Here is a 57,671-nt window from a genome sequence, read left to right as displayed (position 1 = left end):
CTGGCCCGGGAGGTCGCCGGGGAGAGCATCGTGCTGCTGAGGAACGAGCCGGCCCGCTCCGGCCGCGCCGGCCCCGGAGCCCTGCTGCCGTTGCGGGTGCCGGCGTCCGGGGCGTACCGGGTGGCGGTGGTCGGGCACTACGCCAACCCGCCCAGCATGTACCTCGGCGGCTACTCCAGCATCCAGGCCAGTGCCGGTCAGGCCAATCAGGTCAACGGCTTCCAGGGCATCCGGGCGGCGGTCCGGGCGGTGAACCCGGACGCGGTCGTCGACTTCCTGCCCGGGGTCACCCCCGGCACGCTCGCCGAGGTCGACCCGGCGTCGGTCGAGGCGGCCGCCGGCTACGACGCGGTGATCGTCTACGCCGGTACGGACGAACGGCACGCCCGGGAGGACGTGGACCGGGGCACGCTGGCCCTGCCGGGCGCCCAGGCGGAGCTGATCCGACAGGTGGCGGCCCGGAACCACAACACGGTCGTCTACCTGGAGACCGCCGGACAGGTCGACGTCGAGGGGTTCGCGGCCGAGGTGCCGGCAATCCTGTGGAGTTCGTACAACGGGCAGCGCAAGGGCGAGGCGCTCGCCGACGTCCTACTCGGAAACCGCAACCCGAGCGGCCGGCTGCCGTTCACCTGGTACCGGGACGCGGGGCAACTGCCGGCGATCGACGACTACCGGATCCGGGCCGCCGCCGACGGGTCACACCCGGGGCGGACGTACCTGTACTTCGGCGGCGGGGTGTCGTACCCGTTCGGTCACGGTCTCGGCTACTCCCGCTTCGACTACTCCCGGCCGCGGGTCGACCGCCGGTCCGTGGACGCCAACGGCACACTGCGGGTCAGCGTCGACGTCACCAACACCGGGCGGGTGCCGGGTGCCGAGGTGGTCCAGCTCTACCTGGGTACGCCGTCGGCGCCGGCCGCGTCGGAACGCCCCGGCGAGCGGCTGCGCGGCTTCGAGAAGATCTCGCTGCGGCCGAGGCAGACCCGGCGGGTCACCTTCAGCGTCAAGGTGCCCGACCTCGCCTTCTTCGAGGAGGGACAGGGCCGGTACGTGGTCGACCCGGGGACGTACACGGTCCGGGTCGGCGGCTCGGCCGCGGAGAGCGACCCGCGCCGGCAGGCCCGGGTGACGGTCCGGGGCGGTCTGCGTCCGACGCTGTCGGTGGTCACCGTCGACGCGCCGGCCCTGTCGGCCCCGGGGACCGTGGTTTCACCCGAGCTGACGATCGCGCTCAGCGACGACCGCCGGTACGGCCACCGGACCGAGGGCGCCAGCACCCCGTTGCCGGCCGGCGCCACGGTCCGGTACCACAGCAACCGTCCGGAGGTGGTGGCGGTGGACCCGGCCGGGGTGATCCGTACCCGGGCGACCGGCGTCGCCACCGTCACCGCGACCGTCAGTTTCCAGGGCGTGACCCGGTCGACAGAGTTCGTGGTAGGGGTGCGCTGACGTCGACGGACGACGCCGTCACCACAGAGGACACATCGACATTGTCACCGCCTTAACAACTTTTCGACGGGCAGCTTGCATTCACCGCCGTCAACTGTGAACATGCCCGCATGCACGGGGTGGAAAATGATCTAGAAGAGTGGGAACGACGCCAACGGGCCCGATTCACCGAGGCCCAGGACGCGCTCGCGAGATGGCGGGCGAGAATGCATTCCAAGATCGAGGAAATCGAGGGAAGGGAAGCGGCAAGAACGGTTCCGGACCGCGACGAGATACCCGAGGACGCACCGCCGGCCTACCGACGGGTGCAGGAAAAGATCGACCGCGGCGAACTGGACTGGTCGGTTGTCCTCACCGGAGAAACCGAAGACGACGACGCCCGCGCCGTGCACCTGTGGATGGAGCCACGGCTGCGACAGGTACGCGAGGTGTTCGCGCTGGCCGCCGAGGGCCTTCCGATCGACGAGGCTGTCGCCCGTGCCGCGCCCGACCCGACCCGACGGGACGGTCAGCGATGACCGTCCTCGTCGAGACCAGCTACCTGCGCGGCTACGCGGCGCAGATCGAAGGCAACCATGGCGGCGCCCTCGCCACGATGGAACGCTACTGCGCCGAACACTGCACCCGTACCGACGGGCTGAACGGTCTGCTCCTGGGCACCCGCAACGCGGTGGGGATCCAGGCCTGGTCGTACGCCGGCATCTTCGAGGGAGCCCGACGCGAGCTCCTGCGGACCGCCGTCGACCTGAGGTTCGCCGCCGACAGCTACGACCGTTCCGACGCCGCCTCGGCGGAGCGGATCTGGGTCAGCGGTCGGGCCGGTCAGCAGGCGGGCGCATACCGCGAGCAGGATGTGCGGACTGTTGGAGCCGGTTTCTCCGCAGGGGCGAGCGTCAACCTCGCCGTGCCGCGCCAGCGCAACGAGACGGAGGATGTCCGCCAGTCGATCGACGACCTGCTCCAAGGCGTCAACGGTCTGATCCAGCGGTTCACCGGGTTCGACCTGCTGGGAACGGCGATGCCACTCGTGCTCGGCGACTGGGGCACCATCCGGTCGATCGCCGATGCCTACGGCGAACTCGAGGGCGGCTTCAAGGAGGTCAGCCAGGACCTCGCCGACGGCATGAACGTGCTGTCGGGTCACTGGGACAGCGGTCCGGGCGGTGCCGCCGCGGCCTTCGACTACCACATCCGCAAACGGTGGGTGCCGGCCCTGGACGCGGCGGCCCGGATGGCGAACGCCTCGGAACAGAACTTCCAGCTGCTGGCGCAGATGTACGAGTATGCGCTCACCGCACTGCTGGCCGTGGTCAACTTCTACGGCCTGCGAATCAAGCGGGCGCTACAGGCGCTGCGTACCGTCACATCGTTCCGGAAATACCTGTTCGAACTCTATGAACTGGTCACCGACCTCTACACCCTGATCACCGATCTGACCGACGTGGTCATCGAGCAGACCCTGATGTTCAAGGAGGGGGTCGAACAGATCGTCGCCATCGGACGGCAGATCGTCGATTTCATCCAGGACGACTTCGAAGTCTTCCGGTCGGCGTGAGGGAGGTCAGGACATGAAGGTCATCGGACCGGACGGCCGCGAGTGGAAAGTCTTCCGACGTCGGGTGGCATGGCGCCCACACGGCTCGGACACGATGCGCTCGCTCTACAGCTTCTCTCTCTCCGGATTCGGGGATCCGATCACCAACTTCGTCCGGATGCTGGCGGTGCTGCTGGCCCTGCCGTTCTTGCTGGTCTTTCTGGTCGACTCGGTGGTGATGCTGCTGGTCACCCCGTTCGCCCACCTAGCCCGGCGCAGCGGCAGCCGCCCGTGGCCGGTGGTGGCCCGCAGCTGGAAGCTTCCCGAATACCGGGGCGGTGCCGACACTCCGGCCGCCGCCGACCACCTGGTCTTCCGGGTCCGGGAGGAGATCATCCACTACGGCGACCCGAGGTCGCTCACCCCGCCACCCGGCCGGGAGGTGAATCTCTCGACCGAGCCGGAGAACAATCTTCCCGGTTGGGCCCGCGCCTCCCAGGAGGCGCTCGGACGGTTGGTCGACCCCCAGCGTCCACCGCCGTCCCAGCCCGCCTATCCACCACCGCCGAACCATCCCGGCTATCCACCGCCGCCTCACGCTGGCTACCCACCGCCGCACCATCCTGGCTACGCGCCGCCACCGCATGACCAGCAGTACGGCGACCGTTGACGTCGGCTGCGCCGACCCGTCCGCCGGTGACCGTCACCGGCGGACGGGCCCGCTCGTTGCACGTCCCACATCAGGTCGATCCCGCAGACCGAACGGCCGAGGTTGCTCCAGCCGAAGTGCGGAGATGGCCACAGCCCCGGTCGTCCGGGGTCGACGCCGATCGCCAGCGGCCAGGGAGGCGAGGACCCGGGATGACCTACGAGGACGTACGGAGCGCCGACCTGCCCGCGGCCGACCGGTTCGCCTGTCCAGCTCGGCGGCGTCACCGTGTCGAGGTTGACCTACTCCGCCCTCCGCTACTTCCGGAACCGGAGGATGATCCGGCAGGCCGATCCCGAGCACCTCGTGCTGGGACTCGCCCTGTCCGGGCGGCTCGGCATGACGGTCGACCGGACCGAGCAGGTGGCGGAACCGGGGACGATTCTGCTCTACGACACGTCCCAGCCGGTCCACGGCTGGACGGCGGGGGCACCCGACGGGCCTGCCACCCAACTACTGGTACAGCTACCCCGGACACTGCTGCCGTTGCGTACCCACGAGATCAATCGGCTGGTCGGAACCCCGCTGCCCGACCGGGAGAGCATCGGCGCCCTCACCGGCGGTTACCTGGCCGGGCTCGTCGCACACGCGGAGCGGTACCGCCCGACGGACGCCGCCCGGCTCCGCACGGTGACCCTGGACCTGCTCACCGCCCTGTTCGCCCACCATCTCGACACCGGCACCGCCGTACCGTCGGAGACACGTCACGAGGTCCTGCAGGTCCGGATCCACGAGTTCGTCGAACGTCGGCTCGGCGATCCGGGACTTTCGCCGGCCATGTTCGCCGCCGCCCACCACATCTCCCTGCGTCAGTTGTACAAACTCTTTCACCAGCAGGGACTGACCGTCGCCGGCTGGATCCGGCAGCGTCGGCTGGAGGACTGCCGGGATGCGCTCGCCGACCCCGCACAGCGGTCCCGACCGGCGCACGTCATCGCCCGACGGTACGGCTTCACCAGTTACGCCCACTTCAGCCGACTCTTCACCGCCCGGTACGGCCACTCGCCGAGCGATTACCGGCGGACCATGTCGACGGAGGCCGCTGCCGGGGCGGAGCGCGCCGGAGGGTCGGCGGACACGGCGGTGCACGGATCGTCATGACCATGCGTCGCGGGTCAACGATTCGTCGACTCCCGGGCGGCCATGCTGGCCCGGGGCAAGGCAGGCCCGCGCATCCGTACCGGAGCGGGCCGTGGACCGGGCGGATGATCCCATCCATCCGCCCGGTTCGGGTCACGGATGCCTCCCGTCACGGTGATAAGCGGAGCGGAGCACCGCGACGGGCCCGGACCTGTCGAGGAAGGTTCAGGGTCCGGTCCGGGTGGTGCGGGCAGAAGCTCCCGGCCGGACCCGGACCGGGACCGGGACCGGCCGGAGGGTGCCGCCCGCCCGCTGGGACGGGTCGCGACCCCGAGCCGACGACGTACGGGCCCGGCTGGGCGCGGCGGCCGGGCCGGCGACCCGGCTCGCGGCGGTCTGCACCGGCGCCTTCGTGCTGGCCCGGACCGGCTGGCTCGCCGGCCATCCGGCGACCACCCACTGGCGGCACGCGGACCGGCTGCGGGCGGAGTTTCCCGAGATCGAGGTACGGCCGGACGAGATCCACGTCCGCAGCGGACGGTTCGCCACCAGTGCCGGGGTCACCGCCGGCATCGACCTCGCGCTCGCCCTGGTCGAGGAGGACCACGGTCCCGACCTGGCCCGGGAGGTGGCCCGGGAACTCGTGGTCTTCATGCAACGGCCGGGCGGACAGTCCCAGTTCTCCGTACGGCAGGATCTGCCACCGAGCCGTGACCTGCGGCTGCGCCGGGTCGTCGACCGGATCACCGCCGACCCGGCCCGGGCGTACCCAATCGAGGAGATGGCGCGCGACGCGACGGTGACCCCACGTCACCTGCGCCGACTGTTCCAGCAGGAGTTCGGGTTCACCCCGGCGCGCTACCTGGAGCTGGCCCGGGTGGAGGCGGCCCGGGCGCTGCTGGAGCGGGGCGGCACGGTGACCGAAGTGGCCCGGCACAGCGGTTTCGGCAGCGACGAGACGCTACGACGGATCTTCACCGCGTCGTACGGCGTCCCGCCGTCGGTCTACCAGCGCCGGTTCCGGACCACGACCGCCGCTGCCCGGTAACCCCCGGGCCGCCCGGTCAGCGGGCCAGCAGGGCGCGCAGTTCCGCGACCACCTCGGCGGGCGCCTCCTCGGCCATGAAGTGGCCGCAGGAGACGGTCCGGTGTTCGAGGTCCGCCGCCCACGCCCGCCACAGTCCGACCGCGTCGTAGCCGAGCGCGCCGCCCCAGTCCTGCTGCAGCACGGTCACCGGCATCTCCAGCCGGTTCCCGGCCGCCCGGTCGACCTGGTCGTGGGTCACGTCGATGCCGGCGGAGGCCCGGTAGTCGGCGACGATCGACGGCACCGCCGCCCGGGATGCCCGCAGGTACGCGGCCCGGACGTCGGCGGGGATCGCCTCTGGGTTTCGGGTCCAGACGTCGAGGAAGTGGCCGAAGAAGGCGTCCGCGCTGCCGCTGATCATCTGCTCCGGCAGGCCGGGCGGCTGGGCCATCAGGTAGAGGTGGAAGCCGACGGCCGCGGTGGTGCCGTGCAGCACGTCCCACATGTCCAGGGTCGGCAGCACGTCGAGGCTGGCCAGGTGGGTGATCGCGGCCGGGTGGTCGAGGCCGGCCCGGATCGCGACCAGGGCACCCCGGTCGTGCCCGGCCAGGGCGAACCGCTCGTGGCCGAGCGCCGCCGCCAGCGCCACGACGTCGGCGGCCATGGTCCGCTTGGCGTACGCGGTCCCGTCCGGGTCGGCGGGCTTGTCACTGGCACCGTAGCCACGCAGGTCGGGCACGATCACCGTGTGGTCGGCGGCGAGGTCGGCGGCGACGTGCCGCCACATCAGGTGGGTCTGGGGGAAGCCGTGCAGCAGCACGATCGGGCTGCCGGCGCCACCGACGGCGACGTTCAGCCGTACGCGATCGGCGACGGTGACGTGCCGGTACTCGAATCCGTTGATCCTGGGTTCCACGGACGGGCCTTCCTGTCGGGCGGACTGACCGGTTCGCGGGCGGGACGGCCCGTACCGGTCGGACGTCACCGAGCCTCTCCCCCACCGGTGAGCGGTGGATGAGCACCGGATGAGTGCACCCGAGCGGGTCGGTGGATCCGGACGGAAACGACGTGTGACGTCCGGATCCGGCCGACGAGGCGCCGACTACCGTGGGTGGCATGCAGGGGCGGGGAACGGCACCGAGGGTCACCTTCGCCGTACTCGGACCCGTGTCCGCCGCCACCGACTCCGGTTCCGTCCCGCTCGGCGGCCCCCGGCACCGCGCGGTCCTGGCCCGGCTGTTGATCGCCCGGGGGCGGGTCGTACCGGTGGACCGGCTGGTCACCGACCTGTGGGCGGAGCCGCCGGACGGCGCGGTGGCGGCGATCCGTACCTTCGTCGCCGACCTGCGCCGGGCCCTGGAACCGGACCGGCCGCCCCGGCAGCCGGCCCGGCTGCTGGTCACCGCCGCACCGGGGTACGCGGTACGGCCGGAGCCGGACGCGGTGGACGCCTGGCGCTTCGAGGCGGCGGTGGCCGGAGCCGGCCGGCTGCTCGCCGAGGGTCGGGCGGAACCGGCGCTGGAGCGGCTGACCGGGGCACTCGCCCTCTGGCAGGGTCCGGCGTACGCCGGGTACGCCGACCAGGGCTGGGCGGTCGGGGAGGTCAACCGGCTGGACGAGCTGCGGCTGCTGGCGGTGGAGCGCCGGGCCGAGGCCTTGCTGGCGCTGGGCCGGGCCGCCGAGGCCACCCCCGACCTGCGGGCCCACCTGGAGAGCCGTCCACTGCGGGAGGACGCCTGGCACCTGCTGGCCACCGCGCTCTACCGGTCGGGCCGGCAGGGTGAGGCGCTCGCCGCGCTCCGCCAGGCCCGAGAGATCCTGGTGGCGGAACTCGGCGTGGACCCGTCACCCCGGCTCCGGCAGTTGGAGGCCGACCTTCGCGCCCAGGCTCCGCACCTGACTCCCGAGCTCGGCACGCCCCCGACGGCGCAGGTGTCTGTCCCCTCAGCCGCGCCTGTCCCGTCAGCGGCAGCTGTCCCGCCGCCGGTGCCTGTCCCGCCAGTGGCAGCCGCACCGTCCGCGCTGGCACGACGGGTGCTCGTCGGCCGGGAGGCGGAACTGACCCGGCTGGTGGAGGCCGCCGACGAGGTCGTCCGGCGGCGCGAGCCGGCGCTCGTGCTGATCTCCGGGGACGCGGGCGCCGGCAAGACCGCGCTCGCCGAGGCGTTGACCGCGACGCTGGCCACCGACGGCTGGGCAACCGCCTGGGGCCGGATTCCGGAGTACGACGGCGCCCCGCCCGGCTGGCCGTGGCGGCAGATCACCGACGCACTCCCGCCCGGGGCACCGACCGCACCGGCCGTCCACCCGACCGGGCCGGGCCCGGAACCGGAGCGGCAGCCAGCGGCGGAACCGGAGCGGCAGCCGGGCCCGGATCCCGGGCTCGTCGCCGATCCGGCCGTTGCCCGGTTCCGGCTGCGCCAGTCGGTGGTGGGCCGGCTGTCGACGGTGGCCGGACACCAACCGGCGCTACTGGTCGTCGACGACCTGCACCGGGCCGACCCGGACACCCTGGACCTGCTGACCGCGCTGCTCGCCGAACCGGAACCGGTCACCGGGCCGGTACTGCTGGTCGGGACGTACCGGGCCACCGAGATCACGCCGGAGCTGACCGCGGCACTGGCCCGGTTGGCGCGTACCGAGCCGCTCCGGATCTATCTCGGCGGGCTGGTCGAGCCGGCCACCGGCGCACTCGCCGGCGCCGTCATCGGTCGGGACCTCGATCCGGCCACCGTACGGCTCGTCCAGCGGCGCAGCGGCGGAAACCCGTTCTTCGTCCGCGAACTGGCCCGGCTGCTCGCTGCCGAGGGCGCGGCGGCCCTGGAGACGGTGCCGGCAGGGGTACGCGACGTCATCCGGCACCGGTTGGGCCGACTGTCCGAGCCGGCCCGGACGGTGCTGCGGTGGGCGGCGGTACTCGGCCGGGACGTCGACCCGGAACTGCTGGCCGCACTCGCCGCCGGAGCCGGGGCGGAGGAACTGACCGAGGCACTGCTGCTGGACGCCCTGGACGAGGCGGTACGGGCCGGTTTCCTCACCGGGGAGGAGGCCGACGGCCGGCTGCGGTTCAGCCACGTCCTGGTCCGGGACACGCTCTACGCCGACCTGTCCACGCCGCGTCGGGCCCGCTGGCACACCGTCGTCGCCGAAACCCTCGAACAGTTGCGTCCGGACGACGTGGCCGCCCTGGCGCACCACTACGTCCGGGCGACGGGCCGGGCCGCGGCGGTTCGGGCCGCGTACCACGCCGGGGCCGCCGCCGCGCGGGCCGAACGCCGTACCCGGCCGCACGAGGCGGCCCGGCTGTGGCGGGACGCGGTCGCCGCGTACGACCGGTCCGGGCAGGGTGCCGCACCGGGCCGGCTGGCCGCGACGATGGGGCTCGGCCGTACCCTCGCGGTCACCGGTCGGCTCACCGAGGCCCGCCGGCACCGGGCCGAGGCGATCGCCCTCGCCGAACGGCTCGACGACGCCGCGCTCACCGCGGAGGTGCTCGCCGCGTTCGAGGTGCCGGCGAGCTGGACCCGCAACGACGACGAGCGGCTCTCGGCGCGGATCGTCCGGCTCGCCGAACGGGCGCTGGGCACGCTTCCGGACGGGTACGTGGCGCAACGCAGCCGGCTGCTGAGCACCCTGGCGCTGGAACTGCGGGGCACGACCGGCGACCGGGGACGCCGGGCGGCGTACCAGGCGGAGGAGTCCGCCCGGCGGGCCGGCGACCCGGAGCTGCTGGCCTTCGCGCTCAACGCCCGGTTCATGCACAGTTTCGCGCGGACCGGCCTCGCCGCCGACCGGGCCGCGATCGGCGCCGAACTGGTCGAGGTCGCCGCCCGGCACGGGCTGGTCACCTTCGAGGTCCTCGGTCACCTCGTCGGCGTGCAGGCGTACGCCGCACTCGCCGACTTCGGTCCGGCCGACGCACACGCGGCCGCCGCCGACCGGCTCGCCGCCCGCTACGACCTGCCGCTGGTCGGCGTCCTGACCCGCTGGTACGGGGGCCTTCGGTTGGCCGTCGCCGGCCGGGTCGGCGAGGCGGAGGCGACCTACCGGGCGGTGGCCGCCGCCCAGGCGACGAGCGGGATGCCGGGCATGTCCCGGGGCCTGCTGCCGCTGGCGCTGCTCTCCCTCCGGCTGTCAGGGCACGACCTGCCGCAGGACCGGCCGCCGACGCTGCCGGAGGACGCGGACTGGGGTCCGGAGGAGCCGTGGGTACGACCGTCGCTGCTGCTCGCCGCCGGTCGACGTACCGAGGCGGCCGACGCGCTGCGGTCGCTGCCGGAATCGCCACACGACCTGCTCCGGGAGGCGCGGCTCGTGCTCGCCCTCCGGACGGCGCTGACCCTCGACGACCACGTCGTGCTGCGACGGGTGCACACTGAACTGCTGCCGGCTGTCGACGAGCTGGCCGGGGCGGGCAGTGGGGTGTTCAGCTTCGGACCGGTGGCCGGTTATCTGGCCGGGTCGGCGGCCGCGCTGGGCCGGCCCGAGGAGGCCGCCGAGCACCGGCGCACCGCCGCCACGGTGGCCGCCCGGGCCGGCGGCAGCAACCAGCGCCGATCCGCTCAGGCCGATAGCGGCGACCAGCGCCGCTGACCCGCCCGGGGCAGCGGCGGAGGTCAGCGCCGAGCTGCCCGGGCCGGATGGGTCCGCAGCCAGTCGAGGACCTCGACGGCGTGCCGGTCGGGGGCGGGCACCGGAGAGAAGACGTGCTCGACCCGACCGTCGGCGACGATCAGGGTCGCCCGCCCGTACAGGGTGAGTCCGCCGACCTCGAAGGTCGGCAGCCGCAGTGCGTCGCGGACCGCGAACTCGGGATCGGCCAGCATCGTGAACGGCAGGCGCAGCCGCGAGACGAGTTCGGACTGGTAGTGCCGGGGTTGGGAGGAGAGTCCGTAGACCCGGGCGGCGCCGGCGGCGCGCAGTTCGTCGTGGTGGTCGCGGAACCCGCACGCCTCGGCGGTGCAGCCGCGGGCCCCGGGGATGGTGTCGTAGCCCTCCGGCAGGTCGACGCCGGGCCGGCCGGTGAGCGGGTAGACGTACAGGACGGTGCGGCCGGGACCGAACGTGGCCAGGTCGACGGTGCTGCCGTCGGTGGCGGGCAGGGTGACGGCCGGTAGTCGTACCCCGACCAGCCGGCTGATCTCCGGGCCACCGTCGCCCCGGGTCGGCGGGTCACACCGGACCGTGGGGCCGGCGGAACCCCGCTCGGTGACCGCGAACGGGGCGCTGTCCGGGATCAGCCGGCCGGCGGCCCGGGCCAGGTGGGCGGCGAGCGCGTCGCGCCGCCGGGTCAGCTGGCTGATCCGCTCGGAGAGCTGGTCGATCGCGTGCCGGTACGCGGCCAGCGACGCCGGACACTCGTCGGCCGACCCGTGCCCGCTGGCCAGACACTCGACGAACGGTCGGGTCTCCTCGACCGAGAGCCCGAGCGCGGTCAGTTCCCGGATCTCCCGCACCTGCCGGACCGCCGCCGGGTCGTAGTCCCGGTAGCCGTTCGGCGAGCGGGTCGGCACGACCAGGCCGACCCGCTCGTAGTACCGCAGCGCCCGGATCGTGACCCCGGCCTGCTCTGCCACCTCTCCCGCTCGCATGTTCCGACGGTAAACCCGTACCCGGGGGTCCGGGTCAAGCGTCGATCCGGGTCGGCGATATTGATCATCGCGGAGGCGATGCCCGCGTCGTGAGCGGAAACACGCCACCGCCCTTAATCAAACGAACTAGTCTGTTCGATTAAGGGCGGCGATCGGGAGGCGACGATGGCGACGAAGATCAGGAAGACCAACACCGAGGAACGGATCCTCGGTACGGCCGCCCGGCTGTTCTACGCCCACGGGCTGCGCGGCGTCGGTATCGACCAGGTGATCGCCGAGTCCGGGGTGGCGAAGTCGACCCTCTACGTGCACTTCCGAACCAGGGAGGAGCTGGTGGCCGCGTACCTGCGGCGCACCGACGAATCCTGGCGGGCCCAGTTGCGGGCGGCGGCGGAACGCGCCGGTGCCCGGCCGGCGGACCAGCTGGTCGGCCTCTTCGACGCCCTGCTGGACGCCTTCGACCGGCACGGGTTCTTCGGGTGCCCCTTCGTCAGCGCGGCGGTCGAGGCACCGCTCGACTCGGAGGCCCGGGCGATCACGGTCCGGCACACCGAACGCCGACAGGAGTGGCTGACCGAGCTGGCCGCCGGGGCCGGCGCCACCGAACCGGCCGCGCTCGCCCGCCGGATCGGTCTCCTGATCGACGGCGCGCTGGCCTCCGGCCGGCTGCTGCAGGACCGCAGCGTGGTCGACGAGGCCAAGGCCGCCGCCCGGTCACTGCTCGACCGGCACCTGGCCTGACAGTTTCCCGTTCACGACCGAAAGACGAGGTGGCGCCGTGCGCGCCGTACTGCTCGACGAGTTCGACGGCCCGCTGACCGTGGCCGAGATCCCGACGCCCGTACCCGGGCCGGGTGAGGTGCTGGTGCGGGTGGCGGCGAGCGGGGTCAACCCGCTGGACACCAAGATCCGGGCGGGGCGGGCCGCCCACGCCCGGAGTCGGCCGCCGGCCGTACTCGGCATGGACCTGGCCGGCGTCGTGGTGGAGGTCGGCCCGGAGGTCACCGCCTTCGGCCCCGGCGACCGGGTGTACGGCCTCACCGGTGGCGTCGGCGACCTGCAGGGCTCGCTCGCCGAGTACGCGGCCGTGGACGCCCGACTGCTCGCCCACGTACCCGGAGCACTGAGCCTGCGGGAGGCGGCGGCGCTGCCGCTGGCCGCGATCACCAGCTGGGAGGCGCTGGTGGACCGGGCCCGGGTCGGCGCCGGCCAGCGGGTGCTGGTCCACGGCGGCGCCGGCGGTGTCGGACAGGCCGGCGTCCAGCTCGCCCGCGCCCGGGGCGCCGAGGTCTTCGCCACCGGGTCGGCCCGGAGCCTGGAGACGATCCGGCGACTCGGGGCGACCCCGATCGACTACACCAGCACCCCGGTCGAGCGGTACGTCGACGAGCACACCGACGGCGAGGGCTTCGACGTCGTCTTCGACACCGTCGGCGGCGCCACCCTCGACCAGTCCTTCGTCGCGGTCCGGACCTACACCGGGCACGTGGTCAGCGCGCTCGGCTGGGGCACACACAGCCTCGCCCCGCTGTCGTTCCGGGGTGCCACCTACTCCGGAGTCTTCACCCTGATGCCGATGCTGACCGGGGTCGGCCGGGAGCACCACGGCGAGATCCTGCGCGAGGTGGGCGACCTCGCCGACAGCGGCCAGCTGCGTCCGGTACTCGACTCCCGACGGTTCACCCTGGACACCGTCGCGGACGCGCACGCGGTGGTGGAGCAGGGCGCCGCGACCGGCAAGATCGTGGTCGACGTCGACCACACCCTCGACGCCTGATCGCCGCCGTCGTCGGCCCGGCCGTTCCGGAGAACCCGGCCGCCCGGGCGCTGGGCGGCTACTGGTCCCGGCACGGGGTACGTGATGGGCGCCGCCCAGAGCGAGGACAGCTTCCAGGCCGTACGCGAACTGACCCTGGGTTACCTGGTGCCGATTCGGCGGACCGGCGAGATCGCCCGTACACCTGCCGCTCAACCACCTCGGCCGTCTGCTCCGGCCCACCACCGAGCAGGGCTGACACCGCCAGCGGGCGACGTGCGAGCCTCTGCGGCTATCGCCGCCCGTCGGCACGCCACGAACGCCTCGGCGTCGCACCGCGGTCAGGGGTCGTTGTTCACCGTCCGGGCCGGTTGCCGCGCGGGACGACCAGTCCGGTCTCGTAGGCGACGACGACCGCCTGTGTCCTGTCCCGCAGACCGAGTTTGCCCAACAGGCGACTGACATGGGTTTTTATGGTCTCGTCGCTGACCACGAGTCGCTCGGCGATCTCCGGGTTGGACAGGCCTTCGGCCATGAGCCGCAGCACGTCGGTCTCCCGCGGGGTGAGCGTGTCGAGCGGGGCGGGGTGTTGGGGCGGTCGCGGGCGCAGACGCGCGAACTCGCCGATGAGTCGTCGGGTCACCTTCGGCGCGAGGAGTGCTTCACCGGCCGCGACGACCCGGATGGCGTCGAAGAGCCGTTCGGCGGTGACGTCCTTGAGAAGGAAGCCACTCGCTCCGGCGCCGAGTGCGTCGTAGACGTGTTCGTCGAGGTCGAACGTGGTGAGGATGAGGATCCGGGGGCCGTCGGCGGCGGCGATGTGCCGGGTGGCCGCGATGCCGTCCATCACCGGCATGCGGATGTCCATGAGCACTACGTCGGGTCGCTGTTCCCGGCAGACCCGTACCGTCTCGGCGCCGTCGGCGGCGCTGCCGACGACGGTGAGGTCCGGCTGCGTGTCGAGGAGCATGACGAAGCCGGCCCGGACGACCTCGTCGTCGTCGGCGACGACGACTCGCACGGCGCGGCTCATCGGTCCGTCACGGATTCGCTGGTTCCGACGAGGGTTCGGGCGCGCCGGTGGTGGTCGGGCTCGGCCGGGACGGGCGCCGCCTCCTCGGGGAGGGGCAGTACCGCGTTGACCAGGAAGCCGCCACCCGGTGCGGCGCCGGTCCACAGCTCGCCACGCAGGGTGGCGACCCGCTCGCGCATGCCGAGCAGCCCGTGTCCGGTACCCGAGCGCCGCCCGGGGACCGGCCCTGGGCCGTTGTCGCGGACCCGTACGCGCAGGACGTCGCTCGTGTATGCCAGCTCGACGTCGACCGCGGCGCCGGGAGCATGCCGGCGGGCGTTGGTCAACGCCTCCTGCACGATCCGGTACGTGGTGAGCTGCACGCCGGGATCGAGCGGGACGATGTGGCCGGAGACGAGCAGCCGTACGCCCGCCCCGGTCGATTCGCGTGCCTCGTCGAGCAACTCGGTGAGCTGCCGTAGGCCGGGCTGCGGCGTGCGGTACGGCTCGATCACGCCGGCCTCCTCGTCGTCGCGCAGGACCCCGAGGAGTCGACGCATCTCGGTGAGCGCGGCCCGCGCCGTGTCGCCGATCGCGAGGAGGCGCTTCGCCCCCTCCGGCGGCAGGCCCGGCGTGGCCAGTCGGGCTGCCTCCGCCTGCACCGCGATCTTCGAGATGTGGTGGGCCACGACGTCGTGCAACTCGCGGGCGATCCGGGCGCGTTCGCCCCGCGCCGCGTACGCGAGCAGGGTCTTGGCCATCGCCTCGCGGGACTCGTCGCGGGCCGTCACCACTGCACGGGTGCGTACCGCGGCACCAGCGCCGGCCGTCCCGACGGCGACCGCCGCGATGACGAGCGCAGAGATCCGCCCGTCCCGGCCACCACCGGGCGGGCCCAGGATCGCGTAGACCACGAACGGCAAGACGAACCAGCCTGCCACGGTCACCCGGCGGCTTCGCCCCAGCACGTAGAGCGCGGCGATCTCGGCGACGAGCGCCGCGATCGGCGGCCGGGGGTACAACGCGAGCATGAGCGACGCTGCTGCTGTCGTCGCGGTGACGGCCCATACCGGCTGGGTCGGCAGCAGCGCCACCGGCGCGGTGGCGCAGAGGGCGAGGAGCAACGCCGCCGGCAGCAGGGCATCGGAGACCACGCCGGGCAGCACGGTCTCTGCCATCGCGGTGAACCCGAGCACCGCCGCGGCGACCGCTGGCAGCTCGGGCAGGCCGGTGACGCGTCCGACGATCCGTCCGACTGCGGCCGGCCAGCGGTGAGCACGCCCCTCCATCCGGCCATTGTCCCGGCATCGCCGGTCCGGCGCGTCCCCCGACGCCCGTCCCCCGTGCGGGGGACTCCGTCGCCGCGACGTCCCCCGGAGCCCTGCGGCAAAGTCGGTTCCGCAGCGGGACGACCGGCCGTCACCGGCCGCCTAGCGTCGCTACCATGACTGAATCTCCCGCACGCGGCGCTCGCGTGACGATCGAGGTGCGCGGGCTGCGCAAACGGTACGGCTCAAAGGTGGCCGTCGACGACCTGTCGTTCACTGTCGAGCCCGGCATGGTGACCGGATTCGTCGGGCCGAACGGCGCCGGCAAGTCCACCACGATGCGAATCGTTCTCGGGCTCGACGCTGCCGATGCCGGCACCGCACTGGTCGGCGGCCGGCCGTACCGGACCCTCGCCCGGCCGCTGCGCACGGTTGGCGCGCTCCTCGACGCCTCTGCGGTTCACCCGGGTCGCAGCGCCCGCAACCATCTGCTCTGGCTCGCCCAGTCCAACGCGATCCCACGCCGCCGCGTCGACGAGGTCCTCGACCTCGCCGGCCTCACCACGGTCGCGAAGCGGACGGTCGGCGGATTCTCACTCGGTATGCGGCAGCGGCTCGGCATCGCCGCCGCACTGCTCGGGGACCCGGCGGTGATCATATTCGACGAGCCGCTCAACGGCCTGGACATCGAGGGCATCCAGTGGATCCGCGGCTTGCTGCGATCCCTGGCCGACGACGGTCGGGCGGTCCTGATCTCCAGTCACCTGATGAGTGAACTGGAGGACAGCGCCGACCACCTGCTCGTCATCGGCCGCGGCCGGCTCCTGGCCGATACGACTGTCCGGGAACTGGTCACGACCGCATCCGGGGACCGGGTGGCTGTCCGTACAGGCATGCGTACGGAGGCGATGACGGCCCTCGCCGACACGGGCGCGCTGGCCACCATCACCGACGGGGAGACGGTGACCGTGGCCGGCCTGTCCATCGAGCGCGTCGTCGAGTTGCTCACCCGGCGCGGCGTGACGTTCACCGGGGTGTCCGCGCACCGGGCCTCCCTCGAAGAGGCGTACATGGAACTGACCCGCGACGCGGTCGAGTTCGGCACCGCCGGGCGCGGGGGGCGGGCCGCCCGATGACCGCCACCGCACACCGCGCCGCCGACACACTGCCGGACGTCGACCGCCCCAGCTTCGCCCGGCTCATGCTGTCGGAGTGGACGAAGCTGCGTACGGTCCGCCGCTGGACCGTCGCCCTGCTGGCGGCACCCGTGTTAATCATCCTCGTCGGCGTCCTGACCGCGTCGAGCAGCCAACCCGGAGCCCTCGACTCGCCCCTCGTCGGCCCGGACGGCACCTGGGTGCAGGACCGGTTCCATTTCGTCCACCGTCCCCTCACCGGCGACGGCACGGTGACGACCCGGATCGCCTCGACGACGCTGGAGTTCAGCGTGCCGCCGGAGGATGGCGGCGACGCACGGGCCAGGGACGTGGAGCGGACCGTGTGGTCCAAAGCCGGGCTGATGATCAAGGATGGACTGCGGCCGGGCGCGCGCTACGCCGCGGTGATGGTAACCCCCGGCCGCGGCGTCCGGCTGCAGTCGAACTTCACGACCGACATCGCCGGCCCGGCTGCCGGCGCGCCGACCTGGCTCAGGCTCACCCGCGCCGGTTCGACGATCAGCGCCTTCCAGTCGGCGGACGGACTCTCCTGGGATCCGGTCGGCACCGTCACCGTCCCGGGCCTGCCGCAGACCGTCGAGGTCGGGCCCTTCGTCACCTCACCAACCGCGACCCTGCTGGCGCAGCGACAGTTCGGCAGCATCCGCCTCGGCCAGTACCCGACCACGACCCGGGCGGTGTTCGAACGGCCGACGCTGGAGCCGGCCGGGGCCCCGGGCACCGGGTCTGGTGAGCCGTCGGACGGCTGGCAGGACGACGAGGTCGACGACTCAGCGGTTCAGGCCGGCACGCCACCGGCACCTGACCGGGCGGGCGGCAAGGGGCCACAGGCCGCACCGCCCCCAGCCGTCTGGGCGGGCGACCGCCTCACGCTGGTCGGCGTCGGCGACATCGCGCCACGAACGCCCGGCGAGGACGTGATCAAGCAGAACCTGACCGGCGGGTACGCCGGGCTGATGGCGATCGTCGCGGTGGCGGTCCTGTTCGTCACCGCCGAGTACCGGCGAGGCATGCTCCGCACCACGTTCGCGGCAAGCCCCGGACGGCGGCGGGTACTGGCGGCCAAGGCACTGGTCGTCGGCGCGGTCGCGTTCGTCATCGGGTTCACGGCCAGCGTCGCCGTGCTGCTCATCACTCAGCCGATCATGCGCGACAACGGCTTCCTGCCCCCCGTCTACCCGGACTGGTCACTGACCGACCCCACGGTGTCGCGCGCCATTGTCGGCACCGCCGCCGTGCTGGCCGCGATCGCGGTGTTCAGCCTGGCCCTCGGCACGGTACTGCGACGCGCCGCCGGCACGGTCGCCGCCGTCATCGTACTCATCGTCCTGCCGCAGCTCCTCGCCAGCGGCCTGCCACCAGTGGCCGGGCAGTGGCTGATGCGGCTCACCCCCGCCGCCGGGTTCACGATCCAGCAGACAATCCCGCGGTACGACCATGTGCCCCGGATCTGCGTGCCCGAAAACGGCTGCGTCTACGACCAGCCGTGGGCCGGGTTCGCGGTCATCTGCGCCTACGCACTGGTCACGATGGCCGTCGCGCTGTGGGCAGTGCAGCGCAGGGACGCGTGAGCGCCGTGCACGCCATCCATGCGGAGTGGACAAAACTACGGACCGTCGCCAGTACGCCCTGGCTCCTCTTCGCCGCCGTCGCCGTCACCGTCGGCATCAGCGCGATGGTCACGGCCGGTGCCAGCAGCCGAACCTGCCCGACCCCGTCGATATGCCTGGACGACCTGCCGAGGCTCGGCCTCACCGGCGCCCAGTACGGGCAGATCTTCGTCGTCGTGCTCGCCGTCCTGGTGATGAGTGAGGAGTACACCACGCGTTCAATCACCATGTCCCTGGCCGCGGTACCACGTCGATGGCGGCTGTACCTGAGCAAGGCGGCCATCCTCACCGGCGTGGTGGTCGTCGTCGGTTCACTCGGCGTCCTCGGCGCGTTGCTCGCCGTCCGGCGTCTCCTGCCCGGCACCGCGCTCAGCGCCGCCAACAGCGACCAGAGCCTGTCGCTCGCCGACGGGCCGACACTGCGCGCCGGGTATGGCACCGTGCTCTACCTCGCCCTGGTGGCGCTGTTGAGCTATGGCGTCGCCGCGATACTACGCGACACGGCCGGGTCGATCGCCACGATGCTCCTCCTGCTGTACGTCGCACCGATCCTGACCTCGATCATCACCGACCCTGCGTGGCTGAAGCGGATCGAACAGTTCTCGCCGATGTTGGCCGGCCTCAAAATCCAGGCGACGACGGCACTGGACACGCTGGTGATCGGACCGTGGCAGGGCCTGGGCGTCCTCGCCCTGTGGGCAGCCGGCGCCCTCCTCGCCGGCCTGCTCTCACTTCAACTCCGCGACGTGTGACCCCCGTCCTCGTGGTCGGTCGCCACGACCAATCACGAGATCCTCATCGGACGTCGCGCTTGGATTCCCGAGCGCTCAGCCGTACGCGACCGAGCCAGTCACCGAATCCCGAGACAGGAACGGAGGGAGTTCGGGTGACCGATTCAGGACATGCCCGGCGACGGGCCCGGCCGGCCGGAAGACCACGATGAAACCGACGTATGACCGGACGGGACGCCCCACCGCCGTGGTCGGCTGCCCGCGTCAGGTGTTCGGCGCGGCGAAAGCGGAGATTGGGCGGCGGCTAAGGCGCCCCTCTCGACGGGCATCCGCCGCCGTCCCCTGGGCGGATGGCTGCGGATCAGGGTTCCGGCGGAACCCCTCGGCGACAGGGTCCGATCAAGGTCGTCCCCTACGACGCGCGCTGGCCGATCAGCTTCGCCGAGCAGCAGATCCGGATCGAGGCGGCCCTCGGAAACCGACTTGTCGGTCGGGTCGAGCACGTCGGCAGTACCTCGATTCCCGGCCTGGCCGCCAAGCCGATCGTCGACATGCTCGCCCGCCGAATACGCACAGCTCAAGGCCGAGCTCGCGGCGGCAGACGACGAGGATCGACCGAGGTACCGGTCCGGCAAGGCGCCGTTCATCGAGGATGTGCTGCGACGGCTGGAGTCACCTGCCGACCTGCGACCTCGGTAGCGGCCGATAATCGCTCGCGCCGTACTCGACGATGGAAGCGTGGAAAACGGCGGGGGGATGGCGTGAGCAAGACGGTGTCGGTCGACTTCGGCGGGCGTTGGTTCTGGGCGTACGACGTCAGCGTCGGGATCCTGCTCCTGGAGGCCATCCAGGTGGCCACGGAGACGCCACCCGGGCAGCGGCCGCCGAACGTGGACGCCGTGTTGGCGGACCTGCGGACCCAGGTGCAGGTCGGCGCCAGTTTTGCCTTCCCGCTGGACCCCGACGAGTGGGACAGCCGGCAACGGGCCTTCGCCCGCGCGATCATCGCGGAGGCGGGACGCCGACTGCGCGGGTACCGGACGATCACGTCGACGGAGGCCGCCGAACGGTACGTGATCGACGGTGAGCCGTACTTCGTGCGTGGACACAAGCGGATCGACTGCGAGGTGGTCGCCGACCTCGCCGAGGCGATCGAGGCGCTGATCGAGGACCGACTGCCGCCGGTGCCCGTACCTGGTCGGCACTGGTTCTTCGGCGTGCCGGACGGGCCGCGCACCCTGTAAGGAACTGAGCATCGACTCAGCCCCAACCCGCCCGAGCAGGCAGTACGACGACATCCGGCCCGTACCGGTCCAGAGTGGAGGTTTATCGGGCGGGCGGTTGTCGGGTTGTCGACCGATGCCTGTCGTGGTGCGCCGCCGGCCCGGAGAGTGCTCCGATCGGAGGTGGACGATGGGGCAGCCGGCCGGCGAGACCGTCATGATCCGCGACTGGTTCAGCGTGCCCCGGGTGCCCGCCGCGACCCGGGCCGCGGTGTACGGGACCCGTACCCAGGATCCCCGGGTCGAGTTCGTGGCCCTGACCGTCAAGTACTGGGTGGACGCGGGCGCGACCAGGTCGATGACCCGGACCCGGGTGCTGGCGGCGATGAACGACCGGATCACCCCGGACAACGTCTGGGACCTGGTCTCCATGCTCGGCAAACTCGGGCTGGCCGAGACGTTCTTCGACCTGGCCGGCACCGACGTCGACCGCGACGGCGCGTTCCGGCGGTTCCTGCTCGGCCTCGACCCGGTGCTGCTGGACGCGATGCGCCACTACGCGGCCTGGAACGGCATCAACCCGAAACTCTTCCTGGACGGCTTCGCGGTCGGCGTCGCCGAGTCGTTCGCGACCGTGCTGGTCGACCTCGGCAAACTGGTGCAGCTGATCGGCCGGCTGCAGCAGGAACAGTTCGCCACCCTGATCGTGCTGACCGTCGACCCCCGGGCCGGCGTACACCGGCTCGCCGAGCAGGTCACCGTGGTCCGGGAGGCGTTCGGCGGGATCGTCGCCGCCCTCGACCCGGCGACGGTCCCGGACCGGGTCGCGGCGCTGTGGCGGGGTTGGGAGGACGAGTTCGGCCGGCACCTGGCCAACCTCGACCCGTTCGCCGCCGGACGGCAACTCGGCCGGATCGCCGGCGACCTGTTCCAGATCCTGACCGGGCTGGTCCAGCTCGCCCGGCTGCTCGGCGGGGTCGCGGTCCGGGCGGCCCTGCGCTACGCCCCGCTGCTGCTGGCCGGGGTACGCGGCACCGCCGCACAACTGCGCCTGGTGACCGGGCAGCTCGCCGCCCTGCTGGTGGCGATCGGGCGTACGGTGATAGCCGGCACGCCCCGGGTCGGGATGGCGGTGCTGCGTACCCTCTTCCCGCCCGAGGTCCTCGGCCCGCTGGTCCGGCAGGGTCAGGCGCTGATGGCCGACGCCGAACTGACCCTGACCATGATCACCCAGTCGGCGCACGCCGAGGCGTTCGCTGGTACTGCTGCCGGTACCCGGTTCGGCATGCTGGTCAGCGAGAACGGCAAACCGGTGTTGATGGCGAGCATGTCCGAGACTGTATCGTCAGCCGGCCGGCAGGCGACCCGGGCCGAACTGAACGAGGCCCTCGACGCGGTCCTGGCCCGGCTCGACGACGTGTTCCGCAAGGTCAAGCCACCGAAGGTGGCACGCGACGTCCGGCCGGCCGCGGTCCGGGCCGCGATCGCCGCGCAACTCGAACAACGGCTGAGCACCATCTTCAACCGGACGCTGCAGACCGTGGCGTACCAGGAGTTCCGGAAACTGCGCCAGGCTGGGCAGGCGCAGCCGTGGCGACTCGGGCAGAAGGTGCACGAGCGGATGGCCCGGGAGGTCGCCGCGCTGCTCGGCGAGTCGCCGGGGCTGCGGGCGTACGCCGAGAAGAGTCTCGGCACGGTCGTCGACGCCGTACGGGCGGCGAACCCGGAACTGGTCCCGGTGCTCACGGGCGCGGACGGCGTTCACCGGCTTCTACGCGACCTCGCACGAGATGACGTACCGGGGGTTGTCCGCTCTGTTCAAGACTCCACTCTGAGAGGAACTCGATGGGAAAAGTCGTCGTCGCGAACGCCGACACCGACACGCTCGGCTTCAGCACCGCACACTCCGACCAGTACGTCTACTCCAACTACTTCGTGCCGGTGCTGCTCACCTTCGACGACGGCCAGACGCCGATCCTGCCGTTCGACGTCAAGCAGGCGCTGGTCGAGGCGACCCGCTACGGCACCATCGACGACGGCCGGCTGGCGCACCTGCTCAAGGAACTGAACAGAAGGTCTGGTCGGCCAACGCGACCTGGACCAGGCCCACGAGTCGCTGCCCGGCGTCGACTCGGGGATGATCCGCGGCGAGCCGCCGGCGCGGCGGCAGAGCCTGCTCGGCGACCAGGCGGCCGAGTTCGTCGCCGGGCTGCTGCAGTCCGACATCGGCATCGCGTTACTCGACCGGACCCGGATCCGCCCGGTCGGTTTCGCGCTCGGCGAGCACGTGTACGCGCTGGCCCTGGCCCCCGCCGGGGAGGCGGTGCTGGAGCAGCGGACTTACACCAAACGGGAGCTGACCCTCGAGGAACAGAACGAGACCGAGCAGCAGACCGACGTCGAACTGACCAGCGCGTTGGCGACCGAACTACAGGAGGGCTTCGAGCGGCAGAAGTCGCTGACCGACACCTGGGGGCTGAACGCCAGCCACACCGGCCAGTACACCAGCCCGACCGGCCCGTGGGGCACCTTCAATGCCAGCCACACCATCGGTTTCACCACGAGTGTCACCGAGGCGAGTCAGGAGAGCAGCCGGCGGGCGGTCAAGGACAGCCAGACCGCCACCTCGAAGGTCGCGGCCCGCTACCGTACCCAGCACCGGACCGACTTCAAGCTGGTCACCGAGACCGGCATGGAGACGACGTCGAAGCGGACCGTCCGCAACCCGAACCGGGTCACCCCGATCACCCTGCACTACTTCAAGGTGCTGCAACGCCTCGAATTGGCCCACGAACGGTACGGCGCCCGGATCTGCTGGGCACCGACGATCAAGGACCCGGCGCTCGCCTTCGCCAGGAAGATCGCCGACGGGCGGCAGCGGATCCGGGACAACGCCCTGGCCGCGCTGCCGCCGGTGCCGACCAGGCCGGAACGGCCACCGGCCCCGGGGATGCCGCCCAGCGTCGAGACCCGGGTCTTCCACTCCGCCGTCGTCACCCTCGACAAGTGGGGCATCGTCGGCGACATGAGCGCCGACTACGACATCGACATCCCGTACGACAGCGACTGGGTGTGGGACGGCGACATCGCGTTCATCAAGCAGAACCTCAACCTGATCACCCGGCGCCCGCCGGAGAATATCGCCGCCGACACCGCCGGCATGCCGATCGCCACCTCCGCCGACGGCCAGCCGGTGCTGCGGGTCCGGGTGCACGTCGGGGCCGGCATGTGGATCGCCGGCCCCGGCGCCAACCTCCAGGTGGCGGCGAACTTCCGGCGTACGCTCAGCAACAACAACCAGGTCGCCGACGACACCGCCCACAACGCCCTGGTCGCGCAGTACGTGACCGAGCTGCAGGACTGGCAGGCGAAGCGGGACGAGGCGCTGGAGGCGGCGGCGGTCGCGGCCGACGAGTTCGAGGCGCGGCTGCGGGCCGGCTTCTCCCCGGTCAACGAGATGGTCTCGCAGATCGTCGCCCAGCACTTCCCGGCGAGTGTCCGGGACGAGGCGTGGGAGATCGACTTCTGGCACCGGGTCTTCGACTGGGAACGCGCCTCGTTCGTCTCGTACCCCGGGTGGTGGTCGGCCGGCGACGCCCGCGCCCCGGAACGCGACCCCGGCGACTTCCTCAACGCCAGCTGGGCCAAGCTCTATCTGCCGGTCCGCGCCGGTATGGAACTGACCGCGCTGCGCTGGATCTTCGGCAAGGTGGTGGCGACCCGGCTCCCGTTCACCGTCGAGGAGCGGCTCGCCGCGTTCGTGGAGGAACTGAACACCTTCCGGACCGGCACGCTCGGCACCCCGGACGAGATGCCGGAGCTGAAGGAGGAGTGCCAGCCGGCGCCGGAGAAGGTCTACTGCCTGGCGAAGTGGACCGAGCTGATGCCGACCGACGGCACCCACCTGGAGGTGGTGCAGGGCGTCACCACCTCCGCCGACGCGGTGACGGCGAAGGAGATCAGCGACGCGGAGGAGCTGCGCGCGGCGCTGCTCGATGGTGAGCGGGAGACGAACCGGCTCAAGACCAGGGCGTACGACCAGATGACCGGGACGGCCGACGTCGACGTACACGTCGGTGCGCCTGCGACGAACGGCGACCGCACGCCCTGACCGCGGACCGTGGGCGGCGCCGGTTGTTGCGGGCGCCGCCTCTTTGCTCCTCGTCGTGTCCCGGAGACCGGGTACGGCTATCCGTGGTAGGCCAGGTTCAGCGTCAGCGCGGCCACCGCGGTAGCGAGGAACACGACCCCTCCGACCAGCTGACGGGACCCCACCCGCAGGTGCGTGATCAGGGCGCCAATGAAGTACAACACCAGCCCGACGGCGGCGAGTACGCCCAGCAGCGGCACGACAAACCCGGCGAGAAGCCCCAACGCGCCCGCCGCCAACAACAGGCCGAGCACCGGCAGCCACGACCGGGGTACGCCCTTCATGTCCGCCTGGGCCTTCGGATAGTCGTGACCGATCAGGTAGGTGAACGAGGTGATGCCGTTGAGAAGCGCGGCGAGGATGGTGACCGTGACGTAAGCGGCGAACATGGCACTCCTCTGATCGTTTGCTCCGAGGACGGGCCAGCCCTGCGGGATGCGACGACCAGAGGCTGTGAGCTGAGGCACAGGCGGTGGTACCGCCCGGGCGACGGGATTGTCGACGACGTCCGATCCAGCGCGCCCTGTCGGGTCTTCTGCACGCGAGTGGTGTCGACGTCGAGGACGGTGCCGGCGGCGCTGGTCGGCGCGATGTCCGGCACCGGGATCCCGTGCTGGTCGACGAGGATGGAGTGCGCCTCGCCGGGGGCGAAAGCGTGACGCGGGCCACGTCAGCCCCATGTCACGAACGGAAGGGCAGCTTGCGTCTGGTGGTCGTCCGCACGGCGGGAACGACCGACACGAAAGAGACAGCAGAGCGATGAACGCGACAACAACGCAGCAGCATAAGGTTCTGGTCCTGGGCGCCGGCTACGCCGGGCTCTCCGCCGCGATCCAGCTCGCGGCCCGCACCAGGAAGCGCGGGAACGTGCAAGTGACGCTGGTCAACCCCTACGACACCTTCACCGAGCGGCTCCGACTGCACATGACTGCCACCGGCCAGGAGACGGCCGAGATGAACATTCCGGAACTGCTGGACGGCACCGGCGCCGGCTTCGTCCGCGGCTGGGTCACCGCCGTGGACGCCGAGGCGAAGACCGTCCGGATCGACGACGACCGGGTCCTGCGCTACGACACCCTGGTCTACGGCCTGGGCAGCATCGCGGACACCATCGCGGTCCCCGGCGTGGACGACCACGCCTACACCCTCAACAGCCCGGAAGACGCCGCCCTCCTCGCCGACCGGCTGACCCGGCTCGACGGCGGGACCGTCGTGGTCGGCGGCAGCGGCCTCACCGGCATCGAGGCCGCCGCGGAGATCGCCGAACAGCACCCGCAGCTCCAGGCGGTGCTGCTGGGCCGGCAGGAGCCGGGCGCGAGCATGCACCCGAAGGCCAAGGCCTACCTGGACGCGGCGCTCGCCCGGCTCGGCGTGCGGGTCCGCAGCGGCGTCGAGGTGACCAAGGTACTGCCGGACAGCGTCGTCCTCGCGGACGGCTCCAACATCCCGGCGGCCGCGGTGCTGTGGACCAGCGGCACCCGCGTCTCGCCGCTGGCCGCCGCCGCGGGCCTGACCGTCGACGAACGCGGCCGCGTGATCACCGACAGCGCGCTGCGCTCGGTCTCCCACCCGGACGTCTACGCCGTGGGCGACGCGGCGGCGATCCGTCAGAGCTACGGCGTGATGCACGGGACCTGCCAGGGCGGCATGCCCACCGGCGTGCACGCGGCCCTGACGATCCTACGGGTGCTGGCCGGCAAGGAACCCAAGCCCTTCCGCTTCGGCTACTACCACACACCCGTCAGCCTGGGCCGGAACGACGCCGTCGTACAGTTCACCCACCCCGACGACAGCCCACGCCGGATCGTGCTGACCGGCAAGCGGGCCGCGAAGTACAAGGAGACAGTCACCGCCGCACCGTGGTCGACCTTCGCCCGCATGAAGAAGATGCCCGCCTCGGGCGCGTTCTGGCCGCACGGCGGCCGCTACACCCGGATCCGGAGCTCCAAGTGACCCAACCGCAGCAGACCGACCCCGACCAACTCGCCTTCCAGCAATACCGCACCCTGCTCTTCTCCGTCGCCTACCGCATCCTCGGCACCGCCGCCGACGCCGAAGACCTGGTCCAGGACGCCTGGCTCAAGTGGTCGGCGGCCGACCGTTCCGAGGTCGCCGACCCCAAGGCCTACCTGACCCGGATCGTCTCCAACCTGGCGATGGAGCGGCTTCGTTCGACCCGCCACCAGCGCGAGACCTACGTCGGGCCATGGCTGCCCGAGCCGATCCTCACCGGCCCGGACACCGCCGACGGCGTCGCCACGGCAGACTCGGTCTCCATGGCCCTGCTGGTCGTACTGGAGACGCTGAGCCCCCTGGAACGCGCGGTCTTCGTACTGAAGGAGGTCTTCGCCTTCAACTACGCGGAGATCGCGGAGGCGGTGGAACGCTCGGAGACGGCGGTCCGGCAGGCCGCGCACCGCGCCCGCGAACACGTCCAGGCCCGCCGGCCCCGCTTCACCGCCGACCGCGCCCGCCAACGCGACGTCACCGAACGCTTCTTCGCGGCGGCGACGGGCGGCGACATCAACACCCTCATGGAGTTACTCTCCCCGGACGTGACGCTGTGGACCGACGGCGGCGGCAAGGTCCGCCAGGCCCTCAAGCCGGTCGTCGGCCTGGATACCGTGGCCCGTTGGTTCGCCGCGCTCGGCACCGTGACCTACCAGGGCATCGAGCCCGGGCAGATGCGGGCAGAGCTCACCTGGATCAACGGCGGCCCGGGCATGGTCTTCCGCGGCCCGGACCGCGTGGTCGCCACGCTGACCTTCGACTTCGATCCGGAGGGCCGCATCTCGACCATCCACAACGTGGCCAACCCCGACAAGCTCCACGCCGTCGCCGACGGAACTCAGCACGAACTCTCGTGAGCTGCCCGATCGTTGTCGACACCCTCCAAAATCCCCGTGAGCGTCCGGGCCGCTGCCCCAGCACAGCCAAGATGCGGAAGGCTGTGGCCGTCGTGAACCACCTCTGCTGATCGGCCTTCCTGCCTTGCCTGTTGCCGCCACGCGCCCGATAGTCCTGTCCTGACCACCGCCGAGCGGTACCGGTCGAAGAAGGCGGCCTGGGACCACAAGACCGAGCATCGGGCCAGGTACGGGCGCAGATCGTGCTCCACGCGGCTCGGGGCTGCCCCCGCTACGTCCTACCCCTCCGGCTCCCAGGCGCGGAGCAGGTCGAGCAGCCCGGCGTCTCCGTCAACCTGCAGGGACTCGGCCTGGATACGGTCGTACAGGTAAAGGACCAACTCACTGGCCGTGCCGTGGACGGAGGCGCCGGCCGCGTCCGAGTCCTCGCCGGTCGCGGCAGTGGGCGCGGGGATGCGGGTGACGCGTGCGCCGTCGCCGTCGACCGTGAGGCGCCAGGAGCGGCTCTCGGCGGCGTGGAAGTCGAAGGCCGTGGGCTTGTGCGGCCAGGCGCTCTGCGTTGCACAGACGGTGAACAGGAACTCCTCCACACCGTCGAGTGCCACCTCGACCGGCAGCGGCTGCGGGGCGCCCCCGGTGAGCTGGACGTCGTACGTGTGCACCGCGGTCTCCTGGACCCGGTGCCGGGCGACACCACCGGAGGTTTGCGGTGACTGCGACGCAGGCCACCACGTCCAGCAACCGCTGCCCGGTCCTGCCTCGCGCAGGGCGTTCAGCAGGAGCTGCGTCGACGCGGCCAGCCAGGCCAGCAGGGCCTCCCGCTCCTGCGGCACCTCCAGAGCGGCCCGCGCGGCGGCGGCCTCGGCCGGGGGACCGTCGGCAGGCCCCGCGCCGACGATGGCGGCCCAGAACCGGTCTCCCCCACCCAGGTGCTTCACCAGATCGAACAGCGTCCACCCGGGGCAGGTCGCCACCTGTGCGTCGAGACTGGGCGCGGCGGCGACCGCAGTACGGAAGGCGGTCGACCGTTCATCAATCAGTCGCAGCAGGTCAGGGAACTCAAGATCTTCTTTCACGCCGGATGTCTATCACCGGCTCCGGTAATAGGACAGCGAGTTTCACAGTCGCCGCCGGTTGGCTGTCGCGGACGTCGTCCTCGCCTCCCACCGCTCGGATGACGAGCTGCGCGCTGCTGCGGGGCGTGTCAACCAAGGGGTCACCCCCGCGTGGGCCGGAGCAGGACCGGATCGAGACTGGTACGGGTTCAGTCGAGGAATCACCGCTAGGTGAACGAGGCGATGCCGTTGAAGACGGCGGCAAGAATGGTGACCGTGACGTACGCGGCGAGCATGGCGCTCCTTTGATCGTTTGCTCCAGGGATGAGCCAGCACTGTGAAACGAGACAGGCTGAGCTGTGACCTGAGCACATACCTCGGTTCGTGAATGGCACCGGATCGTCAGCGTCACCCACGGTCCGCTCACGCCAGTCGCCGACGAACCGTGCGTGGGATCCGTGCCACCATCACCAGATGAATCCGGCCCAGCGACGATCCGACCTGGTCTACCTCGTCGTGGTCTATGACAACTGGCGGGCGCGTAACCGGCCGGCGCAACAGTGGACGGAGGAGAGACTTCGGAACGGCATGACCCGGGTCGGCTCGGAGTGGACCGGCAGACTCGACATCGCCTGGTTCACGGCGGAACTCACCAAGGTCAGGGCGCTACCGGGCGAGTACCCGTCCGGGTCGTACGAACGATGGCGACGGCACGGACTGCCGGCCTGGGCAGCTCTCGCCGCCGGGATACGGCCGACGACCACCGATTGGCTTCGCCACCGTCGGGCATGGTGGCGGCTCTGGCGGTACTGCCGCTGTGGCCTCCGCTGGCCGTGTCCGGACTCGATCGAACACGTGCCCATGCCCTACCAACCGCCGCCCGTGCTGCCGCTGACCCGCCGGGAGTATCGGGCTGCGGTCCGCGCCAACTCGCACGTCGAGCTGACCGAGCAGGAACGGGCCGAGATCCGCGCCCTGACGCCGGACGCACCGCCTCCGGCAAGCTGGTCACGGCCGACCAATGATCGGGCCGGCTGGGACGCGGGCAGCCAGCCGTATCTGACAAACGGCCGCCCGAACACCTTCAGGCAGGGACGAAAGCACCGCGCCGGATGCGGTCAACGGGTATGACCGATGATCGGACCTCAGGAGCGCTGGCATCGGCACCTGCAGCGGAAACATGCGCGGGTTGCCGAACATCAACCGACCACGTCGTACGCCTGTCACGCCTGCGCGGCTCCCCGGCCATGCCGGGAGGCCCGCCTGGCGCTCCTGGCCTCCTTTCGCGGTAACCCGATCGGGTTGATGGTCTACCTCGGCGCGCACCCTGCCCGTGCGCTGCAAGAACTCCCCGGCACCCACCCTGCGCTGATCGCCGTCCAGATCCTGTACTGAATCCCCCGCCGCCACTGACCCGCCTCATCACCCCCAAGCCCGCCCCGGACCGCCTCCCCCGGGTCCGGGGCGGGCGACTCGTGCTGGGGAGTCTGACCCAGCCGCCCTCGTCCATACAGACAAGCCGTGGGACGAGCTGTTCGTGCGGATCAGCTTCCGCGTTACCACCGGCACCCACCCCTCCGTCCCTCCCACCTCCCCGGCCCTTCGCGTCGACGCACGCCGCGATTCCACAGTCAGCTGCGCCGGCTCAAGGAGTGGACAGGCTCACCGTCGGCAGCTTTCCGGCTCGCCTCGGCCCACGGTCGGGTGTTTCGCGTACGACTGGACGCGCGCTGACCGCCGACGGGCCCTCACCCTGCTCCGGAGGACCGGCGACCGGTACAACGAGGCGGACACGCAGCGCAACCTCGGCGACCTCCACGAGTCGACCGGGGACAACCTCGCCAGCGGCGGGGCCTGGCCAGGCAGCGCTGCACACCCAGGAAGAGCTCCGCCACCCCCGAGGCCGAGGAGGCCCGGGAGCGGCTGCGGCGGCTGGACGGCAGCCGCGCCGGGCCACGGGCCGGCGCGGCTGCCGTCTGGCTCTCTGCTCCGCTACACCCACCACAGGTTGGTGCAGAACGTGTAGCTGGGGTCGCCGTACTTCTCGACGCACGCGTCGAACGTCGCACCTGTTTGGTCCACGCCAAACATCGGCGACCAGCGGGTTTGACCTGCCTCGACGGGCAGCACCATCGCCGAACTGTTTCCGTCGGTGTGGTGCCGCCGCATGACGAGTTTGATGGTGTCGCCGGTGCCCGCCTGATAGGTCAGCCGCGCGTAGAAGGCGTGGCAACCGGTCGCACGGATCAGCACCAGGCGCTCACTGCCCCGAGTCACGTCCAGCACCTCGTCGCCACCGCTGGTGTCGCAGTCGGTGACGTCGGGCCACTGACCGTCGCAGGCCGCCGCCCAACACTGGCCCATTCGCCAGTACTGGGCCGCGCTCTCGTTGCAGCCCCACAGCTGAAGGTCGACGCCCTGGGCGAAGTTGCTGTTCGGTACGTCGACGCAAAGGTCCTGGGCGTCGTACGGCTTCAGCAGGTAGTACTCGTAACGCAACCGGGTGATGAGCCAGCGTTGGTTGGCGCTGCCGTCGCAGGCCTGCACCGACACCGAGGAGCCCCATCCGGTGCCGTTGCGGCCGAGGCACAGCCACCGGTCGTAGCCGGGGTGCAGGAACTGCCCGCCCTCGGCAGCCGCCTCCTGGAACCAGATCTGGTTGGACCCGCCGTGGTCGCCGTACAGCTGCGCGGCGGCGCCGTGCCCACCTGAGTAACTGGCGTCCACCACCAGGTTGTAGTCGCCACCGCTGTGGAAGGTCCACTTCGCCCAACTGCTCGGCATGCTCGGATCGAGCGGCGGCGCGGCCATGGCGCCGGTCGCCGGTACGACCACCGCCGCCACGGTCGCGACAAGGGCCGCGGCCGCCAGGGCCAGCGCTCGACGGAATCTCTGCACCGTCAGTTCCTCCTTAGCAGACGTAGAACGTCATGGGTGTGTTGGATGGTGATGCGGAGAGGACGGGAATGGTCAGGTACCGGTCCCCGATGGTCGTCGTGGTTCCGCTCGCGGAGTAGGTGCCGCTGGTCAGGTTGCAGGCGGTGTACATGGCCCCGAGCAGCCTGCCTTCGGCGCCGTTCTCCGTGGCGGGAATCATCTTCAGCCGGGTGCTGCTCTCGGAGTTGAACCCGTCGTAGAAGTCCCACGCGCCGCCGAGTTCGCTGCTGTAGAACGGGTATTCGTCGCATTCGTGGTCGGGTAGCGGATGGTCGCTGCGTGGCACCGGGCAGGGGCTGGTCTGCTTGTACGGGTTCCGGTCCATCCAGTCCCGGGGCAGGATGGCTTCCTTGATTCCGCTGCTGACGAAGTTGAGCTGCACCCAGGTCGGCATCCGGGCCAGCGCGTCATCGTCGTTCTCCGCCGCGCCCAGCGCGTCCCTTGTTGTGACCAGCAGCATCGGGTCGGCCATGCACGGATCGCCGACGACGCCGCCGCGCGCCGTGTAGTCCAGGCACCGCTCGGCGATGTCGAGGGCCTGCTCCGGCGTGACCTCCCAGCGGCCGTTGTCCGGGGTACGGGTGGCGACGTAGTCGAGGATCCGGCGCTGGACCGCCGCCGCGCTGCTCACCCCGCGCAACTGGATGCTGACCAGGTCGGCCAGTTCCCGGTGCCCGGCCAGGGTCGGGTGGTAGCTGGCCCGGCACGGGGTCTCCCGGCCGATGCCGCTGTCGCAGCTGATGATGCCGCCGTTGGTCCAGGGCACCGTCCAGTTGTCGCAGGCCCAGTGACTGATTCCCTCCCGCCACCGTTGGGTGGTGTTGAGGAACCGGATGTCGGCGCCCTCTGCCCGCACCTGGGTCACGGCGTGCGCGATGGTGGCGTTGAGCAGGTCGGCGAGGGTGTTGAGGAAGTACATCTCGTCGGCGAGCAGGCCGACGCACGACGACGAGCCGGGCCGGTCGCCGAAGAGCTGCGGGTAGCCGAGCACCAGGATCTGTGCGTTGGGTGCCTTGGCGTGCACGGCCCGGTAGACCGCCAGCAGGTGCTCGCCGAGCTGGTCGCGTAGCAGTTTCTTCTCGTACACCCGCAGGGCCTCCGGATCGACCACTCCGGTGTCCCGGGTCAGCTTGTGTGAGGCGGAGTAGCAGGGGTCGAGGGCCGCCACGCAACTGCGGATCACCTCGGCGAAGCGCACGTCGTTGCCGCCGATGGTGAGCGTGACCAGAGTGGTTTCCTGGTCGAGGTACCCCTGGTCCACCTGCGGAATTTCGCCGTTGTAGCTGTACGGGTAGCCGAAGTCGCCGGCCGGTCCCCAGTCGGTGTGCCCGGCCTGGTCGTCGGCGGTCGGCGGGTCGTTGTACGCGTCGGTGGTGACGTTGGTGGTCATCGCCCCGGAACAGGCGAGAAGGGCGAACGAGGCGGTCCCGTCGGCGGCCTCCTGCGCGATGGTCCTGGTCTGGCCTGGTGCCCGTATCAGGCTGGGGTAGGCGCCGCTCGCGGACCGGTGGCAGGCGTTGGTCTGCCCGGTGGACCGGACGAAGTCGGTGTTGGGCAGGTACGGCGGGAGCCCTTCGCCGGACGAGTACGAGTCGCCCAGTGCGACGTACACGGCGGACGGCTTGGGGGCGGGGATGAAGGCGACCGCGTCGAAGACGATGGTGTGGCTGCCGACGCCGTCGGCCGTGTGGGTGCTCAGGGTCACCGACGGGGTGCCGTTCACCGGGAACACCCCGAGGTCGACCCAGGTGTGTGCCTGCCAGGCCTGGTTGACCACCCGGTACCGGCGGCGGCCGTCGCCGAGGTCGATGTCGTAACGGGCCTGCCCGGTCCACGCGCCCGTGTCGGGAACGAACACCTTGATCCGCACCCAGCCGTTGAGCGTACGGTCGAGGCGCCAGGTGCCGGTGACCTTGAGTTTGGTCTCCGCGCCCGCCGGCACGTAGTTGGGTCCCCGGGTGAAACCGGAGTAGAAGTGCCCACCGAACCCGGCACCGAACTGGTGGAAGTCGACCTTTGATGGATAGTGACCGGTGCCGTCGGCGGCGAAGGTCAGCCCGAACGTGCCGGCGTTGGTCCAGAACCGGGGGCAGTTGGGCCGGATCGAGGGCACCCCGTCGGGCAGGTTGTCGACGATCAGCGCCGTGCTGGGCAGGCCGGTGGCGTCGCACCTCGGCGGGTACGACGTGCCGTCGTCCTGGTAGGCATAGCCCGGGTCGAACCGGAGCAGCTCGTAGCCACAGCTCTGCGGACAGTCGGGCTTCCACACCGCCGACTGGTGGTACCAGCATCGAAGGTCGTACTTGCCGGCGGCGTTCCGGTTCGCACACGGTCCGGCCGGCTCGTTCTTGACGTCCTCGTCGTCCGGCTGGATCTTGGCGCCCGGAACGCAGTTGTTGCTGCTGTCGCAGAACAGGTTCACCGGCGGCTTGACGTTGGAGCGGTTGATCGGTCCGTTGATGTCGCCGCCGTTCCAGATCGCCGGTCGGAACGCCGCGACCAGGACGTCGGGCGCCTCTGGCAGTTCGATGGGGTGGCCGGCGAAGCCGAGGACCTTCTCCTGGTACGGCCAGTACTGGGGCCGCGCGGCGTCCGCCATGGTCCGGTCGAGGAAGGGATCGCGGTTGGCGGGATAGTGCGGGTTGGCGGGGTTGTTCAGCCACCCGACGCCCCAGGGCGAGCCGTCACCGCGATCCGGGTGGAAGCCGGAGTTGTACGCCCAAAGCGCGAAAAACCAGTTCTCGATGTACCGGGGATCACCGTTGTTGATCACCATGCCGGCCGCCCGGGTCTGGTTCCACTTCGTCTGGAGTATCTGCAGCCCGGCAGCGATGTTCGCGGCGAAGTCGAGGGCGATCGCGCGCTGCGAGTCGTACGGCAGGGAGTCGGGTTCGCCGCGCCGCATCCGGTCGGTCACCTGCATCACGCCGTACCCGCAGTCCGCGTCCGCCCAGTTGATGTCCCAGTCGTCTGCGGAGGTGTCGTTGTAGATGTCGCGTCCGTAGAAGTTGCCGATCAACGGATTGGCGGTGACTCCCGGGAGCGCCCGTCCGGTGGCCTGCCAGAGGTTGGACTCCTGGGCGGCGATGCCGAGCATGACCTGGGCCGGCACGTACCCGCCACCGCTGAGGGCCAGCGGCGGGAAGAGGCCCTGGGGCGTGTAGGCCGGCATGCCGAGGTTCTTCCAGTTGGCCTCCCGCTGCACCGTCAGCACGTTGCGTACGGCCTGGTCGATCGCCCACTCGACCTGCCGTGGCTTGGGCTGCAGGGCCTGGTTGCGCGGGTCGTTGCGGGGCACCGAGCAGGTGCGCTCCGCCTCGACCGGATCGGTCGGGGAGCCGGTCGCGGCGGTCGCGGCGGACCCACCGGAAGGGGCGGACGAGGTCGGTGCCGCAGGGCCGCCCCTCGCCGGAGCCGGGCCACTCGTGGGATGCACCGTGAAGGAGAGTTCCTGGCCCGTCGCCCGTACCCGCATCCGGATGTCGACCGGCCGACGGAGCCGCCGCGACTCCGTCTCCGTCTGCGGGGTCGCCCGCCCCGACCAGAGCACCGAGGTCAGTGCGGTGTCGCCGCGGGTCGAGACGGACGACCCCTTCGGCACGGCCAGCCCGACCGGTCCGCCCGTACCGCCGTGCCAGCTTGTGGTCCCGGTGACGTACACCTGCCCGGTCGCGTCCCTGGTCAGGTCCAGGTCGGTCAGCCCGCCGCGGGCCACGGTACGGGGTTCGGCCGCGCGGCTGGTCGACGTTCCGGTCATGCCCACGTGGTCCACGAACGCCTGGTCGCCGCTTCGGTCGAGATAGCTGACGCCGTCCCGCGCGACCATGACCCGGAAGGGGACGGCACGGGTACGGGCCAGCGTGGCGCGGCGACCGTCGTCGGTGATCCGGACCAACCGGTGCCGGTCGGCGGCGACGATCGTCGAGCCCACCGGGACCGCCGAGGTCACCTGCCCGTCGAGCACGATCGGACGAGCCACCGTACGCCCACGGGCGGCGTCCACCCTGATGATCCGGGTGCGGGCGGCGTCGTCACCGGCTGCCTGGGTATAGACGGCGGTCTCGCCGGCGCCACAGCCCGGGCTGTAGTACGCGAGCGTCGACAGCACCGGTAGCCGGGTCACCGCCCCCGTCTGGAGATCCACCACGGCCGTGAACGCTCCTCGGGAGAAGAGCGCGCCGCTGTTCGTGAACGTCCGCGGGGCGTACGCGACGGCGAGCCGCCGGCCGGAGCCGGTCACGCACGCGTTGCCGATCCACTGGTCCGCGTCGAAGCCCGGCTCGACCAGCGTGGCAGCGGTCCGCCAGGCGTACCCGTCCCGGGCGTCCGCGACGAGGACGTGCAGCCCCGCAGCGTCTCCGGAGACGACCCAGGCACGGTCCGCCGAACTCCGCCACCCCTTGCCGAGCAGACGGTCACGCTGGCTGGCAACGACGCTGGCTCCGCTCTCCTCCACGGCAGCCAGAGCCAGCGACTCGGGCGGGGCGACCGGCGCCCCGGCAGCGGGTGCCGGCCCTACCAGGGTGACGACGAGCAGCGCGGCCAGAGCAGCCGCGACGGAACATCCCAACCGCATGGATACCCTCCGAGGGAGGCGCCGAAGTCGATCGATTTTCATGCGACCGACACGACGAATTCCAGGTATTCACCTGTTCGGATTTGTTCGGAACAGTTCGGCGGCGGCGGGGGACGTCGCTTCTACACGACGGCAGCTCCATGCCCGGTCGTCCGTGACGGAAGGAGCGCTCTTCGACCTGCTCACCGGCCGGCTGCCCTTCGAGGGCGCCACCACCCTGGCCACACTGCGCCACCAGGTGTCCGCTCCCCCGCCGCGTCCCGCCGAGACACGGCCGGAGATTCCCGCGACGCTCGACGACCTGGTGCACGCACTGTTGGCGCCGCGCCCGGACGATCGGCCGGCCAACGCCGCCGAGGTCTACGCCGTACTGGCTCCGCTCTGCACGGACCTGCCGCCGATCCCCGGGGTGCTCCGGGACCCCACCGGTGCGGTGCGGGCGTATTCGGCGATCGTCGAGCGGGTGCCGGCGCAGGCCCACCCCGGGGCGCCACCGGTCGCCGAGCAGACCGGGACCGACCCGGAGCGGGCCGTACGACACGCGGAACAGTTGCACGCCACCGGGGAGCACCGGGTCGCCGCCCGACCGAGGCGACGGCTGACCGAGGAGCGGGCCCGGCAGTACGGCGACGACGACTCCCTGGTGTTCGACTACCAACGACGGGCCGCGCGGGCACACGTGGCGCTTGGCGAGCACAGCCGGGCTCTGCGGCAGCTCACCACACTGCCGCAGAGCCGGTTGCGGACCGACGGACCGGACGGCCCGGCGGTGCTCGACCTGCGAGCCGAGATCGTCCGGCTCAGCACGCGAGAGTCGACGCCACCCCCGCCTCCACTTCCGAGACAGCCACCGGACGCGGATACGTAACTGAACATCCGGGGCAGCAGCGCGGCCTTCTGCTCCGGGAAGCGGCCACCTCCGTACCGAAAGATCTGGGCGCAGTTCTGTCCGCGCGTCTCGGTGGTCAGCGCCCGCACGGCGAGCGGCGAATACATGGTGCGGTGCTTCAACCAGGCAGCCTCCTCGCCGTGCCGGTCGAAGCCGCGCCCGGTCGCCGCGTGCCCGAAGACGTCGTGGACCGCGCGGAACATGTCGTTCTCCCCGTCGCTGAGGTACGGGTGCGGGTTCCCGCTGGCCGCGCTGGCCCAGACCTTCAGCCGGCGCCGCCGTACGTCGTCGAGCATCGACTCGACGTCCTGGTACGGGTCCTCGTCGACGAACCGCACCGAGACACCGAGGCCACCGAACTCGGGTCGGCCGACCAGCAGGTGGTACTGCTGGACGGTCTCCCGACAGAACGCGGCGTACGCGGGGAAGGCCCGCTCGTCGCGGACCGGCGCCGCCACGTAGGCGTCGGCGATGGCAGTACCGATCACCGGGTCACGGCGCACACGTGCGTACACGTGTGGTGGCACGGTGGCGGCGGCCCCGGGCGCGTAGCGCCGCGCGCCGGCGCAGACGTACCCGACCGGTGTGAAGCATGGCGATGGCGCGGTGGACGGCTCGGGTACGAGCAAGGTTGTTCATGGTCCTCCTTCGGTTGTCGGGATGGATCTGGTCGGTCAGCGCGCGGGGTGCGGGTCCCCGGTCTGCTTCGGCAACCGCCCCTTGCCGGAGGCGGCGGCCTGCTGTTCAAGCCGGAGCAGTTCACCGAGCATCCGGATCTCGGAGACCCGACGCTCCTGACAAAACTTGGCGATCTTTCCGATGGTGGTGCTGTGCCCACGACGTGGCATCGGATCCTCCAGGAGGGGACTGTGAATCGGAACGATAGCACAGTAGCGTCCGTGAAGCGTGTACACAACCTCATCCTCCATGCTAGTGTTCACGGCGTGACAGACGAGCTGAGCCTCGCCCCGGGCGACACCACCCTGACCGCCAGCGGCATCGCCCGCCTGGCCAACGTCGGCAGGGCGGCGGTGAGCAACTGGCGACGCCGGTACGCCGACTTTCCGACACCGGTCGGCGGCAGCCCGGCCAGCCCGCTGTTCGACGCCCGGGCGGTGGAAGACTGGCTGCGCCGTCACGGCCGGCTGCGCCAGGCCAGCACCGAAGAGTTGGCATGGCGACACATCGAGAGCCACCAGCCGGCGGCCCAGATCAGCGACCTGCTCGGCATTGCCGGCGCGTACCTGCTCGCCCGTGCTGAGCAGTTCACCGGCGCCGACCAACTCGCCCACGCCGACCAGCCGGACGCGGTCGAGGGCGGACTGCCGACGCCGCAACAGCTCACCACCCGACTGCGGGAACTCGACCCGGGACTGGCCACGATGATCGGTCCCCTGCTGCCGAAACAGTGGACCGCGCAGCTCAGCGCCCTGCTCGGCACACTCGACCAACTCGGCACGGAACAGGGCGCGGAGACCGCCTTCGAATACCTGCACAGCAGGTACGTCTCCTCCGCCCAGTCGCTGTCCGGCCTGGCCGGCACCCCGGACCCGGTCGCCGAGGTGATGCTGGCCCTCGCCGGCACCGGTGCCCGTACCTTCGACTTCGCCAGCGGCACCGGGTCGATCCTGCGGATGGCCGCCGACCAGGCCGTGCGGGCCGGCCGCGTCACCCGCTGCCACGCCCAGGAGATCAACCCGCAGTACGCCCTGCTCACCCTGCTGCGGCTGTGGTTCGTACACCTGCGGGCCCGCCGTACCGGACTCGACGCCGAACCGCCCGTCGTCCACATCGGAGACAGCCTGCTCGCCGACGCCCTGCCCGACCTGCGGGCCGACGTCGTCGTCGCCAACTTCCCCTTCGGCATCCACGACTGGGGTCACGACCAGCTCGCCTACGACCCCCGCTGGGTCTACGGGCTGCCGCCGCGCACCGAGCCGGAACTCGCCTGGGTGCAGCACGCCCTGGCTCACCTCGCCCCCGGCGCCACCGCTGTCGTACTCATGCCGCCGGCCGCCGCATCCCGCCCGGCCGGCCGCCGCATCCGCGCGGAACTGATCCGCCGCGGCACGTTGCGCGCGGTCATCGCCCTGCCCGCCGGCCTGATGCCGCCCACCGGCATCGGGCTACAGGTCTGGGTCCTCAGCCAGCCGGATCCGCAGCAGCCGCCCAGCGGAGACCTGCTCGTGGTCGACACCACCGCCGCCTCGGCCGACCGGCCGCTCGCCGAGGTCGTCGGTGACGCCTGGCGCGCCTACCGGTCGGACAACTACCAGGAACTGCCCGGCGTCCACCGCACCGTGCCCGCCATCGAGGTACTCGACGACCAGGTCGACCTGACCCCGCAACGCCACCTGCCGCAGGCCCACGACCTCACCGTCGACCCGGCCCAGGTCATCGCCAGGATCAAGGACTTCGACCAGCTGCTCGACCAGCTGCGACACGTCCTGCCCGCGGTGCAGCAGGCGCAGGAGGCACCGCTGCGGGACGCCCCGCAGGCGGACATCGCCGACCTCGTCCGCTCCGGCAGCATCTCCGTCCAGCGTGCGCTGTCCCGCAGCAGCCGATCCACCGGCGCCGGCGCCGACACCGCCGTACTGACCGGGTCCGACATCCTCTCCGGCGGTCCGGCCAGCGGCCGGGCGACCCGCTCCGCCGACGACGGGCCAGGACCACGCGTACGCCCCGGCGACATCCTCGTCCCCGTCATCGGCAACAAGATCAGCGCCCGGGTGGCGACTCCGGAACAGGTCGGCGCCGAACTCGGCCCCGGGGCACAACTGATCCGCGTCGACACGACCCGGTTCGACCCGTGGTTCGTCGCCGGAGTCATCTCCCGTACCGACAACGCGCGGATAGCCGGCCGATCCTCGATCACCGCCAGTGGCACCCTGCGCATCGACGTCAAGCGACTCACCATCCCCGTGCTGCCGTTGGCGCAACAACAGGCGTACGGGCAGGCCATCCGGCAGCTCGTCGAGTTCCGCACCCTCCTGGACAGGGCGGCCACGAGCGGAGCCGTACTGGCCCGCGACATCAGCGACGGCCTGACGATGGGAAGCCTCGGCCTCCCCTCCTGATCCCAGCCACAGATCCGTACGCGGCGAACCGGTCGGATCGCCGTCGTCGAGGTGCCGACCCTCGGAGCACTGTGCTCGTTCGAGCGTCAGTAACCCGCTACGCTGCCTCCAGTTGGAGTTGCCGTGAGACGGCCACCTGGGAGAGATCTTGCGAAGCAAAGTGATTAAAATCAGCGATTTTGATCTTTAGCGCCGCAGGTCAACAAGTCTGCTCCCCGCGCACGCGGGGGTGATCCGTTGCCGATGAGGTTCCGGAATCGGAAATCGTACTGCTCCCCGCGCACGCGGGGGTGATCCTGGCTCCCGCCGGGTCATGACGTGCAACCCGTACTGCTCCCCGCGCACGCGGGGGTGATCCGTTCGGCGTTGAACTGCTGCTGTGCGGCGGTGCCTGCTCCCCGCGCACGCGGGGGTGATCCTCCGCAGGTCATGACGGTGACCCGGGCCGTCAACTGCTCCCCGCGCACGCGGGGGTGATCCTGGTCAGGTTGACGCCGCACGCCCAACGCGGCCCTGCTCCCCGCGCACGCGGGGGTGATCCGCACGGCCTCGGCCTCGAACGGGCCCCGCTGATCTGCTCCCCGCGCACGCGGGGGTGATCCCCGCATCGGCATCTGCCGCGACCGCGAAACCTCCTGCTCCCCGCGCACGCGGGGGTGATCCGCCGAAACTGTGGGCCGCCACGATCGAAGCCATCTGCTCCCCGCGCACGCGGGGGTGATCCCGGCGTCACCAGCCAGCGCCCGCCGGTGGCCGCCTGCTCCCCGCGCACGCGGGGGTGATCCGCCCTGCGGGTTCTCGGTGTTCGTCGGCCTCCGCTGCTCCCCGCGCACGCGGGGGTGATCCCGGATCGAAGGGCCGGGCCACGTCAGCCCACCTCTGCTCCCCGCGCACGCGGGGGTGATCCCGACACCGGGCCGATCAGGCTGGTCACCTGCTGCTGCTCCCCGCGCACGCGGGGGTGATCCCATCAGTGGCATCATCGCGGCCTTGAACAAGAACTGCTCCCCGCGCACGCGGGGGTGATCCGGATCCGCTCGTCTTCGAGTGAGCCCGGGGTGTCTGCTCCCCGCGCACGCGGGGGTGATCCTGTTGCCGGCGTCGGCCAGCAAACGGCCCCCCTCTGCTCCCGCGCAGGCGGGGGTGATCCCCTAAGCGCCGAGGCTCTCCTGGCCGCCGAGACCTGCTCCCCGCGCACGCGGGGGTGGTCCGTCTGATTGCGTACTCTTCCGCTGACGCTGCAGCTGCTCCCCGCGCATGCGGGGGTGGTCCGGCGTCGATGTACTGGCCGACCGCAGTCACCATCTGCTCCCCACGCACGCGGGGGTGATCCTGACCGGCTTTCAACTCCTCCAAAGGGAGCCTGCAGCAACCGTCGAACAGTCAGGATTCCGCGACGAATACGCCGACGCCGCCCACTCCCTCAACAACGCCTTCGATCTTGAGTGCGTTGATCGCCTGGCGAACGACGATCGCGGAGACGTCGTACTGCTTGCACAGCTCGGCCGTCGACGGCAACTTGTCGCCCGGCTTGAGGTCACCGGCGGCGATTTGGGCGCGGATGCTGTCCACAATCTGCGCCCACTTGGGCTTGGCGGGCATGTATGACTCCCAGGTCTGCACCGCCATTTGATCACGAGCCACCTTGTATAGCAAGAGATACGAGCCAGAGGGTTGCGCGTACATCACCTGTTATATACGCTTCCATCGACCGGCTCCCAGGTCTGCAACCAGTTAGGGCCGGTCGGTGTCCCATCCGCACCACGCCCGGTCGGCCGTCCCCTCCGGCCGGCCGGGCGCCCCCTGCCCGTACCCGGCTATCCCCCACCGATCAGACGGGAGGCACGATGACCAGCCCCTCCAACCAGTACCGCCGGGCGGCGACATGACCGCGCTCTCCGACGCCGGCTACGCCAGCTGGGCGCGTACCCGGATCTCCGAGGCGCGGGAGGTGATCGTCCGGCACGCGGTGTGTGCGTACACCGGGGTGTGTCTCGGGTGTGGACGGCCCGGCCCCTGCGCGACCCTGGCCGCCGCCCGGCGGACCCTGGCCCACCACGCTCACCGGCGCACCAACCAGCGAAAAGACCACACCTGGTACGGCCACCGGCAGCTTCCGATGATGACCGGCGACGTCAGTACGCCGCTGCCCACCGACGAGCTGCGCGCCGCCTGTCTGACTGTCGAGGCGGCGGTCGACCGGGCGACCCGGCAGCTTGTCGGGGCCGATCTTCCACTTCTCCACGCCGGCCCGACCCGCTGGAGCGGGGCGCTCACCGACGCCTGGGCCGCGCTCAACCTTGTGTACGCCGGCATCGCCGAGGCCCGGAAGCTCCCCGGAGCAGAGCCGGCGAGCGTACGAGAACTGATCGACGGGCTGGCCGCCGCCCAGGCCGACGCCGAACGGGCCGGCGGTGTGGTGACCCGGGTGCGCCGGCAGCTCGCGACCGCCGAGGATCGGCTGCGGCGTACCAGTGGCGACCCGGCGGCCCGGGTCGCGGCCGCGCGTTGGCGGACGGCGATCGCCCGGCTCGACCTGGTCGCGGCCCGGCTGGCGCTCGGCGCCCGGGCCGTCGACCGGTACGTCGACAGTCTCACCGGCACCGCCCCGCCGCCCCGGCCCCGGGCCAACCCGGTCAGACCGACCGCGCCCCTGGTCACCGGAGCGCGGACCGCCGCAACGGTGCTGATCAGTCTGCACCCACGCACCGGCCTTCGGGGCCTGCTGGCCCGGCTCCGCCGTACGCAGAGCGCGGCAGGTGCGGCATGGTGAGCCGGTACGTCGCCCCGCTGCGCGACCTGGCCACCGGCCGGGTACGCGACCACCAGCACCGGCTGAGCCGGCTCGACGAACGCGGCTGGCAGCGGTACGGCCTGCTGCTCGACTCCGCGTTCCGGCTCGCCGTCGACCGCCGTTTCCGGGCCGGCCAGGAGCGGGCCCCGGTGATCCGGTTCGTGGCGAGTGTGCGGGAGCGGTACGACGTCACCGGCTACGACCTGGACCCGAGGCTCGCCGAGTCGCTGCTCTGGGCCACCCTGGACGGTCGACCCGCCCCCGAGCCGGAGCAACCGTCGACAGTGGCCGCCCAGACGCTGCTGCTGGTCGGGCTGCTCGAAGACGAGGGCCTCTCCCCTGCCGAACTGGACCGCTTCCTGACCGCCGTCGAGGTTGACACCGAACAGGCAGCCGACACCGGGCAGGCAGCCGACACCGGGCAGGCAGCCGAGACCAAGCAGGCAGACGAGACCGGGCAGCTGGACGACAACGCCGGGCAGGCAGACCACGGCGATCCGCCGGACGGCTCCGATTGGACTCGACCGTGATCGGATCATCCGTTGTCCCGATCGCCGCTCACCGACCCGGGCGGAATTCCGCCGGCGCCGATGTACTAGGTTGATCCGGTACGCGGACGTAGCGCAGTTGGTAGCGCATCACCTTGCCAAGGTGAGGGTCGCGGGTTCGAGTCCCGTCGTCCGCTCCAAGGAATCCCCCGGTCCTGAGGTCAACGGCGCGGGCGGCACCCAACCGGACCGCCTCCCCTCCGTCGAGACCGACGCCGGTCTTTGTCCCGACCGGCCCCGAGTGTGGTTGGCCTGATCGACTCGTAGCGGTGCCCGCCGGCAGCCGCGACGGCCCTGGCGAGGTCGCCCTGCGTATCGCTGACGGGCCGCACCCCCGTCCCACCTGTCACCTCTGAATCAGGTCGGCGACACCCCATGAGAACAGGTCAGATGCACGTGCAGGCAACCGCGCGACATCCCTGCCGCAAGCCGACCCGATAGCGCAAAGATGTAATCCAGTAACGGGCTGTGACGTAGCCCACTGGTAACCGGACTCGTGTGTCCGTTACGGTTTAGCGGACACACGAGTCCGTTTACAGGAGATGCCACATGGCCCACGTACGCATCAGCGACGCCCTCCGCGCCGTCGCCCTCGACCCGACCGAGGAGCTCGACACCGCGCTCGACCGGTACTACGCCCCCGGCTACGTCCACCGGGCCGAAGGCCGGGAACTGGACCGGGCAGCGTTCCGACAGATGGTCGTCGCCATCCGCGGCCAGATCCGCGGCGGCACCGTCACCGTGCTCGACGAGGTGGTCGACGGCGACCGGTACGCGGAGCGGCACCGCTACCGGATCACGATGAACGACGGCACGACCGCCCAGAAGGAGGTCGTCGTCTTCGGCCGGTTCGCGCCGGACGGACGCTTCGCCGAACTCGCCGAGACGGGCGCCGACATCGGGGAGAACACCACCTCGGAAGGCCCACGGCTGCCGGATCCGGACCCGGCGACCATCCCTGCGGAGGTCAGCACCTTCCTCAGCGCGCTGCCGCCCGACCCGCAGGTCAGGATGCTCACCCACGCGACCGGCACGGTGAAGCCGTTCATCCAGTTCGCCCGGACCCTGTTCACCGCGCTCGATTTGCCCGACCGCACCCGGGAACTGGTCATCCTCACCACCGCCGAGTACACCGACTGCGATTTCGTCACCGCCCAGCATGTGCCGATGGCCCGGGCGGCCGGCGTCAGCGACGAGACCCTCCGGGTCATCGGCGAGCGCCGGCTCACCGACCCGAGCCTCACCGCGTACGACAGCCTGGTCATGCGTCTCGCCGCCGAGATCACGCAGCGGCCGACCGTACGCGACGAGCTGTTCGCCGAGGCCCGCGAGCACCTCACCGACCGTGAGATCGTCGAGGTCATCCAGGTCGTCGGCTACTACTGGACCTTCGGTCGGGTCAGCACCGTGCTGCAGGTGCCGGTGACCCAGGTCTACGGCGACGAGACGGTGACCAAGCTCGACGCCGAGACGGACTGAACGGCGGTGGCGGTGTGGGACGCTGATGCGGTGACCGAGTCGCGATCCGCCAGTGCCGCCCACCCACACCGGCGCTCCGACGCGCGTCGTAACCAGCAGCTGGTCGTCGCCGCGGCCCAGGAGTTGTTCGCCGAACACGGCCTCGAGGTGACGGTGCCCCAGGTCGCTGCTCGGGCGGGCGTCGGGCGGGCCACCGTCTATCGCAGCTATCCGACCAAGGAAGACCTCGTCGCGGCCGTTGCCGGCGAGCATTTCCACCGGCTGGAAGCTCGGGCACGACAGGCGTTGGCCGCGCCGGACGCGTACCGAGGACTGCACGAATACGTCCTGGCGCTCTTCGACGAACTGGCCCGCAACCGCGGCCTGGCCACCGCCTTCTACGAGGGACGCCTACCGTCGGCCGGAAACCTGCTCGACCTCGTCGGACGGCTGTTGCGCAACGCCGCCGGCACCGGCCACGTCCGACCTGACCTGGACACACGCGACGTGCGGATCGTCCTCTGCGGCGCGGTCCGTCAGCTGATCGTGCTTCGGGAAGACGACCCGGACGTCTGGAACCGGTACGCGACCCTGGTGCTCAACGCGTTCCGTGCCTGACCGGCCCCGGGCGGTGGGCACAGCCGACAGGTCAGCCGGCGACGGCGTAGTACATCAGGAAGGCGACCGGCGAGGCGGCGAAGCAGATCAGGAAGCCGAGTCGGGGATAGCCGGCCGCCCGGCCGGCGACCATCTTCGGCTTGCCCCAGACGCTCATCACCAGGTATCCGACGAAAAACGTCATCGCCGGCAGGCCGGCGCAGCCCCAGGCGAAGACGCCGAACGCCGCGCTGGCCTTCGCCCAGCTGGTGGTGGCGTCCCGGAGTTCGACGGCGGTAAGCATGATCCAGATGATGACCGCGAGCACGGCGGAGCAGATGCCGTAGACGGCAAGCGCGCGCCGACGCGGTGACAGCGTCGGAAACAGCGTCGGCTGCTGGGCCATCGTCTCCGCCTGGACGATCAGCATGTCGGCGCCGTCGGCGGCCTGCCGGGCCAGCTCCAGCTCGCGGTGCGGGTCGGCGGCCCACACGCCGGCCGCCGCCGGCAGGTCGACCGGTCCGCGCTGACCGGGCACATAACCGCCGGTGTCCGCACCGCTCACCGAGGTCGACGGCAGGGCGCGGCGCGCCGGCCCGCCGGCGACCTCCGGGTACGACGTACCGCCGGTCGCCGGTTCGACATGCTGCTGCCGGACGGGTGGGATGTGCGGGGCGGGTGGCGGGTGCCCGTCGTCCCGGAGCGGCTGACGCGGGGCCGGCGGCATCGGCTGTCCCGCGACGGGAGCAGCCGCAGGCGGCGGTGGCTGGGGTGGGATGTGCGGGGCGGGCGTGGAGGCGGGTGGGCCGGGCTGCACCGGCCCGCCCGGCCCCGGAGGCGGTACCGACTTGCCGATCGCCTGGCCGAGTGCGGCCAGCCGGTGCTGTTGGGCGTCGAGCCGCTGGTCGAGTCGGTCGGCGACCGCCTCCGCGCTGCCGCGCTGCTCGGCGACCCGGGCGGTGGCCTGGGCGCCGGACCGGTGCAGGTCGTGCAGGTGCCGGGCGAGTGCGGCGTACTCGGCGAAGCTGGCCACCTCAGTCTCCCTCGTCGTCCGGTTCGTGGCCCCGGCTGACGAACGGCACGATCAGCCGGGTCCGTTGGTCGTGCCGGTCGACCAGCAGCGCCCGGTTCGCCCTCGGGGTGTACGCCAGGTCGTGCTGGCCGAGGTACATCCCGAGTTCGCCGCCGGTGACGTTCAACGCCACCAGGCAGGCGACGTCGTCACGGTTGCTGGACCCGCCGATGTCGTCGGCGAGCCGCCGCAGTCCACGCCACCAGCCGAGCAGATGTACGCCGTGCGCCGGCCCCTGCCGCAGCACCGCCTGCAGGTCGTCGAGCCCGGACTTGAAGTTCTCGTCGCGGGCGGCGAGGGCGCCGCTGGCGCCGTCCATGCCGAACCCGACGACAAAGGTCCGGGCCGGTCCGTCGGTCGGCTGGCCGGCGAGTTTGCGCAGCTCGTCGCGGAGTCCGGCGGCGTCGAGCCGGGTCACCGGATGCCCGGCGCCGGTCAGCTCGTCGATCGTCGACTCGGCGAGGTCGTCGGCGACCGCGACCAACGGCGCGACCAGGAACCGGGCGCTGCCCGGCGGATGCTGGCGGGCCAGGCTGACCGTGGCGGCGTGCAGCACGCTCGCCCCGACCGGGGAGGTGCCGACGACCGCCAGGTGCCGGCCGGGGCTGGCGTCGAGCGGGAAGTTGGCGGTGGTCAGGTCGACGTCGACGGTCCGGCCGACCAGGGCGAGCGGGCGTCGTCCGCCGGCGACCAGTCCCCGGTACGTCGGATCGTCGTCGACGTGCGCCGACTCGTAGCCCTTGAAGACCGCCGGTGGCCGGGAGTTCGACCCGCGGGCCTGCCACAGTTCGTGCCGCAGGGCCGCGACCTCGGTGGCGTTGGCGTGCGCGTCCGGGAACTGGATGACGGTGTTGGCGCCGCCGATCCCGGCCGACGGGTTGACGATCGCCGAGCCGACCGGCAGCGCCCCGGCGGCCTCGTTGAGTTTGTCGAGTACGCCGTTGCCGCCGGGCAGCGCGACCCGGAGCGGGAACTGGCCGAAGATCGAGTCGGTCTTGCCGTACAGGGCTTCGATGCCGGTCATGCTCTGGCTGGCCAGGACCAGGTGGATGCCGTATGAGCGGCCCTTGCGGGCGAGTTCCTCGAGCAGGGCGGCGGCCTCCCGGGCGACCGCGTCGTTGCCGGCGAACAGCACGTGGAACTCGTCGACGACGGCGACGATCCTCGGCACCGGTTTGCCGTCCCGGGGCAGGTCGGCGAGCTTCGTGACGCCGTGGCGTTTCAGTGCCGACGCCCGCCGGTTGAGTTCGCGGCGCAGTTCGCGGAGTACGGCGACCCCGTACTCGCGGTCGGACTCGATGCCGACGGCGCGGGCGTGCGGAATCCACGACGGGTCGTGGCCGGTCGGCACGAACTCGGAGAAACTGACCCCCTCCTTGAAGTCGAGCAGATAGAGGGAGAGTTCGTCGGGTGAGTAGCGGGCGGCGAGTCCGTAGAGGACGTTGAGCAGGAAGACGGTCTTGCCGGAGCCGGTCCGGCCGCCGATCAGCCAGTGTGGGGTCTGGTCGTCGAACGCGCAGATCACCGGATCCCGGCCGGCGCGGCCGACGACCGCGCGCAGCCCGTTGCCGGACGACTCCGACCACGGCTGGCCGGGCAGCAGGTCCGGAAAGCCGAACTCGGACTCGCGGCGGTGCAGGTCGCCGAGCCGTTCGGCGAGGGCGGCGACCAGGTGCGGTGGCGGGTCGGCGTCGAGGCGTACCGGGGCGGACAGGCCGCTGCCGTCGGCGCTGAACGGATGTCCGGGCGGGTCGCCGATCCAGGCGTACCCCTGGGGGTCGAGGCGGACGGCGGTGGCCGCGCCCAACGGCGGTGGGGTGAGTCCGGCGGACCGGGGTGGGTAGCCGGCGACGAGGACGCAGGTCGCGGCGGTCGGCCCGGCGTGGGTGAGGGCGGCGAGCCGGTGCAGGTCGCGGCCCTCGGGTGCGGAGGCGGCGACCAGGAGCAGCAGTTCAGGGCTGCCGGTGCTGGCGTGCTGGGCGGCCCGGGCGTGCCGTTCGGCGTCGTCGAGCCGTTCGGCGACCTCCGCGTCGGTGGTGGCCGGCGGGTGCAGCACCCCGGCCTCGACCAGGGACCGCAGCGGCAGGAACGTCGCGCCGAGCGCGGCACTGTCCAGTACGGAGACCCGGACCGAGCCGGGTGGTGCGGCGGCCAGCAGCCGGACGACGAGGGTACGCAGCAGCGCGGCGACCGCCGGGTGCCGGGCGTCGGTGTCGAGCGCCAGGTGGGTGCCGCCGGCCAGCGGTACGACGGCCGGGAAGTCGCCGTCGACGGTGTCGGCCCAACCGAGCCGGACCGGGAGCGGGCCGGCGAAGAACCGGGCCGGTTCGGGTTCGGCGGTGAGGGTTTCGCCGACCCGGCGGAGCCGGCCGACGGTGTCGGCGGCCTCCCCGGTGTCGGGTGGGGGGCGGAGTTGGCCGAGTGCCCGGCGGGCGGCGTCCAGGTGTGCCCGGGCCTGCCGGTGGGCGGCGACCGCCCGCCCGAATGTGGCTGACAGTCCCACCCTGCCCCCAACCCGCCTCGGTTTGGTACCGCTGCCCCGACCCCGGCTCGTCGCACGGGCGGCGGACGACGCGTGGGGCGGGTAGTCACCGGAACACTAACCGACGCGGCGCCACGGTGGTTGGTACGCCGGGCGCGTCGCCGGGGCGTGCCGACGGTGCCCGGCGTACGGCTAGGACCCGACCGGGTCGCCGTAGCTGTCCGGGGGCGGTTGGGGCAGCGGGTGGGCGCCCTGCGGGCGTAGCCCGTCGAAGATGATGGCGAGGTAGCGCCGCCACAGGTCGGGCGGGGCGTCCGGCACGTAGCTGACGACGTGGTTGGGCGCGCACATCAGCAGGATGACGTCGGCGCCGGTGACGTCGGCCCGGATCGCGCCGTGTTCGCGGGCCCGGTCGACGAGTCGGTGCACGGTGTGGAACATCCGGGTCCGGAGCCGGGTGACCTCCTCGCTCAGGTCGCCGGCCTCCTGGAGGAACGACAGGTCGCGCTGTTGCCGCTGGTGGGCGGCGGCGGTGAGGAACTCCAGCAGGGCGTCGCCGGGGTCCGCCGCGTCGAGCAGCCGTTCGCCGACGTCGGTCAACGCCTGGATCCGATCCACGACGATCGCGGCGAGCAGGTCGTCCTTGGTGGCGAAGTGCCGGAACACGGTGCCCTTGCCGATGCCTGCCCGGCGGGCGATGTCGGCGACCGAGGCGTCCAGGCCCCGTTCCGCGAACTCGTCCGCGGCGGCGGCCAGCAGCAGCCTGCGGTTGCGGGCGGCGTCGGCGCGCAGCGGGCGGGGCTGGGTCACGGCTGCCACCCTAACAAGTTGACCAGGCGGTCCGCTTATCGCTAGCGTGGCCCCACAACGTGACCGTGCGGTCCGTTTATTTGGAGGTCATCCATGAAGGCAGTCGTCGCGACCGGCTACGGACCACCCGAGGAGTACACCGTGACTGAGGTGCCGACGCCCCGGCCCGGCCCGGGACAGATCCAGGTCCGGATCGCCGCCGCCTCGATCAACCCGGCCGACGTCCGGCTGCCGAGCGGCGACTTCCGCGACGCCGTACCGCTGGAGTTCCCGCACGTACCCGGCAACGACTTCGCCGGCACGGTCAGCGAGGTCGGCGCCGGCGTCACCGCGTACCGGGTCGGTGACGAGATCTTCGGTCAGGCCGTACCCCGGGCGCTGCGGGCGATGGCCGGTACCACCCGGCCGTCGCTGAGCACCGGCTCGCTAGCCGAGTACGCGGTCTTCGAGGCGGACACCCCGTTCCTGACCCACCGTCCGGCCGGCCTCGACCTCGAACAGGCCGCCGCCCTGCCCACCGTCGGCCTGACCGCCCGGGCCCTGGTCGCCACCGGGCAGGTCCGGGCCGGCGAGAGGGTCCTGGTCGTCGGCGCGACCGGCGGCGTCGGCACCACCCTGGTCCCGCTGCTCGCCGACGCCGGGGCACGGGTGGTCGCCACCGCGACCGACACCGACGCCGACCTGCTGCGCCGGCTCGGCGCCGACCAGGTCATCGGATACACCGAGACCGAGTACCCGACCGATGTCGACGTCGTGGTCAACCTGACCCTGCCCAGCGACCAACTGGTCGGCGTGGCCCGCGCGGTCCGCCCGGGCGGACGCCTCCTCACCATCACCTACCCCGTCCCCGAGCAGCAGTGGATCCGCCGGGACGACGTCGAACTGCACTTCGTGCTGGACATGGACGGCACCCTCGGCGGCATGCGCGAGGTCGGCGAACAGGCGGTCGGCGGCGCGCTGCGGGCCACCATCGGCCGCCGGTACAGCCTGGACGAGGGGCCGCAGGCCTGCGTGGACTTCGTCCGCCGACACACCACCGGCAAACTGCTCGTCACGATCTGACCGACGGCGACGCCGGGATCGCCACCGGACGATGGGCCCACACCGACGGGAGCACCACGTGACAACCGACAACGTCCGCGAACTGCGGCAGGCGTTCGACGACGCCGAGTTACGTGCCGACACCGAGCGATTGGAAGCCCTGCTCGCCGATGACTTCGTCTCCATCGGAGACCAGGGCTTCCCACTCGACAAACGGCAGTGGATCGACCGGCACGCCGACTTCGGCTACCTCTCGCTCGAAACGAGCGAGTTGGACGTACGCCGCTACGACCGCGCCGCGATCGTCCGCTGCGTCCAACGCAGCCGGGTGACCTGGCGAGGCGAGGTGATGGCCCTGACCGTCCGGCTGAGCCAGGTGTGGGTGGAACTGCCGGGCGGCTGGCGGCTCGCCGGCATCCAGTTCAGTCCGTACGCCCCGGTCTGAGCCGCTTCCCACCGAACTCGCCGGGGCCTACACGGTGGACGCCCGGCCCCCTCAGCCGAGGTGGCGGCCGCAGGTCGGCGGGGCCGCAGCCCGCCGGCCGCGACGCACCGTTCGGGAGCGTGTCAGGCGTGGAGAAGCGGACCTTCTACCTCAGGAAGCGACAACAGGTCCCAGTGCAGGGTGTGCAGCACCGGCGGGGCGTCCGGGCCGAGCGCGGCGAGGGTGGCCAGGCCGGCCGCCTCCACGTGGTCGTGCACCAGGTCGATGTCGCCGCCGTCCCACAGTCGCCGGACCGCGGCGTGCAGGTGGCTCTGCACGATCCCGCACGCCTGGTTGTACGGGCGCTGCAGGTGGCCGAACTGTCCGTCGGGGAAGATCGCGAGTTTCTCGTCGACCGGGAGTTCGCTGCTGTCGACGGTGCCGAGGACCACCCGGACCCCGAGTCGGCGCAGTTCGGGGACGAGGGTGGCGACCACGTTCTCGATCCCGCCGTACCCCTTCGGCGGCACCGGCAGCCACGGCCCGGCGTTGACCAGGACGGTGAGGCTCATGCGCCGGTCACCGCCAGTCCGGCCGGACGGGCGGACCGGTTCGGGGCGCCGGCCGTCCGGGCCTGGGTCGCCGCGCTCCGGGTCCGCTGCCGGTGCCACCGGGTGCGGAACCGCTCGTCGACGCTGGCCAGCGGTGGCCGTTCGGCGACCGAGACGTCGGTGACCACGATGTCCCGGTCCAGGTTCGGCAGGACCTGGTCGCCGCCGCGCCGGAACTGGGTGAGGACGCCGGCCGGCGGCACCGGGTCGGTGACCAGGCCACGCCGGTGCAGCCGGGACCAGACGGTGTAGAGGATCTGGGCCGACATCCGGCCGAGCGCCTCGGTGTCCTGGTGCCGGTGCAGCCGTTCACCGAGGTCGACCTGGGCGAGGGCGTCCAGGCCGACCAGGTCGACCAGGTCGATCAGCATGGCGATCTCGACGCCGTAGCCGGAGACGAACGGGATCTGGTCCAGGACGGCACGGCGGCCGGCGTACTCGCCGGCGAGCGGCTGGACAAACCCGGCCAGCTCCGGGACGAAGAGGCTGAGCAGCGGGCGGGCCATCAGTTCGGTGACCCGGCCGCCGCCGTCGGGTTCGACCCCGGCGGCGCCGACCAGCGGGCGGTGGTAGAAGCCCTTGACGAACGCGACCGTCGGGTCGGTGAGCAGCGGGCCGAGCAGTCCGGTGACGAAGCGGGGCGAGAAGCGGCGCAGGTCGGCGTCGACAAACGCGACGACGTCGCCGCCGGCCGCGGCGAGACCGGCCCAGAGCGCGTCGCCCTTGCCGTCGAGTCGGGGCAGCCCGCGGGTCATCTGGTCCTGGCTGACCACCCGGGCGCCGGCAGCGGTCGCCACCTCGGCCGTCCCGTCGGTCGAGCGGGAGTCGACGACGATCAGTTCGTCGACAAGCGGGGTCTTCTCGACCAGGTGCCGGCGCAGCGTGTCGATAATCGCGCCGACCGTCGCCTCCTCGTCGCGGGCCGGGATGACCACGCTGACCGTGCTCTCCCCCTTGGCCTTGAGCAGTCGGCGTGCCGTCCACTGTGCGGCGTCGCGGGTACGGTACGTGGTCCACGCCCCGACAACGGGTGAGACGGTGGTCGCTGACTGCCGCACGGGCACCCCCTGGGTCGTGAATGAGCCGGGCCGAACATTCCCTCGATCGGGTCCCGCCAATCGGGTCCCGGGGTAACAGCTTGATCAGCTCGACCGCCGATGACGCGGCGTCGTGATGAACGTTTCATTTCCGGCCGGGCCGGAGAAGGTCGTCGGAGGACGTGGAGTCGACGGTCGGCGGAGACGGTGGGAGGTGACCCGATGCGGGTCTGTCGGGTGGGGCTGGTCGGGGCGGGCAACGTGGCGCAGCGACATGCCCGGGTCCTGGCCGGCTTCGACGACGTACGGATCGTCGGGGTGACGGACGTGGCGGCGGAGTCGGCGCGGCGGCTGGCGGCGGCGTACGACGCCCGGGCTTTCCCGGACCCGGCCGCGCTGCTCGCGGCCGACCTGGACGCGGTGTACGTCTGCGTGCCGCCGTTCGCGCACGGCCCGGTCGAGGAGGCGGTCCTCGAGGCCGGCCTGCCGATGTTCGTGGAGAAGCCGATCGGGCTGGACCGGGAGACCGCGCTGCGGACCGCCGAACTGGTCCGGCACGGCGGGCTGGTGACCGCGGTCGGGCACCACTGGCGATATCTGACCGTGGTCGAGCAGGCCCGCCGGATCCTCGCCGACCGGCCGGTGCGGCTGGTCACCGGCGCCTGGCTGGACAAGGTGCCGCCGGTCGGTTGGTGGCCGCGCCGGGACACCTCCGGCGGGCCGGTGGTGGAGCAGGCCGCGCACGTACTCGACCTGGCCCGGCACCTGGCCGGCGAGGTGGTCGAGGTGTACGCGGCCGGCAATGGTGTCCCGCCGGCGGTCGACGGTGCCGACATCGACTCGGCGACCGCCGTGATTCCGGCACCTTGAACGAGCACCACTTGAGCAGGTTCTTCGGGTACCACCTGCCGTGGTAGATGATCGATGGTTGTTGATCGTCAGCTTCTTTGGGTACCAGTGGCCGGGGGCCGAAGATCGACAGCTTGTTCGGGCACCACCTGGTCGTGGGTGGCCGCGTGGTGGTTGTCAGCGGGTCGCTTCGGCGGGTTGAGGGCTGCGATTGGGTAGGATCTGCGCAGACCGGGTTCTTTCAGGCTCCGCTCCCGATGTGGGGTCTGAAGGGCCCGGCTCTTGCGTGAGGGGTGGGACACGGCGGCGTCGGGACGGTTCGGTCCCGACGCCGCCGTTCGTGGAGGGGGTGGGCGCCGGCGTCCAGGCTCCAATGCAGGGTCGGGTACGCCCTCAACCTACAAAGCGCTGATCAACATCGGTGACCGCGTCGGGGCAACCGGCCTCGGAGGTCTAGAGATCGTCAGCGATCGAGCGACTACACCGGGTGACGACTTGTAGCCCGCACGGCTTCCGGATCTGCCGATGACAGGACGGGTTACCGAAGGTCACGCCAGCTCAAGCCCTGGTACGAGGCGCCTCTGTTAGCAGGTACGCCAGCCGGGTCAGGTCCACCAGGCGAAGATCGGCGTCGACGCCCTTGAGGCCGGCCGTCGTCGCGCCCGCTGCGCGTCCGGCCTCGACCCCGACGGCGGCGTCCTCGACGACGAGGCAATACTCGGGCGGTACGTCGAGCAGCCGGGCGGCGTGCAGGTAGCCCTCCGGATCGGGCTTGCCGGCGCTGACGTCGTCAACCGTGACCAGCACCGGCGGGTCGATACCGGCGGCGGCCAGTCGCGCCTTGGCCAGCCGGGTGTCGGCGCTGGTCACCACCGCCCACGGTAGGCCCAGCCGGGCCAGGGTCACCAGCAGGTCCCGCGCGCCCCGGGTCGGGGTGACGTCGGCGAGATCGTCGTACTGCAGCGCCAACTGCCGCGCGGCCGCCGTCCTGACCTGCGCGTCGTCGAGCGCCGGCAGCAACCGCCGTACGGTGCGCTCGGCTGGGCTGCCGTGGGCGATCGCCAGGGCCGTGGCCGAATCGACGCCATACTCGCCGGCCCACTCCCGCCACGCCCGCTCGACCGCGGCATCGGAGTCCACCAGCGTGCCATCCATGTCCAGCAGGACTGCGGACACCGTCGACAGGTCCATGACCAACCCCCTCGTTTATACTCGCGGTACGAGCATAAGGCGGTGGTCCCCTCCCATGGCAAGCCCTACCCGACAGCGTGCGGACGCGGCCAGATGGCATACCGTGTCGCAGGTACTCGCCGTGCTGGCCCGTCGCCCCGGAATCACCCGCGCGGAGATGGCCCGCGAGCTGGGACTGGCCAGCGGCCTGGCCACCGAGATCACCGCTCGGATGCGCGAGCTGCGGCTACTGACCGAGGCACCGGCCCCGGTCCGTGGGCGTGGCCGACCCACCACCGTGCTACGGCCGCACCCCGAGGGTCCGGTCGTGCTCGCCGTCGACGTGCGTCAGGGACAGTGGCGGCAGGCCGTCATCACCGTCGAGGGGCAGCCGCACGAGTTGCGGCACCACCGGCACCGCAGCCGCCGCCCGGAAACGGTCCTCGGCGCGGTGCGCAAGACGATCGACCACGCCCTGACCCGGTACGGCGGACGGCTCCGGGCGGTGTCCCTGGCCGTCGCCGCCACCATTCATGACCGGCACCTCGTCCAAGCCTCCACTCTCGGCTGGGGACCGGTCGACCTCGACACCCTCACCAGCGGTACGTCCCTGCCACTGCTGATCGGCAACGACGCCACCCTTGCCGCAGCCGCGGAGGCGCGTACCGGGGCGGCAACCGCCGCCGGCACCGCGCTGCACCTCATCGTCGAGGCCGGCATCGGCGGCGCGCTCACCATCGATGGTCGACCCGTCACCGGCGCTCACGGCGCCGCCGGAGAGTACGGACACCTGCCGCTCGGCGACCGCGAGCTGCGCTGCCCGTGCGGCGCCCGTGGTTGCTGGGAACTTGAGGTCGACGGCCGCGCGCTCGCCCGCCATCTCGGCGAACCAGCCCCGACCGACCCGCACGGTTACACCCGCGACGTCCTCAACCGCACCGGTCACGACACCCGGGCCCGACAGGCGGTCACCACCGTCGCGCAAGCCCTCGCCGCCGGCATCGCCGGCCTGGTCAACATCCACGATCCCGACCTGATCACCCTCGGCGGCCTCGGTCCCGCCCTGCGCGACGCCGCCCGGGTTGCCTTTCAGAACGCCTACACCGGGGGCCTCATGACCTCGCACCGCACCCAGCCGCCCCCAGTCGTTGACGCCACCCATGGCGACGACGGGCCGCTGCGCGGCGCCGCGATCATCGGCCTCGACCACACCACCAGCGAAGCGGCTCTCGCGAACTGGGCCACCAGCAGCCGATCGCCGGATCGCGGGCCGGCGCGGCGGTGACGAGACGTTCAGGACGAGTTTGGACGGCCCGGCCCGTTACCCTGCTTCTCCTGCCCAGCCGTATTCGTCCCCGCCCGCACCAAACAGGAAGTGCCGCCGCGAATCAAACACCTTGATTGAGCACCGCTCAGGCAGATTCTTCAAGTACCGGAGGAACCGACGGCGCCGTCTAGGACGCGGTAACGATGGGGATACTAGGAACTGTTCCCGCATGGTGCGCTCATCACCGCCTTACGACAGGAAACCCGACCACGCATCGATCTTCGCATGACGGTCCGCACGGCTCGGCGCATGATCACGTGCGCGGTTCTAGCCGCAACCCGCGTGCTGACCGTGCCGGCTGGTAACCCAGCGTAAGGGGACCGCCGACGCCAACGCCGCCCGAACGGTACGACGCGACACCTGATGCCGGCGCGCCAACTCTCGCTGAGACACCGACGGATCTGCCCGCCGATCAGCCCGGATGCGCTCGAACAACTCGACACGCGTGAACACCCCGGCCTCCCGATATGATCGGGATCAACCTAAACCCGGCGATATCAACAAGTCGAATAAGAAAGGCATAGCAGGCATCCCGCGTGTCAAACATGGTGCCGAAACAAGTTGCCGATCTTTCCTATCGACGAATGACGACCGCTAGATGATTGAGTCCTAAATCTTTGCTGGTCAATGGTCGTACGCGATGAGTGATCGTGGGTTGGGTGCGCCGATGTTGGTGTTGTGCCAGATCACAGCGGCCAGAGCGAGGAGGCGCTGACCGACGCGGGCGAACAGGCCGTCGTGGCGGCGGGCTCCGTGTCGTTCCAGGGAGAGCTGACCTTTCAGGCTCTGGAAGATCGACTCGATCCATTGGCGGGCGCGGAGCAGGGCTTTCTCGGCCGGGGTGCGTGGGGCGTCGGCCTTGGCGTTCGCGCGTTTCGGCCGGACGAGGTGGATGTTCCGCAGGTCGCAGAAGTGATCGAACTCCGGACTGGCGAAGCCGCGATCGGCCAGGATGACCTGCCCCTCGGCGATCAGGTGGTGGTCGGCCTCGATGAGGGCGGCCATCACCTCACGCTCGTCGAGTTTCGGATGGGCCAGGCACCACAGCACCGGCATGCCCTCGGCCGTCGCGAGGAGATACAGGCGCATGCCCCAGAAGTAGCGGGAGTGTGAGGCGCTGTAGCCGTAGCCGGCGTCTCCGGCCAGGTCCGAGCGTTTCGCGGTCTCGCGAGAGGTGCCGCACGGCACCGGGGTGGAGTCGATCAGCCGCAGGATCGGGGCACTCGTCGGGGTGACATGTGCCAGGGCTCGCAGCACGGTGGCGATGAGCTGGCCGCTGCCGCGGACTCGTTTGCCGTAACCGGACGCGGTCGGCAGGTACGGGAAGGCGTCTCGGAGGTGGGTGCCGGCCCAGCGGATCCAGTGCCGTTCGCGAGGGAACTCGAACAACACCTGGGTGATCATCAGGCAGATCAGCTCGGCGTCGGACAGTTGCCGGGGACGGCCGGGACGGCGGCGATGCGGTACCAGGTGATCGTCTACGAACACGTACAGTGCAGTCAGAAGGGTGTCGATGTCGGCAGTCACGAGCAGACAACGACACCCTTCCCTGTATCGATACGCCAAGTCCCCCACCAGGCCAGATTTAGGACTCAATCATCTAGGCCGTGTGTCATAAGTGCCGTTCGAGTCTCCGAAGCCAGGTGTCGATCATGCTGATGGTGGCGGTGGCTTCGTAGCGCACGGCGAGTTTGTCGTAGCGGGTGGCCACGGCGCGGTGTTGTTT

General features: G+C 71.4%; 47 protein-coding genes, 1 tRNA gene, 1 pseudogene and 1 CRISPR repeat array (1 of these 50 running past the window's edge). Of the genes and pseudogenes, 32 read left to right on the top strand and 17 right to left on the bottom strand.

The features are described from left to right. The 7 genes and pseudogenes from ABGB21_RS31670 to ABGB21_RS31640 form a co-directional block, all read left to right on the top strand. On the top strand, positions 1-1,452 hold the 3' portion of the coding sequence (locus ABGB21_RS31670) for a glycoside hydrolase family 3 C-terminal domain-containing protein (protein WP_347680902.1). Its footprint begins 1,269 nt before the window's first position; 1,452 of the gene's 2,721 nt are visible here — the last part of the coding sequence; its start codon lies off the left edge, out of view; it ends in the stop codon at positions 1,450-1,452. A gap of 110 nt (positions 1,453-1,562) precedes the next feature. Continuing rightward, positions 1,563-1,970 (top strand): hypothetical protein, encoded by a 408-nt coding sequence (locus tag ABGB21_RS31665; protein ID WP_347655835.1) that lies wholly within the window; start codon positions 1,563-1,565, stop codon positions 1,968-1,970. Next, positions 1,967-3,007: a hypothetical protein gene (locus tag ABGB21_RS31660; RefSeq protein WP_347680900.1), complete on the top strand. Its 1,041-nt coding sequence runs from the start codon at positions 1,967-1,969 to the stop codon at positions 3,005-3,007. The genes ABGB21_RS31665 and ABGB21_RS31660 overlap by 4 nt, the downstream gene beginning before the upstream one ends. A 13-nt stretch (positions 3,008-3,020) precedes the next feature. Next, positions 3,021-3,656 (top strand): hypothetical protein, encoded by a 636-nt coding sequence (locus ABGB21_RS31655; RefSeq protein ID WP_347680898.1) that lies wholly within the window; start codon positions 3,021-3,023, stop codon positions 3,654-3,656. Between the two features lie 258 nt (positions 3,657-3,914). Beyond that, positions 3,915-4,340 (top strand): annotated as a pseudogene (locus ABGB21_RS31650) (hypothetical protein); the annotation flags it as partial. A 132-nt stretch (positions 4,341-4,472) separates the two neighbouring features. Further along, on the top strand, positions 4,473-4,796 hold the full coding sequence (locus ABGB21_RS31645; protein WP_347680915.1) for a helix-turn-helix domain-containing protein: 324 nt from the start codon (positions 4,473-4,475) through the stop codon (positions 4,794-4,796). A gap of 223 nt (positions 4,797-5,019) precedes the next feature. Then, positions 5,020-5,823, top strand: a complete 804-nt coding sequence (locus tag ABGB21_RS31640) for a helix-turn-helix domain-containing protein (protein ID WP_347680896.1) — start codon at positions 5,020-5,022, stop codon at positions 5,821-5,823. Positions 5,824-5,839: 16 nt separating this feature from the next. Here ABGB21_RS31640 and ABGB21_RS31635 read toward each other — a convergent pair whose 3' ends face one another. Further along, the gene (locus ABGB21_RS31635) at positions 5,840-6,718 is read right to left on the bottom strand and encodes an alpha/beta hydrolase (RefSeq protein ID WP_347680894.1); all 879 of its coding nucleotides are present in this window, start codon (positions 6,716-6,718) and stop codon (positions 5,840-5,842) included. A gap of 200 nt (positions 6,719-6,918) precedes the next feature. Between ABGB21_RS31635 and ABGB21_RS31630 the strand changes: the two genes are divergently transcribed. Beyond that, a complete protein-coding gene (locus tag ABGB21_RS31630) occupies positions 6,919-10,395 on the top strand; it encodes a BTAD domain-containing putative transcriptional regulator (RefSeq protein ID WP_347680892.1) in 3,477 nt (1,158 codons plus the stop codon). 23 nt (positions 10,396-10,418) lie between these two features. Here ABGB21_RS31630 and ABGB21_RS31625 read toward each other — a convergent pair whose 3' ends face one another. After that, complete coding sequence (locus ABGB21_RS31625) at positions 10,419-11,393, bottom strand: MerR family transcriptional regulator (protein ID WP_347680890.1); 975 nt, start codon at positions 11,391-11,393, stop codon at positions 10,419-10,421. Between the two features lie 165 nt (positions 11,394-11,558). Between ABGB21_RS31625 and ABGB21_RS31620 the strand changes: the two genes are divergently transcribed. Both ABGB21_RS31620 and ABGB21_RS31615 read left to right on the top strand, forming a co-directional pair. Further along, entirely contained in the window at positions 11,559-12,134 is a 576-nt protein-coding gene (locus tag ABGB21_RS31620) for a TetR/AcrR family transcriptional regulator (RefSeq protein ID WP_347680888.1), read from the top strand. 37 nt (positions 12,135-12,171) lie between these two features. Beyond that, complete coding sequence (locus ABGB21_RS31615) at positions 12,172-13,170, top strand: zinc-dependent alcohol dehydrogenase family protein (protein ID WP_347680886.1); 999 nt, start codon at positions 12,172-12,174, stop codon at positions 13,168-13,170. A 334-nt stretch (positions 13,171-13,504) separates the two neighbouring features. On the opposite strand, the gene ABGB21_RS31610 is transcribed toward ABGB21_RS31615, so the two are convergent. Continuing rightward, positions 13,505-14,182, bottom strand: coding sequence for a response regulator transcription factor (locus tag ABGB21_RS31610; protein ID WP_347655821.1), 678 nt, complete (start codon positions 14,180-14,182; stop codon positions 13,505-13,507). Further along, on the bottom strand, positions 14,179-15,450 hold the full coding sequence (locus tag ABGB21_RS31605) for a sensor histidine kinase (RefSeq protein ID WP_347655819.1): 1,272 nt from the start codon (positions 15,448-15,450) through the stop codon (positions 14,179-14,181). The genes ABGB21_RS31610 and ABGB21_RS31605 overlap by 4 nt, the downstream gene beginning before the upstream one ends. 155 nt (positions 15,451-15,605) lie before the next feature. Between ABGB21_RS31605 and ABGB21_RS31600 the strand changes: the two genes are divergently transcribed. From ABGB21_RS31600 to ABGB21_RS31575, 6 genes are all read left to right on the top strand, one after another. Next, the gene (locus ABGB21_RS31600; RefSeq protein ID WP_347655818.1) at positions 15,606-16,565 is read left to right on the top strand and encodes an ATP-binding cassette domain-containing protein; all 960 of its coding nucleotides are present in this window, start codon (positions 15,606-15,608) and stop codon (positions 16,563-16,565) included. Next, positions 16,562-18,178 carry a hypothetical protein gene (locus ABGB21_RS31595; protein ID WP_347680884.1) on the top strand — a complete coding sequence of 539 codons (1,617 nt, stop codon included), beginning with the start codon at positions 16,562-16,564 and terminating at the stop codon, positions 18,176-18,178. The genes ABGB21_RS31600 and ABGB21_RS31595 overlap by 4 nt, the downstream gene beginning before the upstream one ends. After that, positions 18,175-18,969, top strand: coding sequence for an ABC transporter permease (locus ABGB21_RS31590; RefSeq protein WP_347655816.1), 795 nt, complete (start codon positions 18,175-18,177; stop codon positions 18,967-18,969). Before ABGB21_RS31595 ends, ABGB21_RS31590 begins: the two co-directional genes overlap by 4 nt. 740 nt (positions 18,970-19,709) lie before the next feature. Next, complete coding sequence (locus ABGB21_RS31585; RefSeq protein WP_347655815.1) at positions 19,710-20,192, top strand: hypothetical protein; 483 nt, start codon at positions 19,710-19,712, stop codon at positions 20,190-20,192. Between the two features lie 169 nt (positions 20,193-20,361). Then, positions 20,362-22,239: a hypothetical protein gene (locus ABGB21_RS31580; RefSeq protein ID WP_347680882.1), complete on the top strand. Its 1,878-nt coding sequence runs from the start codon at positions 20,362-20,364 to the stop codon at positions 22,237-22,239. Positions 22,240-22,308: 69 nt separating this feature from the next. Continuing rightward, a complete protein-coding gene (locus ABGB21_RS31575) occupies positions 22,309-24,282 on the top strand; it encodes a hypothetical protein (protein ID WP_347680880.1) in 1,974 nt (657 codons plus the stop codon). Between the two features lie 77 nt (positions 24,283-24,359). Here the strand turns inward: ABGB21_RS31575 and ABGB21_RS31570 are convergent, their stop codons facing one another. Further along, positions 24,360-24,710 carry a DoxX family protein gene (locus ABGB21_RS31570; protein WP_347655813.1) on the bottom strand — a complete coding sequence of 117 codons (351 nt, stop codon included), beginning with the start codon at positions 24,708-24,710 and terminating at the stop codon, positions 24,360-24,362. A gap of 370 nt (positions 24,711-25,080) precedes the next feature. Here ABGB21_RS31570 and ABGB21_RS31565 point away from each other — a divergent pair, with 370 nt between their 5' ends. Next, entirely contained in the window at positions 25,081-26,274 is a 1,194-nt protein-coding gene (locus ABGB21_RS31565) for an FAD-dependent oxidoreductase (protein WP_347655812.1), read from the top strand. Then, positions 26,271-27,188, top strand: coding sequence for an RNA polymerase sigma-70 factor (locus ABGB21_RS31560; protein WP_347655811.1), 918 nt, complete (start codon positions 26,271-26,273; stop codon positions 27,186-27,188). The genes ABGB21_RS31565 and ABGB21_RS31560 overlap by 4 nt, the downstream gene beginning before the upstream one ends. 278 nt (positions 27,189-27,466) lie before the next feature. On the opposite strand, the gene ABGB21_RS31555 is transcribed toward ABGB21_RS31560, so the two are convergent. Beyond that, positions 27,467-28,264, bottom strand: a complete 798-nt coding sequence (locus ABGB21_RS31555) for a maleylpyruvate isomerase family mycothiol-dependent enzyme (protein ID WP_347655810.1) — start codon at positions 28,262-28,264, stop codon at positions 27,467-27,469. A gap of 453 nt (positions 28,265-28,717) precedes the next feature. Here ABGB21_RS31555 and ABGB21_RS31550 point away from each other — a divergent pair, with 453 nt between their 5' ends. Both ABGB21_RS31550 and ABGB21_RS31545 read left to right on the top strand, forming a co-directional pair. Further along, on the top strand, positions 28,718-29,374 hold the full coding sequence (locus ABGB21_RS31550; protein ID WP_347655808.1) for a hypothetical protein: 657 nt from the start codon (positions 28,718-28,720) through the stop codon (positions 29,372-29,374). Between the two features lie 3 nt (positions 29,375-29,377). Next, positions 29,378-29,638 (top strand): hypothetical protein, encoded by a 261-nt coding sequence (locus ABGB21_RS31545; RefSeq protein WP_347655807.1) that lies wholly within the window; start codon positions 29,378-29,380, stop codon positions 29,636-29,638. A 597-nt stretch (positions 29,639-30,235) separates the two neighbouring features. On the opposite strand, the gene ABGB21_RS31540 is transcribed toward ABGB21_RS31545, so the two are convergent. Together ABGB21_RS31540 and ABGB21_RS31535 are read right to left on the bottom strand one after the other, a co-directional pair. After that, positions 30,236-31,141, bottom strand: a complete 906-nt coding sequence (locus ABGB21_RS31540; RefSeq protein WP_347655806.1) for an RICIN domain-containing protein — start codon at positions 31,139-31,141, stop codon at positions 30,236-30,238. 13 nt (positions 31,142-31,154) lie between these two features. Beyond that, positions 31,155-35,756, bottom strand: a complete 4,602-nt coding sequence (locus ABGB21_RS31535) for a hypothetical protein (protein WP_347655804.1) — start codon at positions 35,754-35,756, stop codon at positions 31,155-31,157. Between the two features lie 154 nt (positions 35,757-35,910). Between ABGB21_RS31535 and ABGB21_RS31530 the strand changes: the two genes are divergently transcribed. Together ABGB21_RS31530 and ABGB21_RS31525 are read left to right on the top strand one after the other, a co-directional pair. Next, positions 35,911-36,624, top strand: a complete 714-nt coding sequence (locus ABGB21_RS31530; protein WP_347655803.1) for a hypothetical protein — start codon at positions 35,911-35,913, stop codon at positions 36,622-36,624. A gap of 222 nt (positions 36,625-36,846) precedes the next feature. Then, a complete protein-coding gene (locus ABGB21_RS31525; RefSeq protein ID WP_347680878.1) occupies positions 36,847-37,107 on the top strand; it encodes a hypothetical protein in 261 nt (86 codons plus the stop codon). A gap of 212 nt (positions 37,108-37,319) precedes the next feature. Here the strand turns inward: ABGB21_RS31525 and ABGB21_RS31520 are convergent, their stop codons facing one another. Continuing rightward, positions 37,320-37,493: a hypothetical protein gene (locus ABGB21_RS31520; protein ID WP_347680876.1), complete on the bottom strand. Its 174-nt coding sequence runs from the start codon at positions 37,491-37,493 to the stop codon at positions 37,320-37,322. A 96-nt stretch (positions 37,494-37,589) separates the two neighbouring features. Between ABGB21_RS31520 and ABGB21_RS31515 the strand changes: the two genes are divergently transcribed. After that, complete coding sequence (locus ABGB21_RS31515) at positions 37,590-39,725, top strand: N-6 DNA methylase (protein WP_347680874.1); 2,136 nt, start codon at positions 37,590-37,592, stop codon at positions 39,723-39,725. A 208-nt stretch (positions 39,726-39,933) separates the two neighbouring features. After that, positions 39,934-41,058: a CRISPR direct-repeat array (repeat unit 28 nt; unit sequence CTGCTCCCCGCGCACGCGGGGGTGATCC). Between the two features lie 50 nt (positions 41,059-41,108). Here ABGB21_RS31515 and ABGB21_RS31510 read toward each other — a convergent pair. After that, a complete protein-coding gene (locus ABGB21_RS31510) occupies positions 41,109-41,354 on the bottom strand; it encodes a winged helix-turn-helix domain-containing protein (protein WP_347680872.1) in 246 nt (81 codons plus the stop codon). A gap of 256 nt (positions 41,355-41,610) precedes the next feature. On the opposite strand from ABGB21_RS31510, the gene ABGB21_RS31505 reads away from it, so the two are divergent. From ABGB21_RS31505 to ABGB21_RS31485, 5 genes are all read left to right on the top strand, one after another. Beyond that, on the top strand, positions 41,611-42,498 hold the full coding sequence (locus ABGB21_RS31505) for a hypothetical protein (RefSeq protein WP_347680870.1): 888 nt from the start codon (positions 41,611-41,613) through the stop codon (positions 42,496-42,498). Further along, entirely contained in the window at positions 42,492-43,049 is a 558-nt protein-coding gene (locus tag ABGB21_RS31500; RefSeq protein WP_347680868.1) for a hypothetical protein, read from the top strand. Before ABGB21_RS31505 ends, ABGB21_RS31500 begins: the two co-directional genes overlap by 7 nt. Before the next feature lie 82 nt (positions 43,050-43,131). Beyond that, positions 43,132-43,207: transfer RNA gene (locus ABGB21_RS31495), tRNA-Gly, on the top strand. 409 nt (positions 43,208-43,616) lie between these two features. Further along, on the top strand, positions 43,617-44,546 hold the full coding sequence (locus tag ABGB21_RS31490; RefSeq protein WP_347680866.1) for a carboxymuconolactone decarboxylase family protein: 930 nt from the start codon (positions 43,617-43,619) through the stop codon (positions 44,544-44,546). A gap of 30 nt (positions 44,547-44,576) precedes the next feature. Beyond that, the gene (locus ABGB21_RS31485; protein ID WP_347658558.1) at positions 44,577-45,143 is read left to right on the top strand and encodes a helix-turn-helix domain-containing protein; all 567 of its coding nucleotides are present in this window, start codon (positions 44,577-44,579) and stop codon (positions 45,141-45,143) included. A gap of 31 nt (positions 45,144-45,174) precedes the next feature. Here the strand turns inward: ABGB21_RS31485 and ABGB21_RS31480 are convergent, their stop codons facing one another. The 3 genes from ABGB21_RS31480 to ABGB21_RS31470 all read right to left on the bottom strand — a co-directional run bounded on the left by ABGB21_RS31480 (position 45,175) and on the right by ABGB21_RS31470 (position 49,486). Further along, the gene (locus ABGB21_RS31480) at positions 45,175-46,155 is read right to left on the bottom strand and encodes a hypothetical protein (protein WP_347680864.1); all 981 of its coding nucleotides are present in this window, start codon (positions 46,153-46,155) and stop codon (positions 45,175-45,177) included. A gap of 1 nt (position 46,156) precedes the next feature. Continuing rightward, positions 46,157-48,697 carry an FtsK/SpoIIIE domain-containing protein gene (locus ABGB21_RS31475; protein ID WP_347680862.1) on the bottom strand — a complete coding sequence of 847 codons (2,541 nt, stop codon included), beginning with the start codon at positions 48,695-48,697 and terminating at the stop codon, positions 46,157-46,159. Between the two features lie 171 nt (positions 48,698-48,868). Next, positions 48,869-49,486: a helix-turn-helix domain-containing protein gene (locus ABGB21_RS31470; protein ID WP_347680860.1), complete on the bottom strand. Its 618-nt coding sequence runs from the start codon at positions 49,484-49,486 to the stop codon at positions 48,869-48,871. Between the two features lie 93 nt (positions 49,487-49,579). Here ABGB21_RS31470 and ABGB21_RS31465 point away from each other — a divergent pair, with 93 nt between their 5' ends. Then, on the top strand, positions 49,580-50,548 hold the full coding sequence (locus ABGB21_RS31465; RefSeq protein ID WP_347658554.1) for an NADP-dependent oxidoreductase: 969 nt from the start codon (positions 49,580-49,582) through the stop codon (positions 50,546-50,548). A gap of 58 nt (positions 50,549-50,606) precedes the next feature. After that, a complete protein-coding gene (locus ABGB21_RS31460; protein ID WP_347658553.1) occupies positions 50,607-50,972 on the top strand; it encodes a nuclear transport factor 2 family protein in 366 nt (121 codons plus the stop codon). Between the two features lie 122 nt (positions 50,973-51,094). On the opposite strand, the gene ABGB21_RS31455 is transcribed toward ABGB21_RS31460, so the two are convergent. Both ABGB21_RS31455 and ABGB21_RS31450 read right to left on the bottom strand, forming a co-directional pair. After that, a complete protein-coding gene (locus ABGB21_RS31455) occupies positions 51,095-51,523 on the bottom strand; it encodes a glycosyltransferase (protein WP_347658552.1) in 429 nt (142 codons plus the stop codon). Continuing rightward, entirely contained in the window at positions 51,520-52,620 is a 1,101-nt protein-coding gene (locus ABGB21_RS31450) for a glucosyl-3-phosphoglycerate synthase (protein WP_347658551.1), read from the bottom strand. The genes ABGB21_RS31455 and ABGB21_RS31450 overlap by 4 nt, the downstream gene beginning before the upstream one ends. 201 nt (positions 52,621-52,821) lie before the next feature. Here ABGB21_RS31450 and ABGB21_RS31445 point away from each other — a divergent pair, with 201 nt between their 5' ends. Then, entirely contained in the window at positions 52,822-53,469 is a 648-nt protein-coding gene (locus tag ABGB21_RS31445) for a Gfo/Idh/MocA family oxidoreductase (RefSeq protein ID WP_347658550.1), read from the top strand. Between the two features lie 537 nt (positions 53,470-54,006). On the opposite strand, the gene ABGB21_RS31440 is transcribed toward ABGB21_RS31445, so the two are convergent. Further along, positions 54,007-54,639 (bottom strand): HAD-IA family hydrolase, encoded by a 633-nt coding sequence (locus tag ABGB21_RS31440; RefSeq protein ID WP_347658549.1) that lies wholly within the window; start codon positions 54,637-54,639, stop codon positions 54,007-54,009. Between the two features lie 103 nt (positions 54,640-54,742). On the opposite strand from ABGB21_RS31440, the gene ABGB21_RS31435 reads away from it, so the two are divergent. Further along, positions 54,743-55,903, top strand: coding sequence for an ROK family transcriptional regulator (locus ABGB21_RS31435; protein ID WP_347658548.1), 1,161 nt, complete (start codon positions 54,743-54,745; stop codon positions 55,901-55,903). Positions 55,904-56,569: 666 nt separating this feature from the next. Here the strand turns inward: ABGB21_RS31435 and ABGB21_RS31430 are convergent. After that, a complete protein-coding gene (locus ABGB21_RS31430) occupies positions 56,570-57,472 on the bottom strand; it encodes an IS982 family transposase (RefSeq protein ID WP_347658674.1) in 903 nt (300 codons plus the stop codon). Positions 57,473-57,671: the final 199 nt, after the last annotated feature.

It is taken from the genome of Plantactinospora sp. B24E8, from assembly GCF_039871735.1.
GTDB lineage: Bacteria > Actinomycetota > Actinomycetes > Mycobacteriales > Micromonosporaceae > Plantactinospora.
This window is presented reverse-complemented; position numbering and strand designations above follow the sequence as displayed.

Coding starts and splice junctions, on each gene's coding strand:
- ABGB21_RS31440 (WP_347658549.1), bottom strand. CDS start 54,639: ATGGACCTGTCGACGGTGTCCGCAGTCCTGCTGGACATGGATGGCACG.
- ABGB21_RS31505 (WP_347680870.1), top strand. CDS start 41,611: ATGACCGCGCTCTCCGACGCCGGCTACGCCAGCTGGGCGCGTACCCGG.
- ABGB21_RS31570 (WP_347655813.1), bottom strand. CDS start 24,710: ATGTTCGCCGCTTACGTCACGGTCACCATCCTCGCCGCGCTTCTCAAC.
- ABGB21_RS31610 (WP_347655821.1), bottom strand. CDS start 14,182: ATGAGCCGCGCCGTGCGAGTCGTCGTCGCCGACGACGACGAGGTCGTC.
- ABGB21_RS31625 (WP_347680890.1), bottom strand. CDS start 11,393: ATGCGAGCGGGAGAGGTGGCAGAGCAGGCCGGGGTCACGATCCGGGCG.
- ABGB21_RS31565 (WP_347655812.1), top strand. CDS start 25,081: ATGAACGCGACAACAACGCAGCAGCATAAGGTTCTGGTCCTGGGCGCC.
- ABGB21_RS31525 (WP_347680878.1), top strand. CDS start 36,847: ATGTCGTTCTCCCCGTCGCTGAGGTACGGGTGCGGGTTCCCGCTGGCC.
- ABGB21_RS31445 (WP_347658550.1), top strand. CDS start 52,822: ATGCGGGTCTGTCGGGTGGGGCTGGTCGGGGCGGGCAACGTGGCGCAG.
- ABGB21_RS31455 (WP_347658552.1), bottom strand. CDS start 51,523: ATGAGCCTCACCGTCCTGGTCAACGCCGGGCCGTGGCTGCCGGTGCCG.
- ABGB21_RS31660 (WP_347680900.1), top strand. CDS start 1,967: ATGACCGTCCTCGTCGAGACCAGCTACCTGCGCGGCTACGCGGCGCAG.
- ABGB21_RS31520 (WP_347680876.1), bottom strand. CDS start 37,493: ATGCCACGTCGTGGGCACAGCACCACCATCGGAAAGATCGCCAAGTTT.
- ABGB21_RS31500 (WP_347680868.1), top strand. CDS start 42,492: ATGGTGAGCCGGTACGTCGCCCCGCTGCGCGACCTGGCCACCGGCCGG.
- ABGB21_RS31580 (WP_347680882.1), top strand. CDS start 20,362: ATGGGGCAGCCGGCCGGCGAGACCGTCATGATCCGCGACTGGTTCAGC.
- ABGB21_RS31645 (WP_347680915.1), top strand. CDS start 4,473: ATGTTCGCCGCCGCCCACCACATCTCCCTGCGTCAGTTGTACAAACTC.
- ABGB21_RS31665 (WP_347655835.1), top strand. CDS start 1,563: ATGCACGGGGTGGAAAATGATCTAGAAGAGTGGGAACGACGCCAACGG.
- ABGB21_RS31630 (WP_347680892.1), top strand. CDS start 6,919: ATGCAGGGGCGGGGAACGGCACCGAGGGTCACCTTCGCCGTACTCGGA.
- ABGB21_RS31600 (WP_347655818.1), top strand. CDS start 15,606: ATGACTGAATCTCCCGCACGCGGCGCTCGCGTGACGATCGAGGTGCGC.
- ABGB21_RS31545 (WP_347655807.1), top strand. CDS start 29,378: ATGATCGGACCTCAGGAGCGCTGGCATCGGCACCTGCAGCGGAAACAT.
- ABGB21_RS31490 (WP_347680866.1), top strand. CDS start 43,617: ATGGCCCACGTACGCATCAGCGACGCCCTCCGCGCCGTCGCCCTCGAC.
- ABGB21_RS31465 (WP_347658554.1), top strand. CDS start 49,580: ATGAAGGCAGTCGTCGCGACCGGCTACGGACCACCCGAGGAGTACACC.
- ABGB21_RS31550 (WP_347655808.1), top strand. CDS start 28,718: ATGAATCCGGCCCAGCGACGATCCGACCTGGTCTACCTCGTCGTGGTC.
- ABGB21_RS31620 (WP_347680888.1), top strand. CDS start 11,559: ATGGCGACGAAGATCAGGAAGACCAACACCGAGGAACGGATCCTCGGT.
- ABGB21_RS31575 (WP_347680880.1), top strand. CDS start 22,309: ATGATCCGCGGCGAGCCGCCGGCGCGGCGGCAGAGCCTGCTCGGCGAC.
- ABGB21_RS31595 (WP_347680884.1), top strand. CDS start 16,562: ATGACCGCCACCGCACACCGCGCCGCCGACACACTGCCGGACGTCGAC.
- ABGB21_RS31655 (WP_347680898.1), top strand. CDS start 3,021: ATGAAGGTCATCGGACCGGACGGCCGCGAGTGGAAAGTCTTCCGACGT.
- ABGB21_RS31535 (WP_347655804.1), bottom strand. CDS start 35,756: ATGCGGTTGGGATGTTCCGTCGCGGCTGCTCTGGCCGCGCTGCTCGTC.
- ABGB21_RS31605 (WP_347655819.1), bottom strand. CDS start 15,450: ATGGAGGGGCGTGCTCACCGCTGGCCGGCCGCAGTCGGACGGATCGTC.
- ABGB21_RS31510 (WP_347680872.1), bottom strand. CDS start 41,354: ATGGCGGTGCAGACCTGGGAGTCATACATGCCCGCCAAGCCCAAGTGG.